Origin of the sequence: Flavobacterium sp. LC2016-13 (genome assembly GCF_009707955.1) — a bacterium.
Taxonomy (GTDB): domain Bacteria; phylum Bacteroidota; class Bacteroidia; order Flavobacteriales; family Flavobacteriaceae; genus Flavobacterium.
Window position 1 is genome coordinate 1 of sequence record NZ_WMDQ01000003.1, and the last position, 57,671, is coordinate 57,671.

A 57,671-nucleotide genomic window follows, 5' to 3' on the forward strand; every position below is an offset into this window, starting at 1 on the left:
CCTGCTGCCCTCCATAGGATTTCTCCCAAAGGATATCCTGGCAATAACTAAAAAATGGCAGTAAAATAAAAAGTAATGTGTAAAGTTTTTTCATTAGCCTATTGGAAATTTACTATTTTGATGGATTTTTAGATTTGCTCGCAAATCTATGCTTCTAATATGTTAAAACTTTACGGCTTTCCTCATTTTGCTTTAAAACTTTTAAAACCTATCATTATTACATAAGGAAATCAAATAAATACCTCCAAAAAAAGATGTCTTTGGAGGTATACTTTCTCTATAATAAAAAATGTTTAAAATCATTTATCCTGCTTCATTCATTTTTTTAGATCTACAAAAAATGGTTCGAATATTATCCCGTTAGGCTACCAGAAACAAAATAACATGCTAAAAATGTTTTAAAAATTAGCATACAGATTTTTGTGACAACATCGTAGCACATAGTGTTTTTAGAAACTGGAAATTCAGTAAAAATAAAGTCTTATAAACATTAGGCTGTAAATTACTGTATCAGAAAATAGCAGAACAAAACATCCATAAAAAAACGAGTTAAAGCATTTTTATTAATGCTTTAACTCGTTTCTCATTTATTCTTTTTTAGAATAAATATTATGTTTCCTGACTTAAATCCCTGCAGTTTTATTAATAAACTTCTGCTTTTTAAACTGATAAATCGAACCGGCAATAAAGAGAAGTAATAAAAAAATAAGCGTATTACCAATCACCGGATCTTTTATATCTTTTGCCAGCGGATGTCCTAATGGAATTCTTGTAAAAGTTTCATTAACAGTTGGAACAAGAGATAAAAAGAAACTAAAAGACAACCAGAAGTTTTCAAAATAACGTGCCCTTCCGCTATCCTTTCTTTTCGAATTCAGAAAATAGGCTGCTAATACAAGAAAGATTATAAAAATAGAAAATACATGTCCCGGATTAAAACCGCCATGTTTTGAGATACCTAATGAGGTTAAAGAGGTAACTATTGTTCCGTAAAAATATATTTTGCCGGACAATTTGTTTAAATTGATTTTACCGTATTTGATAAAATCTGTTAATGCGGCTACAATTGCGGCAACACCTATAATGGTGTGAAAAATTCCTAAACTTGATAATCCCATATTTTATGATTTAAATTTGTTTGAAAAATACATCACAAACTTCGGATAGATCAAGGGGAATAATTTTGTTAATTAGTTCAATTATTTGGCAATTTAGTCCACAAAAAAACATCCTTCGGATAAATACTAAGGATGCTTAAAAACTTCGAAAAGCTTTATTAAAAATGACCTTTATAATTACTGAATCTTATTCCCTTTTTGTCGATAATTTGTTGGACTGACACTGTATTTTCCGGTAAAACTTTTGGTAAAATTCGCGAGATCATTAAAGCCACAATCAAACGCTATTTCACTAATACGCTGATCAGAAACCTGCAGCAACTCTGCCGCTTTCTCAAGTTTTTTAGCTTTAATATAATTGGCAGGTGTATCGTGGTATATTTTTGCAAATTCACGTTTGAATGATGACACGCTTAAATTGTTTTGCTGTGCCAACTCATCAATGGTAAGCTGCGAAAACAAATTCGCTTCTATTATTTGTTTGAAAGTGTAAGTCGTAGGAGAAAAAAGCTGTGATAATATCAGCTGTATCGATTCTGAATTTTGTGTTTGAGACAATAAAAGTATAATTTCCTTTACTTTGAGTACCAAAATATCTTCGTTGATAAGCGATGGATTTTCAAAATAAAACAATAACCCTTCTATGTATTTCTGAATTAGAAAATCATTGTTTATTTTTTCGCTTGATTTATTTGATACTACATTTTTGGGTGCCTGAAATAATAATGGAAGTTCTCTGTCGTATATTTTTTTTAATATTTCCGGATAGAATGTAACGATCACAATTTCGCAATTACTGTTTGACTTTGAATTGTATATTTGTTTTCCGGAATTTATACAATTCAATAATAACGAATAATTGGCGGCAACATTTATCTGTTCATCATCAATTAGATATTCAACGTCTCCTCCTTTCACATATAAAAAACAAGCCTGTTCTGTAACAGGAAAATCAAATTTAAACGGCGGTGTTAATTCAATTTTTTGAATCAGTGTTTTGCCATATAGATCGTGTTTTTTATAGTCGTTTATCATAAAATTCTTTTTATTATGCGTAGATTAATTTTTCTAATTCTTCGCGATGTTCTTCACCCCATCGAGCTGTATATTCAATTGCCGGTATGAGCGATTTTCCTAAAGAAGTCAATTCATATTCAACTTTTAATGGACGTTCATCATAAGTGATTTTGGTTAGAATACCATGATTAACCAATTCGCTTAACTGAGTATCAAGAAGTCTTCTGGATGCTTTTGGTATTTTTCGCTGCAGTTCACCAGGACGCTTTATACCTGAATAAATACACCAGATCAGACTAATTTTCCATTTGCCCTGAATTACCTCCATAAATAAATGCAGTCCGCAATCTAAATTTACAGGAATCTTCTTTTTGTACATAACGATTTGAATTGATATCAAAGGTAAAATATAAAAATGATAAATCTTATACGGCTGAATTTAGCCGTACTTGACTGATTTAAAAGCGATCTGTAATTTTACAAAAAATTAAAAGCACTATGAAATACAAATTATTCGGAACTGGAACTGGCTTATATTCGAGCGAAATTATATTGGGTGCGGCGAGTTTTGGAACTCGTAAAGGACACGGAACAAGTCCTGAAGAAGTTCATAAAATATTAACGGCTTATGCAGATGCGGGCGGGAATTTTATTGATACTTCTGACCGATATCAACTTGGGGAATCGGAAGAATTGATTGGTAAATTTATTGAACACCAACGCAGTAATTTCATCATCTGCACAAAATATACACAAAGCAACGAAGCTACGCCTAAAATCAGCAATTTTGGAAATCACCGTAAAGCAATGAGACAAGCTGTAGAATCAAGCCTGAAACGCTTAAAAACAGATTATATTGATCTTTATATGCCGCATTTTGATGATGGAGTTACACCTCTTGATGAAATTATAAGAGGTTTAGAAGATCTGGTTAAGAGTGGAAAGGTTCTTTATACCGGATTAACTAATTTTCCGGCATGGAAGGCTGCTGCTGTCGCCGCTTCGACCAAATTGACTGCCGTGCAAATCGAATATAATTTATTACAACGTACTGCAGAACGTGAATTTGTTCCAATGGCAGAACAGTTTGGCTTAGGAACCATGATGTATTCGCCTTTGGCTGGTGGCGCATTAACTGGAAAATATAGAAAAGGAGAAACGGGACGAATATCTCTTGGTGGTTCTGATTATCAAGAAGATGAAAAATCAAAAGCAATTCTGGATCAGCTTTTTTTCATTGCAGAAGAAGTTGAAGCAACACCCGGACAAGTGGCTTTTGCCTGGGTAAAATCTAAAGGCGCTTTTCCAATATTAGGAGCGCGTACAATTGATCATTTTAATGACGGAATAAAAGCTTCTTCAATTGAGTTACCAACTGAACATATTGAGCAATTAGATAAATTGAGTGCTATTACTTTGGGATATCCGCATGATCTGTTGGCAAGCGTAAGAGGTTAATAACAGATTCATAAAAAGAAAATCTCGTAGGTCACAATGTGTTTTTAGAAAAATCACAAAAGGCTGATTAATTTAAAAAATGCGGTGACTAAATTGTTTTCTCAACGCATTTTTTTATTTTAAGATCGTGGTTTAGGCAGGTTTCTGTCGTACATGATAATAGTTCCTGCCACAGCTACATTTAAACTTTTTTCTGATTTAAATTTTACTAAATGATGGCATTTATCCATTACTTTTTTGGATAAGCCATGATCTTCTGCTCCTAATAAATAGACACAACGTCTTGGATGTTCAAAGGTTTCTAAATCAGACGCTTTTTCATCTAACTCAACACCAACCAATCGTGCTCCTTTTGGTAAGTTTTCAAAGAAAGCTTCAAAAGTATCATAATGAAAATAAGGAATTGCTTTTACTGCATCATGAGTATCACTGGCTTGTTTAGCATATCGATTGCCTATGGTAAATATAAAAGTAGCGCCTAAATTTTGAGCAGATCGCCACAAAACACCCAAATTTTCAGGTGTTTTTCCGTTTTGTATTCCTATCCCGAAATATTCATTAATAAAATTATCATTCATAAGGCAAAAGTACAAACTGCAAGTACATAAATCAATTTTTTATTGAGATGAATGAAGACCCGATATTCGTAAACTTCTAATATTGCATCTAAAAATAATTAAAATATTAATTTTAGCCTTTTCCTATTTCAACAGTACACCTTTATATTTATCAATATTTTTTAAAACAATACCAGTACCTCTAACAACAGCTCTTAAAGGATCTTCTGCAATATAGACCGGAAGTTCTGTCTTCTGGGAAATTCTTTTATCAAGACCGCGAAGCATTGCACCTCCTCCAGCGAGATATAATCCTGTATTATAAATATCTGCGGCAAGCTCAGGAGGCGTGATTGAAAGCGTTACCATAATAGCGTCTTCAATTCTCAATACAGATTTATCTATAGCTCTTGCTATTTCTCTCGATGTAATCCTGACTTCTTTGGGTTTACCGGTAAGCAAATCCCTTCCGCGTACCATCATGTCATCAGGAGCATGCTCAAGTTCTTCAATTGCAGCACCTACCTCAATTTTTATTTGTTCTGCTGTTGCCTCGCCAATATAAAGGTTATGATGTGTTCTCATATAATAAAGTATATCTCCGGTAAAGACATCTCCTGCTATTTTTATTGATTTGTCACAAATGATTCCTCCCAGCGCAATTACAGCAATTTCTGTAGTTCCTCCACCAATATCAACGATGATATTTCCTTTGGGTTGCATTACATCTAAATCCATTCCTATAGCAGCAGCCATTGGTTCGTGAATTAGAAAAACTTCTTTTCCGTTCACTCTTTCGCAGGATTCCCTTACGGCTCTCATTTCAACTTCGGTAATACCGCTTGGAATACAAACCACCATTCGTAACGCCGGAGTGAAAAAGTTTTTCTTTATTTCAGGGATATTTTTTATAAATGAGTTAATCATTTTCTCTGAAGCATCAAAATCTGCAATCACACCGTCTTTAAGCGGACGTATTGTTTTAATGTTCTCGTGTGTCTTTCCCTGCATTAAACTGGCTTCTTTACCAACGGCAATAATTTTACCGCTTCTGATATCTTTTGCCACAATTGAAGGGCTGTCTACTACAATTTTTCCATTATATATTATCAAAGTGTTGGCTGTTCCCAAATCCATAGCGATTTCCACTATCATAAAATCAAATAATCCCATAATATCGTTTTTAAAAAAAACGGCATTGTTAGTGTTTTATTCTCTCTAAAAAATTAAAATTAGGTTAAAAAGCAAAAAAACACGTAGCATTCTCCTTTATAGTTTTGGGTTTCTATTAATTATTCCATGTATGTTTGTATCTGTAAAAGTCTAAATTTCATAAAAAAATCTCCTGCCAGAACAACAGGAGATTTAATACTCTAATACAAAATAACTAATCAATCAATAACAGTGTTTTTCTTTATTTAGAAAACTCAACCGTTTTTAGTTTTTGCCAGCCTCCGCGAGTAAAATCAGGGATTTCAACAGGTGAAGAATTATTATCCAAAGAAATTTCTGTTAACGGACTTAGGCATGACCATTCAGCCAAATCGTAAACATCCATATCTAACGGAAGTCCGTTTTGAATACAATAAAACATACGGTAATCCATGATAAAATCCATACCACCGTGACCGCCTACTTTTTTGGCTTTTTCTTCAATATCTTTTACGATTGGATTTTTATATTTCTCCATTAATAACTTTTTAACATCTTCAGATACAAATTCTTCTGCATTCAGGTTTTGATAATCTTTAGAGATTTCTGTTCCTACTTCTTTAGCATCAATAGCATAACCTTCAATTGGATATTTATTTGCAAATCCTTTTGTTCCAGTTAACTGATACATTCTGCTATAAGGTCTGGGACTTGTAACGTCATGCTGAATCTGAATTGTTTTTCCCTTTTCAGTACGAATCATGGTCATCGTGTGATCTCCATTTCTGAAATCTGTTACTACTTCGCCTGTTTTTTCTTTAATAAAAGCAGGATTTCCAACCGCTTTAGTATCCATAGAAACTAAGAAATTCATTTTATCTCCTCTGTGAATATTTAGAGCCAAACATGCAGGTCCCATTCCGTGTGTAGGATAAATATCGCCTCTGTGTTTGCGGTTATAATCCATACGCCAGTTGTTCCAGTAATTTCCCCAATATGGCTGAAGTCCGTGAATGTATGAACCTTCAGCATGAAGAATTTCTCCAAAAACACCTTGCTGCGCCATGTTTAAAGTTGTCAGTTCGAAGAAATCGTAAACGCAATTTTCAAGCATCATACAATGTTTACGGGTCTTTTCTGATGTATTAATAATATCCCATATTTCGTCCATAGTTAGAGCGCCAGGAACTTCAACAGCAACGTGTTTTCCGTCTTTCATTGCTTGTACAGCAATACTCGCATGATGTTTCCAATCCGTCACAATATAAACAAGATCGACATTTTTAAGTGATGTTACTTTTTTCCATGAATCTTCTCCAAAAAATGTTTCTGCTTTTGGCATTCCGTGCTTTACTAAAGTATCATTCGCTGCTTTTGTTCTGTCTTCTAACATATCGCAAAGTGCCACAATTTCTACTCCCGGAATGTGTGTAATACGCTCAACTGCACCTGTACCGCGCATTCCTAAACCAATAATGGCTACATGAACGACCGGAATTGCAGGCGTCGCTAAACGCAAAACATCGGTTTGACCTTTATCTCTTTTGGGTGTTTTTGTTTTTATGATTTGAGCAGATGCATCGCAAATTCTTAATAGCAAAAAAGCTATCAGCAGAAATTTTAAACTTGAACTTTTCATTTTTTTTAATTTAAATATAATTTATTGAGGTGAGTTACTTGTAATGTTTTGTTTGCTTATACTTTTATATAAGTCTTATTTTTGTGCATGTACCAAAGTAGGAAATAAAGGATTCCGAAACCTGCTAAATCGCAAAACGCATCATAATATGCTCCGGTAAATTGTTCGAAACCATAGAAAACCTGTTTGGCTATCAGAGAAAAATTTAAAACATGCGAACCAACGTAAGCCGCAATGGCATTTAGGCCGATAATTCGAAACGGATATGCCCATTTTGTATATCCTTTTACATCGACAAGCCAATAAAATAAAGCCAGTAAAACAAAACTAATTCCTGATGAGAATATCACAAATGAGCTCGTCCATATTTTTTTAATAATTGGGTGCCATAAACCTATAATTAATGAAATAACTATTCCGGTTATTCCAATTAAAAATAAATAGTTCGCAATTTTTTGTCTTGATAATGAAGACAGTAACAATTCACCAGCAAATAATCCGGACATTGTTGTGGCTGTAAATCCTAATCCGGTTAAGAGCCATGAATATTGTGTTTGATCGTAAAAACGTCCAAAAACCTGTTGATCAATATAAATGGGAAGATTTTTATTGGGTAATAATTCGAAACTATGTCCGAAGAAACTCGGAATTGATACTAATACGGCATATAAAATAAGGCATCCTGCAAAAAATATATATCTTCCTTTTTTAGATAAATTGATGTAAGCTATTGATGAAAATAAATAGCCTACTGCAATGGCCTGAAGTGTATTACTGAATATTTGAAACTTTGAAATATCCAAAAACAATAAATTTCCCTGAACAATCCATCCCAAAATAAACAGAATTACAAATCGTCTTAAAATGTGTGAATACAATTTAAAATCTGATCCTGTTTCTGTGCTTCTTTTTCCTAATGAAAACGGAATTACAACTCCTACAACAAACAAAAACAAAGGCATTATTACATCATATAAATGAAAACCAATCCACTCCGGATGTTCAAACTGATCTGCCAAAGTTTTTGTAAAACTGGTTTTGGCTGCTGTATTTAAGTTGTAGAAAAAACGATCTGCCACGATGATCATTAATAAATCAAATCCTCGCAGCACATCTACAGACATCAGGCGATTATGTGTTATGACTTTATTCATTTGATTTATGTTCTTTTTTGATTGAAATTTTGATGAAATAATTCCGGGATTTTAATTAAATCGCCGGAATTATTTTTAAAAATATATTAACTCGATAGCTCATGCCATTAGATTTAAAAATGACCTCGCTTCAAAAAACTTCCTATCTAATGGCATATTTTGACAGGCTATCGATGACAAACTACAATTTTAAGGTTGAAAACTTAGACGCTTCAGGAAAGTTTGCAACGGCAGACCATCCAGCAGTCATTTCTGTAATTGCAATACCAATCGAACCTCTTAATGTTCCTAATTGTGACTTCGGAATACTAAATTCCATTGCATTAGCAGTATCTGAAATACTTATAAGTCCTGATGCATTTAAATTTACTCCAGAACCGGCAATAGCAGCCCAGCCCCAGCCTCCGTTAGGATCTGTATGATTGTAAAATGCTCCCCAGCCATTGGTTACCATAGGGCCTTCGAATAAAAATTCTGCTCCGGAACCGCCTGGCCAACTGCTGTGTAAAAATCCGGTTTGTGTATTACCGTCTGTATTAATAAACATGTCTACCAATTCCATCTGCATTTTTTTATTTCCTTCTAAATACACACTCACATTTGCACCTTTAGCCCAAATTTTAATTAATTGGATAGATCCATTTCCGGATGTATTTTGATCTGTAATGTCAACATCTGCCCACTCTGCAAAATCACCGTCGATTTTAACGTCTATAATTTTTATAGGAGGCGCTGATATTACTTTTGTGATAAAGGCTTCTTCTCCGGCGTCGTTTGTAACAGTTAAAGAAACTCTGATTTCGCCTCCAATTTGATAGGTATAAACTGGATTTTTTTCGCTTGACGTAAAATATAAATCTCCAAAATCCCATCTGTATTTTGTTCCGTTTGTAGAAAGATTGGTAAACGTAAAAGTGCTTCCGTCACTTGTAAATGAAAAATCTGCTGTAGGTTTAGTTGCTGAATCCGAAGCTGCATTGTCGCTCGAACAACCTATTAGCAATAACAACGCTACCAGCATTGTTATATATTGGGTTAATTTTATTTTTTTCATGGTTTTTTGTTTTAAATGTTTTTAGAACTATTTAATGATAACCGTTTGTGATAATTTATTGAATCCCGTTGTAGATTCCCATAATCCTGTATTGGCAAGACGAATAGAATAATCAGGACGTTCGCTCAGTTTTGATGAGCTGTCTTCTATCTTTAAAAGCAATTCATAAGTTCCCGCAGGAAATTCTGTTAAACTCACCGTTTCTTTTAAATCGAAAGTTACTCTTGGAATAACTTTTCTAACATCAAAGCTTAATTTTTTCTTGTACACTGTTCCGTTGGTCGCTCTTAAAATTAAATAAGCATTTTTTGGATTGTAAACGGGAGCAAAACCTGAATTATTAAGTACTGCATTCAATTGTAAAGAACCATTCAATGCAACTTCTTTTGTAATGCTTGAAGATACCAATGCAAGCCTGTAACCTAACTTTCTTTCAAAATCTGTAAAGCAATTATTATTTCTCCATTCTTGTAAGACCGGACCATAATAATCAAGATTCAGGTATGTCCATTTTAGTGCTGTCATTTCCTTTTCGGCAATGCTGCAACTTGCAACCGGAACATCGGTTGGCGGACATGTTTCTCCTCCTGTTGGGACAAAAAGGGCTTCATTGCTTATATATGTTTTATCGGCAGTTACATTGATATAAGTCCCGTAATCATCAACACTGGCCATAAAACAATCATTATGAAATCCTAAACGAGCTGTATTTGTGGTTCCGTAACCTACAGTGGCGTCCATAGCGGTTGTAGTGGCTACGAAATCTTGTTTGATTTTTGGCGTTCTTACCTGAATTTTAATTTCTTTTGGAAAAGTTTCTAAAAGTTTGTCCAATATCAATTTTTTATTCGCCGGTGTAGTAAGTTGGTTTGTGGTATAATACCACTCTCCCCAAGCTCCAACAAAACCTGCCTGAACAAAAGCAATAACATCTTTATTTTCTTCAAGAATTGGTTTCAACTGATCTAAATGTCCTGAAATAACCGCAACAGAAGCATCAGTACCATCCTGGGCATCGGTATAAGCAAAACGCAAAACACATTTTAATCCTGCTTCTCGTAAACGTGTAAAATCAGTTTTAATAAGATCTAATTGCGTTTGGCTTAAAGCTGTAGTTTTGAATTTTTCTAAGTAATACAAACGCAAAATAAGGCTCACATTTTCTTTCTTTAAATTTGCTAAAGATGCCGCTGTTATTGCTGCGCCTTCTGAATTTACCTGCCAAGAATGCATAAAACCACGTTCCGGATTTGTAAAAACTTCGTTAGAAGCCGTATAAGTAACTTTTCCCTGTCCGTCTACTTCTTCGTCAGCGTTACTTCCGCTATCGCTTTGACAACTGGATGCAAGATTTAGAAAAAGGAAAATTAATATTAGTAAATGCTTCATATTTTTTTTAATTAAATTATTCTGATTAGTCATTATCTTCACAAAAAGTGATAGTCTTCTTAAAAATTAATTATATCCCGGATTTTGAAGGAATTTACCTTTTCCTTCACTTATTCTATCTAAAGAAAAAGGGAATAAAGCTTTATACGGCGCACTTTGACTCGCTGCACCATTTAAAGAAAGTGCATGTTCTGTATATTTTCCGTGTCTGATTAAATCTGAACGATATTGCCCGTTTTCACACCAGTATTCGTGTGATCTTTCTAAAAGAATCATATCATTAAAACTTGCCAAAGTATTATAATCAGCTAATTCTATTTCGCTAATTTTAGCTCTTCTTCTTACGATATTTACTAAATCAATTGCTTCCTGAGTTGGCGTTCCGGTTTTGTTTACCAATGCTTCAGCTTTTGATAATAATACATCAGCATAACGATATACAATAATATCAACTGTAGTTAAAGCCGATTTTCTTGCTGCATCGGGATTGATTTTTAAAGGAATTGGTCCCAATTGCATATAATTTGCAGGATTTGCTCTGTTATACGTTACGCCATCTGTTCCTGTATATTCTGCAACAAGTGCAGTTTTACGAATGTCAGTTGCTTCAAAAGAATCATAAAATTTCCATGAACTTTGTATGGTTCCATAACCTGTTGTTCCTGGAAAATTAGCCGGTAAAGCCATCATCTGCCATTGGTTTTCGCTTGTTCCTGCATAATCTGCCGGAACAGCCCAAATTACCTCTTTGCTTTTTAATGGTGCTGTTAATCCCCATAATCCAACATAATCAGCTTCAAGAGCATAATAATTCATAGCCATAATTGCATTGGCTTGCTCCTCTACTTCTGCCCATCTTTTTTCATGAAGGTATAATCTTATTAGAATCATTCTTGCTATACCTTGGCTAAATCTACCATAAGTAGCTTTGTCCGGCGCAGGTAAATCTACTGCGGCAGCTTTCAGGTCATTTTCGATAAAACTCACCATATCAGCATTAGAAAGTCGTGCTAAAGGTTCTTCTATTAATGGTTTTTGCAATACTTCAAGTGGTGCAACTACAATTGGACCGTACAAGTCAAAAAGTTCATAAGCTAATAATCCTCTTGCGCATTTAATTTCGGCAATTGCTTGCTTTTTAACCAGTTCATTAACGTTTGATTTTTCAATTCTGTCGATGCTCAAAGTCATCCCGCTTATTTTGTTATAAAAAACATCATAAAAACGGGTAAAATTTGTTGACGTAGGTTTATAACTATGATAAGATGCTTCTTGCTGAACTCCGTAAGGTCCCTGAAGAATTTCGGTTGTAGCATCTAAAATAAACATCAGACCATTTTCTGAAGTTGAGTGAATTCCGTTAGCATAAGCACCTCTTAAAGGATAATAGACCGAAACTACAATAGCTTGAATGTCTGCTTCCGAAGTTGGAAATATAGCAGGATTAATCTCATCATAATTTATAGATTCTAAATCTTGGCTACATCCTGAAAAGATCAGCATTAATAATACTATTGTATAATTTTTTAAATTTTTCATATCTTTTTTATTAAAACTTAAGATCAATTCCTACTGTATATGTTTTTACATTTGGATACGCTGCTGCATAACCATCTGTTTCAGGATCGACACCATTATATTTTGTTATGGTAAAAAGGTTTTGTCCATCTAATCTGATGGCTGCACCTTGCATATATAATCCAAACCATTTTTTTGGAAAATTATAAGTCAACGATACACTTTGTAAACGTACAAATGAAGCATTCTGCATAAAGAAATCACCAGAGGTGTAATTTGAGTATCCAAAATTGGAACTTGGTCGAGAATTTGTTGGATTATCCGGTGTCCATCTGTTATAAATAGCAGTTGTCGCATTTCTTCCATATTGCGCTACCCCGTCTGCAGATACGCCGTAAGCAAAATCCGTCTGGTCAACAATTTTTCTTCCGAACATTCCATTAAACTGAAAATTCAATTGAAAATTTTTATATGTTATCGTATTGCTTAAACCCGCTACAAAATCAGGATCTGCAGAACCTAGTAAAACGTAGTCAGCTTCATCAATTTTACCATCGGCTGCACCGGTTCTTAAAAATTTTCCGTTTTCATCTGTTACAGGATTTCCAAGACCATCTCTTACAAAGCCGTTAACATCTTTAATTTTTATTTGCCCCGGTAATAAATCAGGTTGTGCCGGAACTACTTCTCCAATTTGCATAACACCATCAGCTATTTGGCTATATTGTGCACGAACAGGATCATCATAATTCATATAAACAGATGGTTTCCAGTCAGGAGCTCTTTCTTTCCATTTTGTTTTAAATTTCGAATAAGTAAAAGTACTTCTCCATTTAAAATCAGGGCGATCAATGTTTACGGTACTTACAGTAAGTTCTATACCTTTACTTTGTGTTTTACCAATATTTGCCCAAACCTGGTTTACTTCATGATAACTATTAATAGGTTTTAAATTCAATAAATCTGAAACTACTCTATCATAAATCTCAAATGAACCCGAAACTCTTCTATTAAGGATTTCAAAATCAACACCAAAGTTTTTCTCTGTAGTTGTTTCCCATTTTAAATCAGGATTTTCAAGTCTTGAAGGCAATACACCAATCAAAATAGATTCATCAGGATTTAAATAAGCCGGCTGTGCATAAAAGGCACCAAAAGCACTTCCTGCAATTTCTGTGGTTGTAATATCCGCATTACCAGTTTGTCCGTATCCAAATCTAAATTTAAATTGCGATACATAATCATCTGCAAACTTCATAAATGATTCCTGAGAAACATCCCAACCAACAGCAACCGATGGAAATAAACCGTATTTATTATTTTTGGCAAATATGCTCGCACCATCACGTCTAATAGTAGAGGTTAAAATATATTTGTCTTTGTATGAATAATTAAATCTTGAGAAATAAGAGATGAAATTATTTTCGTGTTTTGAAGAGGCAACTATTTTTGTACCCGCTCCCGCATTCATATTATTCCACAAAAACGAGTCTGTAATAAAATTGTTATTTCCTAAAGAAGAAGTTTCTATGCGGTATTTTTGTTGAGAATATCCCACCAGTAAACTAAAGTTATTATCTGATCCCAGTTTTTTGGTATAGTTTAATGTAAAGTCGAATAAATCATCATTCTTTCTCGCTGTATTAATAGAAGCTCTTCCATTTTCTTTCTCTCCATATAAGGTCGTTCTTGGCAAATATGTATTTCTGCTTGAATTTCCGTTATCAAAACCTCCCTGAAATCTCGCTGTTAATCCTGGTATCGGTTTTACTTCTGCATAGAAATTAGTTAGCGTTCTGTCTACAACACCTTCATCTGAAATGGTCAGCAATGAATACGGATTTGGTTCTTGTGAACTATCCGGATTAATTGGATATTTTCCAAATTCATCCATCGCCAAAATTTGAGGTCCCTGTTGAATTGCTGCTCTAATAATTCCTGAGTTTTCAAATTGAGATACTTCCTGTCCGGTTGTAGGATCAAACTTTCCTCCTAATTGTGAGTTCTGATTATTGATTCTGCTTTTAGTCAGATTCATTCCTAAACTTATATAATTATTGATCTTTTGATCTAAGCTAAAATGTAATGAAGTTCTTTTTAAACCCGAATTTTTGATTACACCTTCCTGGTTAAATAAATTTCCGGATAAAAAATATTTTGTAGACTGAGTTCCTCCTCTTAATGATAAATTGTTTTGTTGCACCATTCCGTCTCTGGTTACCAGTGACAACCAATCAGTTCCTTTACCTGCATTCCTGATTTGCTCATCAGAATAATATCTTTTGTACGGAATTCCATTAACCGGATCAGCATTGGCTTCGTCCAGCGTTCTTGAAGAATATGGATATACTCTATTTGTAAATTCCCATTTTTCTCTTCCTGCATCATTTCGTAATTGCATCCATTCTTTCAAATCCAAAACATCATAACTGTCATTGTATTTTTGATAGGAATAAGAACCTGAATAATCTACTCTTACTTCTCCTTCTTTTCCTTTTTTGGTTGTAATTAAAATTACTCCATTTGCAGCTCTGGCTCCATATATTGCTGTAGAACTTGCATCTTTTAAAACCTCAATAGATTCTATATCATTTGGGTTGAATGAATTTAAAATTCCCTGAGTTCCACCATCGTATCGATTTCCAGTATTCGGTTGTCCAAAATCTGTAATAGGAAAACCATCCACAACTACTAAAGGCTGATTACTAGCGTTAATAGAACCCGCTCCACGAATCTGAATATTAAATCCTCCGCCTGGCTGTGCACTATTTTGAGTAATTTGTAAACCTGCAACTTTTCCCTGAAGGCCAGTTAAAACTGATGGTGCAGAAGATAAAGTCATTGATTCTCCTTTTACAGAAGAAATAGCACCCAGTAAATTCTTCTTTTTCTGAGTTCCGTAACCTACAATAACTACTTCATTTAAGGTTTTTGATACCGGCACCATAGAAACCTTAAGATTGGTTTGGTTGGCTATCAAAACTTCTTTATTGTCGTATCCTACATAAGAAAACACCAAAGCTTCTGTGTTAGAAGGAACTACAATAGTAAACGTTCCGTCAAAATCAGTTGTTGTGCCTCTTGATGATCCTTTTGGAACAATCGTTACACCAATCATAGGTTGTCCTAACTCATCTAAAACAACACCTTTGATGATTATGTCCGCATCTGATTTTTTATTTGTAATCTCTGATTTTTTGCTGCTATCCGAAGATGTTACAGCATTTACTTTTACAACAGTGACAATCAGGACTAAAACTGTAATTATTGTTTTTAAATTAAATTTTAATTCCTGATAGCTACCATTTAGTAACTTATTACTTTTTTTCATATTATTCTGGTTAGTTTATTGGTTAATGTGAAAAGCATACTTTGTGTGAGTAAAAAATGGTTAGCGATTTTAGCAAACACAAAGCGAAAGAGTTCAGGTTATGTTTTTTTTGGTTTCATAATTTTTTCGGGTTTTTGTTTTTTGTTTTGTTTTCGTTTGGTTATTTATTTTTTAACTGATATTCTTTATTTTGGGTTTATGTCTCGCCTAATTATCAATTATTTAATTACGTTTCAGATTCCGTAATTTCAAATTTTCATTTCCTTTCTTCCGAAGATTGAAACTCATTTTCAACTTCAAAATGGACCTTAAAAAAAGCTCTTTTTTAACTTCTTATTGGCTAAACTAAATAATATTTTTTAATAAACAATGGTAAAATCAAAAAAATGTGTTCGTGCACATAAAAAAAGTGTTTTCGAACACATTTTTTAGAAAAAGTATTATTAAATTCTTACTTATTTTGATTTTTCATCTCATAAGAATTTAATTTTTTATTATAAAAATTTTGCATAATTCTAAAAAGAAGCGCTTTTGATTAAAAATTCGTTTAATTAAAAAACGCAATAAAAATTCTTTTTTCTATATCTAAATCAAGGTCTTAATCTTATTTTGAAATAATATTCTCAATTCTAAATTTAGATTTTAGTGTCAAACTTGTCAGATCAAAGCACTGATTTCATTTATGAATTTTTCGGCCAATTGATCTGCTTTTTCCTGAGAACTACTCTCTGTATAAATCCGAATAATAGGTTCTGTATTTGATTTTCTTAAATGAACCCATTCAGCCTCAAAATCGATTTTCACACCATCGATACAATTCGGTTTTTCGCTATTGAATTTTTGAACTATTTTTTCTAAAATTCTATCGACATCAATTTGCGGAGTAAGTTCAATTTTGCTTTTGCTCATGTAGTAATCAGGAAAACTTTTTCGGAGTGTTTTGCACGAAATTTTGGCATTTGCGAGATGCGATAAAAACAAAGCAACGCCTACTAATGAATCTCTGCCATAATGTGATTCCGGATAAATAATTCCTCCGTTTCCTTCTCCTCCAATAATGGCATTTGTTGTTTTCATCAATTCAACAACATTAACTTCTCCAACGGCACTCGCATCGTAAGTTCCTCCATGCTTTAAAGTAATATCCCGCAAAGCTCTTGAAGATGATAAATTAGAAACCGTATTTCCTTTTGTTTTTCCTAAAACATAATCAGCGCAAGCGACCAAAGTATATTCTTCGCCAAACATCGAGCCGTCTTCGCAAATAATAGCCAAACGGTCAACATCTGGATCTACAACAATTCCAAAATCAGCTTTTTCATTTACTACTAATTCTGAAATATCAGTCAAATGTTCTTTTAAAGGCTCCGGATTATGCGGAAAATGGCCATTTGGCTCGCAATACAATTTGATACATCCCACGCCCAGTTTTTCTAACAAAGCCGGAATCGCAATTCCGCCAGTAGAATTTACTGCATCGACAACTACTTTGAAATTGGCGTTTTTAATAGCTTCTACATCAACTAAAGCTAATTTTAAAACTTCTTCAATGTGTTTTTCGATATACCCTTCTTTCTTTTCATATCTTCCTAAATCATCTACTTCTGCAAAAAGAAAATTCTCATCTTCTGCTATTTTTAGAATTTTTTTACCTGCTTCCGCATTTAAAAATTCCCCTTTATGATTTAGTAATTTTAAAGCGTTCCATTGTTTCGGATTATGACTTGCTGTTATTATGATTCCGCCGTCTACTTTATCTAATGTTACCGCAACTTCAACAGTAGGAGTTGTTGATAAGCCAATATCAACAACATTAATTCCTAAACCTGTAAGGGTATTTGAAACCAGATTACTGATCATTTCTCCCGAAATTCGGGCATCTCTTCCAATAATTACGGTTAATGATTGATTTGTGTTTTCACTTTTAAGCCACATTCCGTAAGCTGCAGCAAATTTTACCGCATTTACCGGAGTTAAATTTTCATTTACAACTCCCCCAATTGTGCCTCGTATTCCTGAAATTGATTTTATTAATGTCATGTTTTACTTGTTGTTGTTTTTGTTTTTTGCCACAGATTAAAAGGATTGAAATGATTTTTTCGCCACGAATTGCACGAATTATCGCGAATTTAATTTGTGGAAATTTGTGTAATTCGTGGCAAACTATAAACACTTTTTTATTAAACTTAGAACCTTAGCATCTTAGCAACTTAGAATCTTAGTAATGCCATCTCACAAAAGCCTCCATTGCAGCATAACTTGCGAGTCCCATTTGTTGGTAAACTTGAGCTGTTTCATGGTTTCTGTCTTCGGCTCTTTGCCAGAATTCCCTGGCATCAGTTCCCTGAAAAACAACACCGTCTTTTTGGGATTGGTGTTTGAAGATTCCGTGACGTTTTGCCAAAACCTGATCCGGACTCATCGGAACAGCCATTTCAACTTCATCAATTCCCCATTCCTGCCATGCGCCTCGGTACAACCATAACCAGCAATCGTTCATGAATTCTTTTGGTTTTAATACTTTTACAGCTTCAAAAATGGCATCCAGACAAACTTTATGGGTTCCGTGTGGATCTGCAAGATCTCCTGCTGCGTAGATTTGATGCGGTTTTATTTTTTCAATCAAATGCACCGTCAACTGAATGTCTTCCGGTCCGATTGGTTTCTTTTCAATAGTTCCGGTTTCATAAAAAGGTAATTCCATAAAATGAATCTGGTCATCGTTCAGCCCCACAAAATGACTTGTTGCTCTCGCCTCGCCTTTTCTGATCAACCCTTTAATATATCTTACTTCAGGAATATCAATTTCGCTGTTCTTTTTATTCTCTAAAAACGTTTGTGCTTTTTTGTAGATATTATCTGCTTCCGCGCTTTTGATGTTGAATTTTTCGTTGTAATCAATTACGAATCTTGCAAATCTTAAAGCTTCGTCATCCGCAACCGCGATGTTTCCCGAGGTTTGGTACGCCACATGCACTTCGTGTCCCTGTTCCTGCAAACGCATAAAAGTTCCTCCCATACTAATGATATCATCATCAGGATGCGGACTGAAAATCAACACGCGCTTTCTGGTTGGTTCTGCCCTTTCCGGACGGTTGGAATCGTCTGCATTTGGTTTTCCTCCCGGCCAGCCCGTAATGGTATTTTGCAGTTTATTGAATATTTTGATATTGATGTCGTACGCCGGACCTGAATCTGCCAGTAAATCGCTCATTCCGTTTTCGATATAATCGGCATCGGTAAGCATTAAAATTGGTTTTTTAAGATCCAGTGCCAGTCCCAAAACCGCTTTTCTGATTAATTTATCAGTCCAAATTACTTTTTCAACCAGCCACGGCCTGTTGATTCTTGTCAGTTTTGAGGAAGCCTCTTTATCCAAAACAAAAACCGCGTTATTATGTTCCTGTAAAAACGAAGCCGGAATCTGGTTGGTTACTTCATCTTCAACTGATTTTTTAATAATGCTCGCTTTTCCTTCTCCCCAGGCCATCAGGATAACGTGTTTGGCTTCCATGATTTTTTTAACCCCAAGGGTAATAGCGGTTCTTGGCGTATTGCTCAATCCCGAAAAATCCTTGCTTGCCGCAACCCTTGTAATATGGTCCAGCGCTACTAAACGCGTTTTTGAGTTTTGAAGTGAACCGGATTCATTAAAACCGATATGTCCGTTTCCTCCAATGCCAAGAATCTGCAGATCGATTCCGCCCAAAGCTTCGATTTTGGCTTCGTACTCATGACAGTAATCCGCGATTTGTTCTTTGGTTAAAAGTCCGTCGGGAACATGCGCGTTTTCAGGCAAAATATCAACATGGTCAAACAAAAGTTCTTTCATGAAACGAACGTAACTGTTGATCGAATTTGGCTGCATCGGATAATATTCATCCAAATTGAAACTGATTACGTTTTTAAAACTCAAACCTTCTTCTTTATGAAGTCGCACCAGTTCAGCATACAATCCTTTTGGGGAAGATCCTGTGGCCAATCCCAAAATACAAGGCTGGTTTTCTTTTTGTTTTGATTGAATTAAAGCTGCAATTTCTTTGGCAACCGCTTTTGAGGCATCGGATGAATTGTCAAAAACAACCGTATTGATGTTCTCGAAACGCTTCTCGAATCCTGTTGCTTTGTCTATATTACTTTTTATCATTTTGAAATATATTTTATTATGTTTTTTTATTTTGAATACTTGCCTTTGCGATAAAAAAAGGCATAAGTTGAACCAGAACACGTTCAAATATGGTTATTTGAGTGCTTATTTGTGTTGAATAAAATGTTTGTGTTTGTCTTCGTAATCTTGTCATCCTGACGAAGAAAGGATCACACTAGAAACTCCGCAAACTAAATCGCCAATCTTTGTCGATTTACTAGTGTGATTTCTCTCCCGAAGCCTCGGGATCGAAATGACACACTTTTGCGTTAAATACTTCGCATTTTATTTACCATTTCCTGTATTTATGTCCTTTAAAAGCAAAAAGCACAATCATTAAATAGGCCGGTAATAATATTAAGTATGCCAATTGATTGCCACTTTTTGCTGCTTCGACAATTCCGGATGCATGATTTGAAGTATTGATTGTATCCGCAAGCAGGCCGTAAAATAACGGAAATACTGCTCCGCCAATAATTCCCATAATCAGGATTGCACCGCCTATTTTTGTATAACCGCCCAAATCCTGAAGTGCCATTGGCCAAATTGCCGGCCAGCATAATGCATTTGCCAATCCTAAAAGCGCAACCAAAATAATGATTAAAGGCAATTGTGGAATTCCTGGCAATTGAATCATGATTTTAGGAGAAAGTATTACGATTAAAGAAACTAAAATAAGACCTAAAAATCCTGATACTTTTAAGGCAAAAACCTGCGAAACATATTTAGGAATAAGTGTGATTCCTAAAATATATCCAATAACCATTGCAGTCATTGTAAATGAAGTCAGTTTGAGATAAAACGAACCATTTTCTCCATAAACCCCTAATTGTTTTCCGAAACCTCCAATAGAATCTCCAGCTAAAACTTCGGCAGCGATGTAAACCATCAAAGTAATAACTCCAAAAACCAATTGCGGATGTTTGAACGCTTCTTTTATTTGTTTAAAAATGCTTAAATGTGCTACTTGTCCTTCATCATCTAAATTGATTTCAGGAAGTGGAGAAAATTTCACCAAAACGGCCAAAACTAACATAATTCCTGCCATATACATATAAGGCGTTTGCAATTGCAAGGCTAATAAATCTAAAGCACTTTCTTTTTGTACGGATGTCATTACGGCAATTTTATCTGCAGAATAATCGCCAATATTGGATAACACCAAAGAGGTTAATAATAATGGTGCAAGAAATCCTGCCAGTTTATTTGCAATTCCTAAAACGCTGATTCTGGCTGCGGCACTTTCCCGCGGTCCAATTACAACCACATACGGATTTGCAGCGGTTTGTAAAACTGCTAAACCGGTTCCCATTACAAATAAAGCAATCAAGAAAAGACCAAAAGTTCGGGCTTCGGCGGCGGGATAAAATAGTAATGCACCAACGGCAATGACTAGTAATCCTAACGAAATTCCGTTTTTGTAACCTACTTTTTCAATTAAAAATGAGGACGGAATTGCCATAACAAAATAGGCGATGTAAAAAGCAAATGTCACAAAATAAGATTGTGATTCCGTTAATTCACAAGCTAGTTTAAAAAACGGAATCAGCGGTCCGTTCAGCCAGGTTACGAATCCAAAAATAAAAAATAATGAAGTTAAAATAACCATTGGAATCAAAGTACTGCTTTGTTCTTTTTTTAAGGTAAGATCGATTTGTGACATATTTTTGGTTTTTGTTTGGTTTGTCTTTTGTTGGTTATTATTTCAACACATAGGAACATAGTTTTTGAAACTGCATAAAAGGCGTTTCACTTGCATTAACAAACATAGCTATGTGTGGAAACTTGTTTCTTTGGTATTCTTTTTTACACATTTAAACCTATGTTTCTATGTGTTTAAATATTCTCATGCATTGTTTTTTTGTCTAAAAATTATTTGCTGACCAATTTCTGATCGTAAAAAAGAATGGTTTCTTCTAATGCCTGATCTATCGTATATTCCGGTTTAAATCCTAATTGATTGAATTTAGAAGGATTAGCTTTAGAATGTTTGATATCGCCCGGTCTTTCATCCAGAAATTTTATCTGTGATTTTGAATTGGTAATTTTTATAATTTTTTCAGCTAATTCTAAAACTGATGTACTGTGACCAAGCGCCACATTATAGGTCTCATTTCCTGTTTGCGAAGCCAGAATATTTGCTTTTACCACATCTTTTACATAAATAAAATCTCTGGTTTGCAAGCCGTCTCCGTAAATGGTAATTGGTTCGTTTTGAAGTGCTTTATTAATAAAAATTGGCACTGCCGCCGCATAAGCTGATTCAGGATTTTGGCGCGGACCGAACACATTAAAATAACGCAAAGAAGCTGTTGGAACCTGATATTGATCGAGATACATTTTTAGATAATATTCTCCGTCCAGTTTTGTAATGGCGTAAGGCGTCATTGGTTCAGGAAACATGGTTTCTACTTTTGGTAAAACTGGATTGTTGCCATAATTTGCTGCCGATGTTGAAAGTACTACTTTACAATTTTCATTATTTTTTGCCGCTTCTAAAATATTTATAGTTCCTATTGTATTGATTTCTATACATTCTCTAATTTTCAATAACGATTCCGGAACACTTACCAAAGCTGCCAAATGAAAAACACCTGATGCTCCACTCACTACTTCGTTTACTAAATTTTCGTCACGAATATCTCCTTTTACAAAATCAACATTTAATCCGTTTAAGTTATGTTCGAATCCCGTTCTAAGGCTATCAAGTATTGTAACCTGATGTCCTTTATTTGATAAATATTCGGCAATGTGGCTTCCTATAAAACCGGCACCTCCAGTAATTACATATTTTTTCATTTTTTTTATTTTAATGATCCTATAAAATTCAAATTATAGTCTTCCATTTCTTTAAATTGTTCTGTAAGGCTTTCAATTAGTTTAAATTGATTTTTTGAACGATCAAGATTATGTTCCGGATATTCTGTTTTGTAATAGACATCATCATTTAAAAAATCAGTCAAAAAACGCAATGCCATAATAAAAACCATAGTTTTAGCGCCAAGCGGCAGGTATTTTATTTCTAATAATGAAAGAGATGAATTCGTTTTTTCAAGAAAACCTTTTACGTAGGCTTTATAATACTGCAAATTGAAATTGACAAGTTCCAGATTTTTTTCATCTTCGGCGGCCGTATTACAAATGGTTCTTATGGCATCACCAAAATCATAATGAATAATTCCGGGCATAACCGTGTCTGTATCAATTACACAAAGACCTTTTTTATTGGTATCGAAAAGTGCGTTTGAAATTTTGGTGTCGTTATGGGTAACTCGCAGTTTTATTTTTCCGGTATCTTTTAGTTTTTGCAAAATGTGCATTTCTTCTTTTAGTTCGTGAACGAGATTTATGCAACTTTTGGCTTGCTCAATTCGTTGTCCCGAAGCTTCTTTTAAAGCCGTATCAAACTGAGAATAACGAAACGCCATATTATGAAAATTCGGAATTACTTCTATTAATTTTCTGGCATCAAAATCACTGGTGAGGTTTAAAAATTCACCAAACAATTTTCCGCCTTCATAAGCAATTTCCTCATTATTAACGGTTTCAAAAGTCAAACTTCCTTCAATATAAACCATCATATTCCAGAAATTTCCGTCTTGATCATGATAATAGAAAATTCCTTTTTTGGTTCCGATAAAAGTAAGTACGCGACGTTTTAATTCGTCTTGAGACAAATGTTTTAGTTTTCGCAGCAAATGTTTGCTCACGCTGACCTTATTGGCAATAAGGCCCGGAACATCTTTAAAAACGCCATTATTAATTCGCTGCAAAATAAACTGTTTACGACTATCAGTTGTAACCAAATAGGTATCATTGATGTGGCCGGAAGCCAATTCTCCAAAATTTTTGAAAACCTCTACATGGTCGAACTGGTCGAATATAAATTTTAAATTTTCTGCTACCATATTACCAGAGATTAGTTGGATAAACTTTTTGGGCTCTTAATTTTTCGATTTCTTTTTTTACAATTTCCTTATCTTCTTTATAGGTAACTCCAAACCATTTTGCATTCGACTGAAGAACTTCGAGCGATGCATTATCTGATTTCAATATTTCATTTACAACGGATGTAATAAAGAATTCTGCTTTTAAATCATGTTCGTTTTCTTTCAGGAATTCCTCAAAAAGAGCACCTCCAAATTCAAAACATTTTGGCGTAAAACCCCAGAAATTCATTGATACAATTGTATTTTCATCAATCGGAATAAACTTTCCGTTATCATCTTTACGCATCAGTTTACCATCTATTTTTTCGATGTGAGTGCGTTCTGTAACATCGGTTAGATAATTATTTTCATCAACCTGACATTCTCCTCTTGAAACAAAACCATGATCAGAAACGGTGTTTTTAAGCAAATACGCCATCATATTAAAATGGTATGATTCTTTATCCATTTCTGTCAATGCTTTTGCCATGATTTCAAAAGCTTCTTTTCCGTAAAAATCATCGGCATTTATAATGGCAAAATTTTCTGTTACTTCATCTTTTGCCATTAATAGTGCGTGTCCGGTTCCCCAAGGTTTTTTTCTTTCGGGATTTTGGTATTTTGCCGGAACATTATCTATTTCCTGAAACACATATCCTACTTCAGCTTTTCCTTCTAACTTTTTATTAAAAATCTCTTTGCACTCTTCTTCAATATTTTTGCTTATAATAAATACAAATTTTCCAAAGCCAGCCTGTAATGCATCATATATCGAAAAATCCATAATAGTATCTCCTTCTGGAGTAAATGTATCTAACTGTTTTAATCCTCCATATCGACTTCCAATACCTGCCGCCAAAATCACGAGAGTAGGTTTACTTTTGCTCATTTAAATAGTATATTAATTGGTTTATTATTTTTAATTGTTTTTGGTCAGTTTTTTTATTCTCCGGTGATTTTAAAAAGAAGCAAAATAACAAGCGATCTTATTTTGAAAACTTCTCTTAGAAAGTGAAAAATAAATATTAATCTGACAGTTTTTAAGTTAATATCCTAAACTATATGATTAATATTCGGCTAAAATATATATTAATATTCTATAAAAAAAGAAAATTGTGTTAAAATGTGCTCGAACACAATTAAAATGTTTTCGAACACATAAAATAAAATATTTTCTGATATTTGATTTTTATATATATTTGTTTCTATATGGAAAAAATTTACACAATTAAGGATATTGCAGAACTTGCAGGTGTTTCTAAAGGCACTGTAGATCGTGTTTTGCATAAAAGAGGAAAAGTCTCTCAGGATGCTCTTGACAGGGTTAATGAAGTTTTGGATAAAATTGATTATCAGCCTAATTTAATGGCGAGAAGTTTAAAGAAGACACAAATCTATTCTATCTGTGTTCTGATTCCTGATTCTAAAAATGATCCGTATTGGCAACCTTGTATTGATGGTATCAATGAAGCTAAAAAAGAGTTTAAATCTTTTAATGTTAAGGTTGAAATTTTCTTGTTTGATGCCACAAGTACGGCATCTTTTGTAGAAACAAATAAAGCGGTTTTAAACGCGTCGCCAGATGCTGTTTTATTGGTTCCTTTATTTCATAAAGAAGCTATTGACGCTATTGAAACGTATAATTCCAAAGGCATTATCGCAAGCATTTTTAATAATCAGCTTAAATCGAGTTCGATAAAAAGTTTTGTTGGTCAGGATTTATTTCAAAGTGGACGAATTGCTGCAAGATTATTAGAATTATTGATTCAAAAAGGTACAATCGCCATCATTCATATTGATGAAGATTATGAGAATGCTATTCACATGCAGGAAAAAGAAAAGGGTTTCAGGGATTATTTCGATAATCTCGAAAAAGGAAAATTTGAAATCAAGACTTTTAAGGTAAAACATCCACAGTTTAAAACGACGCTTAAAGAATATTTAGAAGAAAACCCTAATATTAGCGGGCTTTTTGTAACAACTTCAAAAGCATATCAGGTTGCAAAAATTATTGCTAAAAATCCTGAAAAGAAGATTGCTCTTGTAGGCTATGATTTGCTTGAAAACAATCTGGAATATTTAAATAATAAAACAATTGATTTTTTGATTCACCAAAATCCGAAAAGACAGGCGTATTTAGGAACAACAAGTTTAATCGAACACTTTATTTTTGAAAAAGAAATTAGTGCCGAAAAGCTTTTGCCAATTGATATCATTAATACCGAAAACGCGAAGGATTATTTTTTATAAGCTTTGTGTTTATTTTTCTCGCAGATTTGGCAGATTGAGCAGATTTTACTTTTTCTCTGTTGCTTATTTTCAATACCTGGAATATAGATTTTTATATACCAAAAAGAGAGGCAAAACATGTGTGTTTTGCACAACGCATTAAAAGATTTGCTGCATATTAAACTCTTAAGATTAAAAATAAAATCTGCTCAATCTGCCAAATCTGCGTGAAAAAAAATTAAACACATAGAAACATAGAATTTTATGTGTATAAAAAAGAATATAAAAAAAACCAGTTTTCACACATAGCTATGTTTATTGATGCAAGTGAAACGCCTTTCTAAACTCATACTAAATCTATGTTTCTATGTGTTTAAATAGATTTTTTCATTACTCTAAAGTCAAAGTACCAAAAGAGCTGGCAATATGAAAATTAGGTGTTTCGGTATTCGGATTTATCCATGTAATCCAGGTTGGCTCAAATAAATTATTTTCCTGTTTTTTGTATTTTGCCCTGTAAAATCCGGTTTCTATAATGTTGTCTTTAATTAAGTGGAAGTTTTTTAAAGACTGAATACTGATTGCTATTTCGACAACAAAATAATCTTCTTTGATATTTGATTTTACACTAATATCATTTTCAGGCCAATTCCAGTCATAATCGAATTTTTTGTTGGGATATGCAATGAAATCCATTATTCTTGGTGTTGGATCAATTTCTAAACAATAATACGGATTTAAAGCTTCGTCTGTCCTGAAAAAAATCTCTACTCTGTCAGACTCTGCAATGCTATCAACAGAATCATCTTTTCTGTCAATATGAATATTGGTATCATAAACTTTATACGAAAAATAGATGTATTCAGTATCCCATAAAGCCCTTAATTCAATTTTTTCGGGTTCTAAATCATCCCAAGGAGAAATAAAATCGGTTAATGTTTCGGCATTATTCCAAAGAGAATTATTCCCTAAACCATTTATTTGTAATGCGTTTTTTTCTATACGGTTTACATTGTAATTTTTCATTCTAAAAAGGTACGTAATTTTAAAAAACAAAAAAAGGGAGCAAAAGATAAAATCTCTTTTGTTCCCTAAAAATTAATATTATTTCAGGTATATTTTATTGTTACTGATTTCGTTATCAGCATTAATTTGAATAATAACCATTTGTGATTTTTTTAAGGCAGAAACATTAATTGTCGCTGAATTAGCTGTATTATAAACTCCTTTTAAAAGTACACGGCCATTTAAATCTAAAACTGAAATGGTAGCGGACTGAATTTCTTTTCCAAAATTAATATTGATTTCATCTGAAGCAGGATTAGGAAAAACAGCAAAGTTTGGGGCAATTTCTTCGGCTACTTCTACTGTAGCAACCTTTTTAGCTGTAGATCCTGTTTGCAGTTCAGAATTTCCAATATCAATTCGGCCGTTTCTTTTACGGTTATCTCCATCAAAATCAATCGTGCCAGAATAAGTTGCGTTATACGTTGGATCTCCTTTGTCTGCTGCAAAAGCTCCGGTTGATAATGTAAAATCAAAAATCGAAGCGTTTATAAATCCTGGTAAACCAACAACTGAATTAACATCTTGTCCGGTTGCCGCTGCAAATGTTGCCTGATTATAAGATCCTGTTGTTGAACTTCCGTTGAAACTTACTCCGGTTAAATCAATAATAAAATCTGTATTTCCTTCTCTGTAAAACAAATTATAATTAGATACAAAACTCGAAACGGTATAACCATAAGAAGCTAAAAGTGCTTTTTTACCCGTTGTAGCATACAAAATATTATTTTTGAAGGTAATTCCCGAACTGTTTTGCAAATGTACTTCACCTCCGTAAATATCTGCAACCGTTCCTACTGCAACACCGCCAATAGTAGTAACGCCATTGATAACGGCTCCGGTTCTGTTTTTATAAAAAGTATTATTATAGATTTTTGTGTTGCCAACACTTGTTGTATAACCGCTTCCTATAACGCCACCAAAAATAGCTCCGGTTACTACATTACTATAAACAGAATTATTGCTGATAATATGTCCCGTTGCAACACCTCCGTTTCCGGTAGCGGTATTTTGCTCTGAACCTACAGCAAGTCCTACTCCACAGTTATAAACTTCATTTCTGTCTACTGTACAATTTAGTGCACCATCCAGATAAATACCGGCACTATTGGCAACAGCGCTCATACAATCATAAACTTCGTTTGCAGAGATGATTCCGTTTCTTGCCTGGTTATTGCTCGTAGCTCCGGTTGAAGTATAATTTCCGGCTGCCACAATTCCGATGTTAGCGATATCAAATACTGTGTTTCTTGAAACCGAAAAACCATTTACGTTTCCGGTAATCGTTACGGCTTCTCCCCAACCTGTGGCGCAATTGTTTACGATATTGTCTTCAATTTTAACATTTGTAATTGCGTAAGTACCATTACCTGCATCCACTTTTATAGCGTTGGCTACAATTCCACTGTTGGCAGGAATAGAAGCAAGATCATTACTAATCCATCCAATGTTTTTAACAACAGAATTTTTGATGGTAATGTTGTTTAAATTAGCTGTTGCTCCGGAATTAGCCAGAATCCAGATTCCTTTACTTCCGTTTCCAATTTTGTTAGCAATAGTCAATCCATCAATAGTTACATTGCTGGTGTTTACAATTCCTAAAACATAAGTATCTGTGCTTGTCCAGCCAGAAGCGTTGATAACTACCGCAGCTGAACCACTTTTTTGAATGGTTAAAGGTTTACCAACAAAAATAGGACCTGTAACCGGGTAAGTTCCTGATAAAACCAATACTGTTCCGCCTGACGGAGCTACCTGAACTCCTTTTGTAATGGTTTTAAATGGTAAGGCAGCTGTACCGGTTCCTGTAGTATCATTTCCGGTTGTCGAGACATAAGTCTGCGCAAAACCCTGCACAAAACACAATAGAGTAATAAATGTAATTTTCTTGATTTTCATAATTTGATATTTTGGGATTAACAATTAAAAAAAACTATAATTAAATATTGCAATATTTCTACAGTAAAAAACAAGCTTAATCCTTTTTTTAGCTTAAAAATCAAATAATTACATTTAATATTAAAAGTGAATTATTGATTTATAAAAACTTTTTCAGAACAAATAATAAGGAAATAAAGTAGCTTATTTCAGACGAATGTAAAAAATGTAATTTAATTAACAAGGTGAAAATCAAAAAAAATGTGTTCGAACACAAAAATATGCGAAAAACAGATAAAAAGTAATATTTTACTTATGATAAATTTGCTGTATTTTTCAAAACATGTAATGTGCTAGAACACATTTAAGAAAAAAGCTATAAATATAAAATTGCTGTAATTTTTCAAAACTAAAAAAATACTACAGTAGTAAAGAAAATTGAATATTATTATTTTGTATAAAAAATAGCTCCCTGATTAAAAAAAATCAGGGAGCTATTTGTGTTTGTTTTGAAAAAATTTAACGCCAACCCAATTCTGGAGCAATATATTTTAATATAGCCGACAGTATATGTACGTTGTAGTCAACGCCCAATGTGTTGGGTATTGTTAACAGTAATGTATCTGCTTCCTGAATAGCTTCATCCTGGGCTAACTCTGCGATGAGTTTTTCCGGTTCAGCAGCATAACTTTTTCCAAAGATTGCCCGTTTATCACTTTCTATATTACCAAAGCTATCAGAACCTTTACCCTGATCTCCAAAATAATATCTGTCCTGATCATTGACCAGTGCAAAAATTGAACGACTTACTGAAACTCGTGGCTCGTGCTTATGTCCTGCTTTTTTCCAGGCCTCTTTATACAACCTGATTTGTTCTGCTTGTTGAATATGGAAAGGTTTTCCATTCTCATCATATTTTAGCGTAGAACTTTGCAGGTGCATCCCGTTTTCGGCCGCCCAAATAGCAGTAGCGTTAGATGCAGCTCCCCACCAAATCCTGTCTCGTAATCCTTCAGAATGTGGCTCCAGGCGCAATAAACCCGGTGGATTTGGAAACATTGGATATGGATTTGGCTCTGCAAATCCCACACCGCTAAGTTTGTCCAAAAATTCCAAAGCTTTTTTGCGTCCCATATCGGCATCAGTTTCTCCTTCTTCAGGTTCATATCCAAAAGAGCGCCAACCGTCAATCACTTGTTCAGGCGATCCTCTGCTGATTCCCAATTGCAAACGTCCTTCTGAAATTATATCAGCTGCACCGGCATCTTCAACCATATAGAGTGGGTTTTCATACCGCATATCTATAACTCCGGTCCCAATTTCTATTTTGCTTGTTTTTGCACCAATAGCAGAAAGTAAAGGAAAAGGCGATGCCAACTGTCGTGCAAAATGATGTACTCGAAAATAAGCGCCATCTAAACCGATTTCTTCTGCAGCTACGGCCAAATCTATAGACTGAAGCAATGTATCGCTTGCCGTACGAGCTTTATAGGAAGGATGATCGGCCCAGTGCCCAAACGATAAAAACCCTATTTTCTTCATAGATAGCATTATTATTATTTACAATTTCAAATATACGCATCATTATCGAGTGCGTCTACACCCTTTTGTAGAAAGTGTTTCTTATCAAAAGTGATAATTCAATAATAATTAAGAAAAATTGTATAAAATTTCCTGATGCAAAAATTATAAATTTAATATTCATTAACCAAAACCAACTTATATGACATTTCAAGACTACTTTTATACCAACGGAGAATCTACAACTACTTCAACATCTTACGAAGAGCAACTGCTTTTAAATTATGAAGATTATCTTGATGGTAATTTTAAAACTCCATTAACAGCTAATAATCATTATATGTTAGAACTTCGAGATGAATATCCTGAAGCATAATCAGATTAAGGAGGAAAATGAAATTTTAGTATTGAAACGTTTATTCGATTTACATCTCTAGATTTTTATTTTCCTCTGCTATCCAGTTATAAATTTCTGTTTGAGAACGTCTTGATGCATCATTACCAATTGCATACAATTCATTTAATCCTTCAGAATTAATAACTCTTCTTTTTGTATTATCGTCTAACTGGAGTTCTATAATTTTATTTATTTCTGCAATAAGTTTTTCATCTGATATTGGAAAAGCAACTTCTACTCTTCTATTTAAGTTTCTATTCAGCATATCTGCAGAGGACAGATATATTTTTTGATCGCCATTGTTAGCAAATTTGTATATCCTTGAATGTTCTAAAAACATATCTACAATACGGTAGATTTCGATATTTTCTGATACATTTTTAATTCCCGGCAATAAAGTACAAATTCCACGTACGATCATTATCACATCAACACCGGCTTTGCTTGCTTCAATAAGCTTATCAATAATATCCTTTTCGTCAACTCCATTTACTTTTAAAAAGATATAAGCTTGCTTGCCCTCTTTTTTATTTTCTATTTCGTTATCTATTAATGCTATTAACTTCTCTTTCATATTGAAGCCTGCTGCCAAAATATGTTTTGGTTCTGCTGTTTTTTTCTTGGTTTTTAAAAATGAAAAAACTGTTTTTAAATCATCTGCGTATTTTTTTTCTGCAGTAAAGAATCCAAAATCAGAATAAATATTTGCCGTACTTTCATTAAAATTTCCCGTTGATAAATAACTATAGTTCTTCTTATTTCCGTATTTGTCTTTCATGGTTACCATCGCCACTTTAGCATGAACTTTTAAATTTGGCATACTTTGAATAATCTTTATACCGGCATTTTTCATTTCACGGGACCAGAATAAATTATTGTATTCATCAAAGCGTGCTTTAACCTCTACAAAAACAGTTACTTTTTTACCATTTTTTGCCGCACTTATCAATGCATTTGCAATTAACGATTGCGATGAAATACGGTATAAAGTAATTTTTATCTCAAGAACATTTCTGTTAATTGCCGCCTGATTAAAAAATTGCAATACATAATAATACGATTGATACGGAAAGTGCAGCAATTGATTTTGCTTGTCAATAATTTCAAAAATTGATTTACTGCTTTCAAAAGGTAAATGTTTGAGACCAGTATAATTTTCTCCCTGAAGATTTGGTTTTACAGGATTTGGAAAGTTGAATAAATCATAAAAATTATGATGGCTTCCTCCTTTTATCATTTCATCTTTTTTAAGTCTAAAAGCTTTTTTACATACCAAAATTGTTTCAGCATCCATATTAGAATCATAAAGGAATCTTGTCGATGATCCGCGTTTGCGTTCTTCTATTTTTGCTTCAATTTTCGCTATCAAATCTCCTGAGTTTTCATCTTCTATCAGATAATTTTCATCCCGATTTAATTTTATAGCATTACAGGAAACCACTTTTCCGGTTGGAAATATCAAAGGCAAACAATTCTTTATTATGGTATCAATCGAAATAATATAATGCGTATCTCCCAGACTTTGCAATTGTTTATAGCGATCCAGTTTATCCGAAGGAATATTAAGATAAGCGTAACTAAAGTTACCTGCACTATCTTTTAACTTTACCAAAAAGTATAAACTGCGATTGTTTAAGAAATACGTTTTAGGTTGATTTACTGAAATGTGTATTACCTGAATATAAGACAAAATGATGCTTTTAAAATAATATTCAATTTCATGTAAATGTTCTTCTATAAGCTCTTGATTTTCATAATAGACAATATTATTAGCTGCTAATTCTGGCAGTATTGAATTCTTCCAAATTGCTCCGAATCTATTTTGCTGAAGATTTACTTCTGCTAGGATTTTATCCAGTAAGTCTTGATTTTTTTTTGAATTTTTGATCAGCAGTTTTCTGATTTTAACCCTGAAAAATTCGTCCAGATTTGACGAATGAATGGCTAAAAATTTAATTCTTTCGTATAATGAATTGTTTGAGTCATCAGCTTCATCCAAAATACAATTATTGAAGGAAAGCCAGGATATTTCTGAAGGTATGAGATAGTTTTGCACGTTTAATAAGCTTCTGTTACAGGAAAATAAATTGGTTTATACTTTTATTGATCGACTTGTAAATTTGAGAATTAATTATCTTAAAATATAAACATACATAGCCAGTTAACCATAATTTAATTTATTGGTAACATATCTTAATCTACATAATATCATTGTTATAACTTATAAATGTATGCTATTATAACTGCAATGTATGCCTTGTATGCATCACTTTTTTATTGACTCCACAAACAATAAACACTATTAATCCTGTTAACTTTTTGTTAACGGTATTATAATACCGTCAAGATAGTACGATTTCTCTTTTAACGTACTTACAAGTAGTAAGAATTATAATTCAAAAATAATACATGATCGACAATTTTTTCAGGAAATAAAGTTTCTGCTGCTGATTATTTTTTCATCTAATAATTTATCAAAATCATTGAATTTAAATATGTTATAAACCATTAAAACTAGAATTATGAAAAAACAGAATCGAAAAAAGGTGTTAAGTAAAGTCTTAATTATTGTGTTATCTGCAATTACATTCTCATGTGAGGAGGCGACATCAGATCAAACAGAAACTACCGCTGTGGCAAAAGAACAACAAAGTTTCAAAAAAATGAGTGTTGCCGTAAGTTCTAATTTGGCCAGAAGATGGGCTCCTATTCATTATAAAGATGTTGATGCGACAGGAACTTATGCCGAAGGAGGAAAATCTGATTACCTTACCGCTATTAATTATGATAATGACTGGAATGGAGAAAACAACTGGAATAATCTTCCGGCTTATGCCAATTCATTAGCGGCACATTGTTACTATTCGGTAGTAGAATCGAATACACATTGGTTTATTACTTATGCTTTTTTCTCTCCTCGCGATTGGACAGATAATCCGCTTTTGTATTCATTAGATCAGCACGAAAATGATTTAGAAGGTGTATTAATGATTGTAGAAAAAGATGGTTCTACTTATGGTTCGTTAAAAGGAGCTGTTACAGTAAGTCATTCAGATTTCTTTTCGTACGTACCAACTGGAAGTTCTTTTGTAAGTGGCTTAGAAAGTGTTGACGGAACATTACAAATGAGAGATTATAACGGAGAAATGCATCCTATTACTGCACAAGACACTAAAGGTCATAGTCTTAAAGCGTGGCCGCAGCACGATATAGATGGAGATGGAATTATCTACTATCCTTCTGCAAGCGGTGTGGCACAAATACCAGCTGATAATTATGACACTTATGTGGAGTATAAACTTGTTGATATTTTTGAAAGCGGAGGATTATGGGATCAACGTTTTAACACTCAATTGTTTTCTAGTCCAGCTGGAGGTTTTACAGGAAATGATTTTAAAACTGGGGGTGCAAACGCTCCGTGGGCATGGAATGATGGAAATGATGCTATTGTGCAAGGTGGAGAATTTGCAACTGATCCTGCCAAATTAGCTGATAATTATTTTGATGGCGTTGGCAATCTTTCTCGTACGTATACTGATAATAAATATAATGCTGCTGCGGGAGGTATTGTAACTCTTTACCAAAATTGCAACTATACGGGTTATGCAATTGCTTTGCCTGCCGGCGATTATACATTGGCTCAGCTAAAATCGTATGGTATCGTAAATGATGATTTGTCTTCTGTTCGTTTAGAAAACGGATACAAAATTACGATGTATCAGAATGATAATTTTGGTGGTGAATCTGTCGTAATAACAGGAAATAATAGCTGTCTTGGAGGTTTTAATGATAAAGCAAGTTCTGTGAAGATTACTGCTCTATAAATTTCCTTGTTTGCATATTCAGTTAAAATAAAAACCTCCAAAATAAAAGATTTTGGAGGTTTTAAATCATACTAACTATTTTAAATATGCATTTTTTTTGCAGCTCCGAAATTAATTTTCGATTGCTTCTGTTGATAGTACTGCGTACTGTTTTTTTCTTGCCTTCGTATTCTTTAATACATTTTTCAAGTTCATTATATAATAACTGAAATCTCTCATACAATCTGTCAAGTTCTGCCATACCCTTTCGGGTTTGTAAATCTTCAGATTCCTCCAATACATCCTGGGCAATCAATGACATATTTTCAAATTTTTCAAAAGCTGCCGCCAGAATCCGATGTTCTCTGGAATTTATTCCCTGCATAATAAGGTATTCGGTAATTAAATTTTAAAAATGATTTTACAAGAAAGTTCTGCTGTACTATCGAACTATTTTTTTCAATACTTTTTCCGGATAATCGGTGATAATGCCATCAACATTCAAATTCAGCATTTTGTCTATATCTTTATCCTCATTCACAGTCCAGGGTATAATTCTAATTTTTAGAGATCGTAGAGAATCTATCTCTGTTTTGTTTAGTAATTTAAAATGTGGACTATAAATTTCAGGTATAAAATCAAGCATCGCCAAATTTTTCACTACAGTGCCTTCTCCAACCAAAAAAGCAATTCTGGTTTTAGGATACATCTTATGTAACACATTTAAAACAAAGGGATCAAAAGACTGAATATTTATTTTTTGTTCCATATTTTTATCTTTAATCACCTTCATAACCATCGCAGAAAATATTTCAGGTTGTGGCTGTCTTTTACCATAATCTGCTTTTTCAGATTTGATTTCAATATTGTATTTGACAGGTTTGAGCTTATTGGTTGAAATATAATTTTCGACACTGTCTATCATTTTAGATAATAAAGGTTTATAGGTTTTCATTTTTTGCTGTGCCGGAAAACCTGCATTTCCTCTTGAACCGCTGTCATATCTTCTAATGCTGTCATAAGTCATTTCGTAAAGATTATAGCTCTTTTCATTTTCCTTTGTAATCGGCTTTCCATCCAAATCTGACATATATTGTGAAGACATAAAAGTCTCGTGAGAAACTACTACTTTTTGGTCTTTAGAAATCACTACATCAAGTTCTATAACATCTGCACCTTTTTTTACAGCGCTTATAAAAGCCTGAATCGTGTTTTCAGGAAAATTGCCACGGTCACCGCGATGTCCTTGTACTTCAATCACATGTTTTTGTGCTGTTTTTGCTGTACTTCCACAATTAAATGCTGTTAAGAGCACTATTAAAACACCTATAAACTTTATTGTCCTGATCATTTTATCTTTGAATTATTTTACTTTATCTATTCTGTAACTGCTATTTGCAGTATGAACTTTACCAAACATATCTGTAGCTTTAATTTCGATAGTATGATTTCCGATTGCTAAATCTGATCGAATATCTCCTCTCCAAACATGGGTACTTTTTTCAGGATCTGAAGAACGTCTTCCCGGCATAAGTACTTCTGAAAGTTCCCATTCGTAAACAAGTTCTACATAAGAAGGATCTTGTACTTCTGCATAATCCATTTCTTTCCATTCTCCTTCATCAATTCGGTACACTACTTTATCTTTTTTGCTTCCCATAAAGAAATTGACAAACACGCCAGATTTGGTACGTTTTCCTTTTGCAACCACTTTTGGGGCAAAAACTTTCATTTGATAATTCTCCGGTTTTCCTGCTGTTTTATAATCTACCGTATATTGGTTTCCGGCAAAATGAATGAATGCATATCCTTTTGGTGTTCCGTCTCTCATAACGGAAATTGGAATTCCTTTTTCATCCAGTTTTCCTGAATACCAATCGCCAGAAGTTGTTCCGATATTATAATGATGATGTGGTTTTTCCTGTAACCATCCATCTTTTTTATCAAAAAAATCCTGACGCTGCATGTGCGTATGTGCCGAAAGCGAAAGTGTATTTGGAAAATCTTTTAGCAGTTCAAACAACTTTTGACGGTCTTCATCTCTAAAGGAATCGTCTTTGCTGTCCGGTTCACTCAATGGAATATGAAAAGCCATTACAATCAAATTGTCTTTTGGCACTACTTTAAGGTCATTTTCTATAAACTTCATTTGCTCTTCTGTAAAACCTCCCCAATATCCTTCATTGTCTCTTGGATCTGGATACAAAACATCATCAAGGATAATAAAGTGTACTTTGCCATAATTAAAAGCATAATTAGCAGGACCAAAATGAGCTTCGTAAGTTTCATCAGCCAGATTATCTGCTTTAGCATCAAAATTAAGATCATGATTTCCTAAAAGATTGTACCACGGAATCCCTATTTTTTTGACTGCCTGAATATACGGATTAAATAAACTCAAATCATTACCAACCAAATCTCCCATGCTTAAACCAAAAGGAACATCTTTGATACCTTGTACTTCTGCAACAATTCCTCTTGTAAAATAATCAACTTCTTCAAGATTATAAGGCTGAGGATCTCCAAAAACAAGTGCTGTGAAATCAGTTGTTTCTTTTTGCGGAACCAATGCAAAATCAACTGATTCCGGAAGTTTTCCTGTTGGTGCAACTCCTTCAAACTTTGATTTTGGCGAACCCGCAGGTTTGTAATTATAGAAAAACTGTGGCACATTATCCGCATTCGCCTGAATTTTATAACCTGAAGGTTTGATTACGGCAATAATAGCATCATTTTGTAACGGAAGCTCATAGTTTCCTTTCTTATCCGTTAAAACTACTTCACGTCCATTGGTAATGGCAATATTTGAAATGCCTTTTTCTTTTTTGTCTTTTTTTCCGTTTTGATTCAAATCTTCAAATACGTTTCCTTTTACGGCTGTTTGTGCTGTTAAAATACTGCAAAACAACAATGTGCTGTATATAAATATCTTTTTCATTTTAAATTTTATTTGTCCCACCAGACTTTAGAATTAATATTATCTCCTCCAATCATTTGAATCGCTTCCTCATAATTCTCAGTATTTTTAATCTGCTGATTATCCGGATATGTAAATCTCGAAGGCATAATTCCTCCGTTAAGCATGGCCGTTGTTGTTGGTAATACAGGTAATCCTGTTCTTCTGTATTCAAACCACTGTTGATAATCGGTAAAATAAAGTGCATAATATTTCTGAAGCATTATTCTTTCTAATGTACCATCATATTGTGCCTGCACGTTGTCAAAATAGGTTGCCGGAGTTGTGGCTTTTACCTGTTCGATAGCTGCTTTTACACCTTTTACATAATGACCGGCAGCATCAGCGATAAGACCTCTTTGAGCCAATTCTGCTTTGATAAATTCTACCTCGGCATAAGTCAAAATATAGATTTGCATTGGGTTTGTTGCCTGCACATTCAATAGTGTAGAGGCATTGTATTTAAACTGCGAATCTGCTCCTGCATAACCGCTCGTAATTCCTTTAAAACCAATTGGCGCATTTGTTACCAAAGCTGTAGCTCCTGTTGCAATTATTGCTCTTCTTGGATCTTCGAGCGTATTTAGGTTATCGATAAAAAACGAAGCCATTTTTATGTTTAGGTTAAAATCCTGAGGTCTTCCCCACGGCGAAACGTTTGGAGAAATTCCGGTCACTTTCAATATGGCACATTCAGCCGTAGTTGTAAAAACCGGATAAATTTCAGGATGATCACTCATATTAGCAAGCTTTTCAAAAGCATGAATTTCTGTGCGGTTTGAAACTCTTAACAGCAATCTCATTTTTAATGAATTGGTAAATTTCTTCCATTTAGAAACGTTATTCTGAAATAAAATATCTTCTGCATATATCATCGGTTTACTAACATCATAAAGCGTATTGGCTCTTTCTAAATCTGCCAGAATCGTTTCGTAAATAAACTCTTGTGTATCATACTTTGGATATAAAATACCATCTTCACCACGAACGGCCTCGGTCATAGGAACAGGCCCGAACAGATCCGTAAGATTAGCATAGACCAACGCGTTAAGCGTTAATGCAATAGCTTCATAATTAACGTCTCCGGCTTTAACTGAAGCCATACGCATTTCTCTGATATTAGACAGCCATTTATAATAGTTGTTCCATGCCGAGTTACCAATATTGTTACTCACATCATAACGGTGTAATCCTCCTGTTATACTTGGAAACGGAAGTGAAACCTGCATTAGATTGAAGGTCACATCAACACTTTGAAGTGCATTTTGAGAAGCAACCCCGTAAATAATTGGGTTAAGTAATGTACCCGGACTTATTTCTGAAATAAGATTTGGGTTATCGTTAAGTTCTTCAAAGCCAGCCGAACATGAAATACTCATTCCTGAAAGCAGAAGAATTATTGCTGTAATTTTTATTTTTTTCATTGTTTTATTATAAAGTCAAACTTAAATTAAAACCATAAGTAGCCGGAGACGGCATTTGTCCTGTCTCTACACCTGGCAAAATAGTATCACCGTTTAAAGCTGCGGTTTCCGGATCATAAATAGGGAAATCTGAAATAACAGCCAGATCCCTACCAAAAATTGAAAACTGAACAGACTGAAGTCCTGTATCTTTTAGCCATCTTTTTGGCATATTGTACTGAAGGCTTACTTCTCGCAATTTGGCATAAGTAGCATCAAATGAATTTGATTCGATATTGGCTCTGCGATAATAACGCACATAATAATCGGCTGTGGCTACCTTTTTTGTGTTTGGAGAATAAGATCCGTCAGCATTCTGAATTACACCATCGCCTATAATATAACCGTCTGCCCTACCCATTTCATTTGAATTTAATTTACCCTGTTCAGCAAGTTTGTGGTGTGTCATAGAATAAATCATACCGCCGTACTGTCCATCAATTGTCACATTCATAGTGAAATTTCCAACAGAAAAACTGTTCGTCAGACCCGCTTTCCAGTCCGGACTTGCATCGCCTATATATTGTATTTGTTCCGGGTAAGCAGGTAATCCTGCGCTGTCATAAACAATTTTACCTTCTGGCGATCTTACAAAACCGAATCCATAAATGGCACTTGTAGTTCCGCCCACTTTCGCAATAATAGAAGCCGTTCCACCAGTTCCGATAATCTGCTGACCATCGATTCCTTCCGGAAGTTCCATAACTTTATTCCAATTGCGCGACCAGTTTACATTCGTACTCCATTTAAAATTTGCATTGTCAATAAATTTTCCGCCAAGCGATAATTCAACACCACGATTTTTTACTTTTCCACCGTTTAATACAGCTCCGCTATATCCAGTTGAAAAATCCATTGGTATATCAATAATCTGATTTTTGGTTACACTTTCATAAAATGTAGCATCTGCCGTAAGTCTGTTGTGCAGCATTCTCATTTCAAAACCAGTTTCAAAACTTGTTGTGATTTCCGGTTTAAAATGATCATTATACAAAACCGTTAACGTTTGTGCCGAACTAGGAAAAGCACTTTGTCCGTAATATTTTTGAGTTTTATAAGGTTCTGTATCATTTCCAACCTGAGCAAAAGAAAGCCTGTATTTTAGGTAATCTATTGTTTTAGGTAAATTAACCATTTCTGAAACGATTAAACTTGTATTAACCGACGGATAAAAGAATGAATTATTTGCCACAGGAAGTGTACTCGTCCAGTCATTTCTTCCTGTAATATCAACAAAAAGCGTTTCACCAACAGACATGGAAACTACTCCATATAAACTGTTCATTTTTTTATAGGCATCTCCTAAAGTTAAAATCGGAGCGCTTGAACCGTTTGAAAGTTTATAAACTCCAGGCACAACAAGACCTGTTACTTCTGCCTCTGTTCTTCTGTATTTATAACTCATAGAATTTCCTCCGGCCGAAGCTGCAAGAGAGAACTTTCCGCTAAAATCTTTTTTATAAGAAAGTAAAAAATCTGAATTGATTTCCTGTTTGAATACATCTTGTCTTTCATAAAATCCTTTTGCATATCGGTTGATACTGTAAGGTCTTTTTTGTTCTCTGGTCTGATTGTAGGTATTCATAGAAGAGCGCAGCATTAAATCCAGATTTGGCGAAAGCGTAATATTGGCAGAAAGATTCCCAACAATCTGATCGCTGTCTAATGTATTAGTCGCCTCATAAGCAATCAAATATGGATTATCTATAAAAGAACTGAAAGGATGTAATTGCTGAATTTGTTCTTTTCCTTTTTCCCAAATCGGACGATACCAGTCAAGATCAATATTAGGTTGCTGGAAAATCATAAAATAAGCAATAGATCCATTATTGTATCCTGTAGAAGGCAAATTTTCGCTGTTTCTGGTATTGTAATTTACAGAAGTAGCCAGTTTAATTTTATCCGATACCTGATAATTGGCATTTACTGCTGCTGTAACTCTGTCATAACCAGTGTTAGGCATAATCCATTCGTTTTTTTGATTTCCCAAAGACAAGCGCATAGATCCTTTGTTATCGCCTCCCTGAATCGAAAGATTGTTATTTAATGTCATTCCTGTTCTCCAGAAATCCTTACGGTTGTCTCCGTAAGATTGCCACGGCACTCTTTGAGGAGATTGCCCTTGCAGCGCTGGATCATATTGGTAAAAATTCTGTCCTGTGAAAGCTGGTCCCCACGCACTGCTGGTTCCACTTGTAGAAGTTCCGTCTGCAGAATTTCCATACGAATAATACTGATTACCTTGTGCGTCAGGAGAATTTCCTGTTCCTTGTCCGTATTTATATTGATAATCCGGCCATCTTTGTATTTTATCAAAAGCAGCGCCCGTGCTATAAGAAATACCAAGTCCTTTATTTTTCTTTCCTGATTTTGTAGTAATGATAAGTGCTCCGTTTGCCGCACGACTACCATAAAGTGCCGTTGCTCCTGCACCTTTCAATACTGTTACACTATCAATATCATCAAGATTTAGATCAGAAATTCCGTTACCGTAATCAATAGGAGAATCTTCTCCCATATAAGCGCTTGTAGAACCAGAAGTTGTCATCTCTGCATTTACCGGTACGCCGTCTACAACAATAAGCGCATAATTTCCTTTTGGACTTAGCGATCTGTTTCCTCGAAGGGTAATTTGTTGTGAATTTAATGGGCCTGAACCTGTAGAAATAATACTAAGTCCTGCCACTTTTCCCTTAAGTCCTGATGACCAGTTATTGGATCTGGCTTGCGATAAGCTTTCAGATTTTATGGTTTGTTGCGAGAAACCAAGTTTTTTCTCTTCTCTTTTAATTCCTAAAGCCGTTACAACAACTTCATTAAGCTCGCTTGTGCTTAATTTCATCGTAATTGTGATTGCTGAAGTACTTGTTGCAACTTCCTGAGAAACATAACCCAAATAAGAAACAACAAGAACGGCTGAAGAACCGGATACAGCAAAACTGAAATTTCCTTCCATATCAGTCATAGTACTCGTTTTTGTTCCTTTTTCCAGTATGGTAACGCCCGGCATAGGCATTCCGCTTTCATCCAGTACTTTTCCTCGTACTGACATTTGTACACGCAGATTTTTAGTAACAGTAATCGTGTTGTTGATTTTTCTGAAAGATAATCCTGTTTTGTCTGCTATTTTTGAGAGTACGGCTTCAAGGCTTTCTTTTTCAGCATAAATAGAAATTCGCTGTGAAGTCCCCGATATTTTTTCATCAAAGACAAATGTAAATGTTGTTTTTTGTTCAACTGCCTTAAAAAAATCGGTGATGGTAACATCTCTAAGATTAAGGCTGATTTGTGTATCCTTTATCGACTGCTCTTTGGCAAATCCCAAACAGGACATTAATAATATCATCATTAAGTAAAGATTTTTCATCTTGATATACTTATTGAAAAAAAATTGTAGTTTCGTATTCATTACTATTGGGCTGTGAATTTAATTTATAGTCTGTTTTATAATGCCCGTTTCCGTTGCACCGGAAGCGGGTTTCTATATTATTGGCTTTTGGTCTTTCTTCTTATAACAATATGGTTTTGGGTTATATAATCTATTTTTAGCTGTTTCAAAAAGGCAATACTTTCCAGTACATTTTCAAGTTTTTCTTCTTTAAATTTTCCTGAAATGGTTAGTTTTTGAAGTGCCTGATCTTCAAATGTGATATCGACATTGTACCAATTTTCGATGATTTTTGCCGTTTCGCCCAGAGTTGTATTTTTAAGAATGATGATATTGCTTGTCCATGCAATTCTTTCCATACTGTCTTCTTCAGAAATTTGGAAATCAGAATTTGTTATCAGATCAGCTTCCTGGTTTTTGGTGATTTGTACTTTTTTTCCTGTTGGAGCAGTAACTTCAACCTTTCCGGTAAGAACACTTACTTTGGTTTGTCTGTGATTATAAGAATTGATATCAAATGAAGTTCCAAGTACTTTGACTTTTACGTCATGGGTTTGTACAACAAAAGGTCTGTTTTTATCGTGAAATACTTTAAAATAAGCTTCGCCGCTAAGGCTAATATTTCGGGCTGTTTCAAAATCTTCAGAATAGGTAATACTACTATTGGAGTTTAGTATAACCACACTGCCATCTTCAAGAAAGACTTCTTTTTTTTCTCCTTTGGATGCTATTTGAGTTATTTCTTTTGGTGTAAGTGCAAATTTTGCTACCGAAAAAGAAATTGCAAGTGCCAGAATTAAAATCGCTGCAATTCTTAAGGCTTTTTGGAATCTGAATTTTCCTGATTGCTTGGTTCGCAATTCCTGGAATATCTTACCTAAAATAACTTCGCCTTTTGCATCAGAAATTTGATCTACATGATCTGTTGCATTATTTTGCATCTTATCAAAAAAGGCTTCAACTGCCATTTTTTCTTCAGGTGTGCAAGTACCTTCTGTGTATTTTTTTGCCAGTAGCAAAAGGGTTTCTTTTTTCAAAATGAGTGCTTTTATAGATAAGTCACCAATTTTGTTTTAAACAAGTAGTCGAAATAGCAGGCTTAACGTTTTCTTAAAACAGCGTTATTTTAGTTAACATAAAAGAAAGCGGCCCACCAAAAAAGAAGATAATTATGATGCTCATTTAAACGAAGTTGCTTTAAAGCATTGCTGATATGTTTTTCTATAGTATGAATTGAAAGACTTAGTTTTTCTGCAATTTCTGCATTGGTAAAATGATCCACACGGCTTAACAAAAAAACTTCCCTGCACTTTGGTGTCAATTGATTGATTTGGTCCATTATACCTTTTTCAAACTCAATATATTCAATGTCGTTTATAGTAAAATGTGGTGCAGGAATACTTTCAAGAACATCAAGCTGTTCTTTGTCGAATTTTAAGTTCCTGATTTGATTGGCAATTTTATATTTTACGGCTCTTAAAAGATAAGCTTCCAGATTAAGAATGACTGTATTACCTGAATTTTTCCAAAGACTAATGAAGATCTCCTGAACAATATCTTCACAAACTGCTTCATCTTTATAAATCTTAAAAGCATAAGTGTAAAGTCTTTTCCAGTATCGATTAAAAATAATGGCAAACGCTTCTTGATTTTCCTGAGAAATCAATTTCTGGAGTTCATCATCAGACATTTTCAAAAGATAGTTTTCCATGGATAGATTATAACCACAAATGAAAACTAACAGATAAAAAATACCTAAAAAGTTAATTTAACTTTATGTTAAGTTAATTTTATTTCAAAAGAAATTTCAGTCCTGTATCCCATAATAAACATTCACTATACAGCTATGTTTTATGCAATCTATTATAAAGTACAATTAAACCTCTTTACAACAAAGAAATTCATAATTTATCTGCATATATAAAAATTCTTTCATAAAATTCTTGTCTACCTTGAAATCTTATAATGAAAAACAACTGAAAGCACAATAAACAACTAATAATTAAATAGTTACAAAATCTTTAAAGTAAAAACACGTATTATTACCTGATGCAATCTCATTTGTATTTTTTAATTTCACATTGGAATCTCATTCTGTGTATTTTAATTTGAAACTCAGCAATCTAAAAAAAAATATGCAAGTTTCAATAATAAATTAAATATGTTCTACTATGTAAATAGTAATTTATTAAATATAATATTTTAAAAATTCTCATTAAACTTAAAAGAGAATGAGCAAGAAACATAAAAGAATAAAAAAAATGATTTATCAAGCATACAATTTGATTAATTAAATAAGAAAAAGTAGTATTCTCAATTAAATTTTCTAATAATATATAAATAAGCCAGAACTGCAAATCTTTAACTATAAGTATTTATTAATATAAGATAAAATTAAAATAGCATAACAATTTATTTTGATGAAAACAGATAAATATAAATTAATAGAACTAGCTAAAAATCATCTAAGAGGAGAAAACACAAGTAGTAAAATAACTTTTGATGATTTATATAAGGGTTTAGTACAATATGACCAATTTGGTTATGCTGCAGAAATTTTATTGGCAAAAATTGATGAAAATGAAAAAAAAGGAGAACCAGTATCAATAGATATGTATCATAAGCTGGCAAAGAATATTTATAAAGACACTACATTATCTGGCTATTTTAAATTTGATAAAGCTTTAAATATTTTAAAAACATATTGTAGTTTAGACGATACTGATGATTGCGAAACTCTAGGAATTGCCGGCGCTATCTATAAAAACAAATGGAAATTTAACCATCAGTTTAAAAATTTATTACAGTCCAGAGCATATTATAAAAAGGGATATGAGTTATGGAAAAATAATTATTTGCATCTGTATTCTGAATATACAGCAATAAATTATGCCTATATAAACGAATTAGTTGCTTGTAAAAATTTGGAACAGCTTAAGCTGAAAGAAGAAATAACTGATGAAATAATAAAAAGATTTACTACTTCACAAAATGTGCGGAAAGATATTATAAATAGATATGTTAACGAAAATACTGTATCTCTAAAAAATACTGTTCCTGATAAATGGTTTTATGCCACATTAGCCGAAGCTTATTTTGGAACGAGACAATACGATAATGCCATACATTTTATCAAATTATATATTTCTGAAAATCATGAGAATTGGGAAGTAAAAACATTTGTTCAACAACTTTATCATATTGCAGCATTTCAGGAAACAGAAAAAAAATTTAAGGATCTGCCAGAAGACCATCCGTTTGAAATACAAAAAATAGATACCAAAAAACAGAAAGAGTGTTTTTTGGCATTAGAGAATAATGAAGAGGACAATTTAACAACCTCTGAATTTGAATCTAAAAAAGAAGGCAAAGTCGGAATTGGACTATCGGGAGGAGGATTTAGAGCGGCATTATTTCATATAGGCGTTTTGGCTGGTCTGGCTGAAAAAGACATGCTAAAAGACATCGAAGTAATGTCTTGCGTGTCTGGTGGTTCTATTATTGGTGTATATTATTATTTAAAATTAAAAAATTTACTGGAAACCAAAGATGACGAGCAAATAACCAAATGCGATTATGTAACTATTATTAAAGAAATAGAAATTGAATTTCAGGCTGCTGTTGAAAAAAACCTAAGAGTTCAGGTTTTCTCAAATCTCTTTAAAAATATAAAAATGTACAATGAAAAGAAATATTCCCGTAGTTATCGATTAGGAGAGTTGTATGAAAAATATTTTTATTTGCCATTATTTAATAAGTACCTTGAAAAAAAAGTAACCGCCATTTATATGGGTGATTTATTTATCAATCCGAAAAATGTCATAGGTTTTAATATCTATAATGACAATTGGAAAAGAAAAAACAAAGTTCCTCAATTAATCCTAAATGCTACATCTGCAAATACTGGACATAATTGGCAATTTACAGCATCCTGGATGGGTGAACCACCAACATATATTTCTGATGTTCTTGATGTAAAACCGAGATTACGCAGGATGTATTATCAAAATGCACCCGAAGAATATAAAAAATTTCGATTAGGATATGCTGTTGCAGCTTCTTCTTGTGTTCCGGTTCTTTTTGAGCCTTTATTATTAAGCGGATTATACAAGGATATTGATTTAGAATTAATAGATGGTGGTGTTCATGACAATCAGGGGATTGCTTCTATATTAGAACAAGAGTGCACCTCTATTATTATAAGCGATGGTAGCGCTCAGATGGCCAATAGTTACAAAAGTGTTTCTAATGAGTTATCTCTTTTCTTAAGGGTGGACAGTATCCTCCAAGAACGTGTAAGAGAAATACAATTACTTGATTTAAAATCCCGAAAATATACCGATAGTATCAACCAACTTTATATTGTACACCTAAAAAAAGGATTAGGGCAGCTTCCTGTAAGTTGGATCAATTGTACTGACGTAAATAGAAGAATTCTTCATGATGCTGAAATTGAAGATATCAATGAGTTATTAGATTACGGTTTGATGAAGAAAATTCAGCAACAGCTTTCAGAAATTAGAACAGACTTAGATTCATTTAATGAATTAGAATCTTATGCGTTGATGTTTAGCGGATATCAGCAAACTATTAATGAAGTGGATTATAAATCTGATCATACCCAAGCACAATGGAAGTTTAAAAATATTGAAGCGAGCTGTACACTTCCTGCAAAAGAATCTAGATTAATCAATCAACTTACAGTAAGTAGTTATGTGCCTTTTAAAATTTTGCGCCTGTCTAAACCATTACGTTATATTACTATTTTACTAGGTATTGCCATATCATTATTTTTAGTAATATACTTTTATAACAATTGGGGAAACACAACCCCGGTATTTAGTTTTGGATTTACTTATCGTGAAATAGCCTCGATCGTTCTTTTATTTGTCGTAGCCCTGAACCATAAGTTTGCTAAATACATAAATGTAAAAAGTAGAGTAAAGAAAAATATCTTTTTTATTGCAATCATTTTTACGGGCTTTATATTATCTAATCTTTACTTATTGATATGCAATAATTTATATAATAAACTAGGAAAAATAAAATAAGTTAATTATTAATTTAATTGAGAAATTATTATGAAAATAAATTACACCTCTGTTTAATTTTTAATGCTCAGGCAAATCAAATTAGCGAATTATTTGTAAAACAATTAAATCATACAAAAATGGCCGTAGAAATAGAAAATGCATATAAAACAATCGCCAGACATATTACTTCACCAAGAGGGCAATGTGTTTTGATTTTAGGCCCTGAATTAGCTATTAATAAAGATGGTATTGGTTATAAAACTTATTTTAGAGATATTATGCCAAATAATAGCAAATATTTTGATTTGGAGAATCTTTTTTATTTTAACAATAGTACTGACAGATATTCGATTGTAAATAAAGTACTCGAGTATTATGAAAGTGTTGGAGATCCGGTGCTAATAGAGATGATTTCCAGAATTCCGTTTCCCTTAATTATCAATGTAAATCCAGACAAAGCAATCAACAGAACATACAATTGTAAAGGTATTAATTTTTCAGGTGGTTATTTCACAAAAGACTCTAAGACAATATTTAATTCTATTCCATTACCATCAAAAGAAACACCTGTAATTTACAATATTTTTGGTTCTATAGAAGCAGATCAGTCACTTATACTTAACCATAAAAAACTTTACGAAACAATTCAATATTTATTGCCTAAAAAATCATTGCCCGATAACATAGAATTATTTTTAAATGAAACTGCTAGTAGTTTTATTTTTTTAGGATTTAAATTCGATTCGTGGCAATACCAACTCCTTTGTCATAAACTTATTGTGAATTCCTCTAATAATGATTTGAAAACAAACATCAGTTCTACTAATATTATCGAAAATGAGAATGTTTCAATTATTATGAATGATTCATTCGCTATGAAATTTACGGCAGAAAACCCAATACAATGCATTCATAATATTATTAAATGTTGTGAGCAAATAGATTTGGAAAGTTTACGAACTAGAAATGAAAATAGTGCATACAGCACTTTTATATCCTACGCACGAAAAGACGATAGTAATTTAGAAAGAGAAAACATTGTAAATCTTATTGAAGATAAATTCAAGAACAATGTATGCAACCAAAATAACTTGTTTCAGCTCTTTAGAGATCGAAATGATTTAAAATATGGCGACAGCATCGATTCTTTTATGACTCATATTGGTATCGGAAAATCTGTTATTAGAGTCATTAGTCATAAATACCTCACTTCTATTTATTGTATGATCGAAGCTTATCGCATACACAATTATTCTGATGAAGACAAAAGAATCTTTACAATTATAATGAGCGATGCTGATATCCATTCAACAGATAGTATTTCAAAATATAAAAAATATTGGTTTGATAAATGCCAAATCATTTTAAAAGATCAAACCAAATTATCGAATGGAAATTATGACGATTATGTTAGCATTTATAGATTTATTGACACATTCCTAGCTGAACTTGCCGATCAGATTTATCTTGATTTAGACTATAGCGATATCTATATAAAAGACACAACAATATTGCCACAAGAGTTTATCATAAAAGATTCTAAAAAGCAAAAATTTGAAGAATTTATCCAAGAAGTATGCACTACAATGAAAAAGCAATAATCATGAAAAAAACGTATCGCTATCCGGGTGTAAATTATTTTACCACAAAAGACAGTGCCATTTTTTGTGGAAGAGAAGATGAAATTGATGCTTTTTATACACAAGTAATGTTAAATCGAACTCTTGTTTTACATGCCGATTCTGGAATTGGGAAAAGTTCTCTCATTCAGGCAGGTTTTTTACCTTTTTTAGATGAAAAACAAAATGAATCTGTATTACAAGATCCTAATTTCTCAAAATATTTACCAATTACAATCCGTTTTGATTCTTTAAAAAAAACTGCAAAAAATGAAGACAGACAAATCTCAATTAGTAAAGAAGATTTAATAGAGGATACATTAACAAAAATTAAAAGTGAATTTCCACGATTAAATAAGATTCAACTTCCTTTAAAAAAATACAATCCGGATTCTTTATGGTGGATTGCAAAAAAAATGGCCTCCGAAAAATTAAAATTATTATTAATATTTGATCAATTTGAAGAGATACAAGGTTATCCTCTTGAAACCATAAAATATTTTAAAGAAGAATTAGCAGAACTACTTAATACTGAAATGCCAAAACTAATCTATGAAAATATAAAAGAAGCAGCGTCAGAGATGAGTAGTAATGAAAATGCAAATGAGCAGGAAAAAAATGAGTTAAATAACATTATAAGTTTTTTTGAAAAACCGTTGGATGCCAAAGCCATTTTTATTGTTAGAGAAGATCGGTTAGGTACAATGACTTTACTGGCTGATTATTTTCCAAATATACTTAAAAATGACTTTATATTAAATCCATTATCTTTTCAAAATGCACTCATTGCATTAACCAAACCTGCATTAGTCGCTGGTGACTTCTATTCACCAAAATTTAAGTTTGAATCCGATGAATTAGTCACACACTTAATAAATGAGATTGCAGACAGTCAAACAGGTTTAATTGATCCGATACAAATTCAGATAGTGGCCACCAACATAGAAAAAAATTGCATTGAAAAAACAAAATTGCAACCTAATATTAATGAACCATATATAGTAACCGAAGAAGATATTCCAAATCTGGGAGATATTATAAACGAATTTTACAACAATTGTTGGGATATATTAAAATCAAAACTCGATCTCACTGAAGATCAGTTCGAGAGTAAAAAAAACAAAATTACTGATCTTTTGGTTGTAAATAATCGTAGAGACCTTGTTAATTCTGGGTGGATTATTGAAGCTCAAACTCAGGAAATCGACCAAAAAATAGTAGATGAATTACTCATGACCGGTTTATTACGAGTCGTTCTTTATGGAAGAGAAAAATATTATCAACTATGTCATGACCGGTTTATAAAACCAGTTTCAGAAGACCAGCAAAAACACGAGTTAATCCTAAAAGAAAAAGAAACAGAAAAACTCAAAAGGGATTTAGAAATAGAAAAGAAAGGAGCCTCAGACATAAAAGAACTTTATAGAAAAATTAAAATTAAGAATAAAATTAGCATTGGTATTGCCACTATATGTCTTTTATTATTTGGGCTTGTATTCATATCATATTATAACGTCGAGAAAATGAAAACTAAAAATATAGATTTGTCAAAAATATATGTTAAAAAAAATATAAATAGCGCAGATATTTTAATTGAAGATAAAGATTTTGATGCTGCAAAAGTGTATCTTGAAGAGGCTAAAATATTTTTAAAAAACTCCTTAATAGACTACAAAACAGACACTTTATATTTAGAAATTGAGAAAAAGATAAAAGATATTGATGAAAAATCTAAAAAAAACAAATAGATCATGAAAAATTTACTACGCATAATTTTACTATTTAATCTTACCGCTTATTCTCAAAATATCTCAGATAAAACTAGAGTATTTAAGAGCTACATCTCAGAAGGAGATAGATATATACCAAACAAAATAGATGAAGCAATCAAATCTTATAAGAAGGCAAGAAACTGGGCAATTCAATGGGATATGGCAAATACTTACGTAGATTTAGCAAGAAATAAAATAAATAACGCTGAAAATGATTTAAATAGTTTAAATGAAAGAATTGCATTGGGCGAAATAAAATCTAATGATATGATATTCCCTCGTAAAAAACCGACGATTCCTAAAACGAAAGTGCTATCAAAAATAGAAAAAAAATACAACTCCCTTTTAGAAGAAGCCAAAACGATTTATTCTGATTATGCAAAACTATTATTAGAAAACAACAAATTCACTGAAGCTGAAAAACTATATTCAAAAATTCTAAAATTTGAACCAGATAATACCGATGCAAAGTATAGTCTTTTTAGATTAGAATATAAAGAAGAGCTTGCAAAAACTGAAAAATTAGTAACAACAGAAAATAGTATTTATCAATTATTGCTTTATTTAAATTTTAGTCTGGAAAAAAAAGAGCCTGAATTAGCTAAGAGAATTACTCAAAAGATCTTAAGTGTCGAAGACAATCCTATTACAAGAGATGCTATTTCTAATAGTTACTATAAAAATACAGGTGATAGTCATTTCAAAGAATTGTTTTTATCTGATAATTCTAAAATAGCTGAATACAGAGATTACTATATTTATATAAAAGCTATACCTGGGAACAAGAATATTGATTTTTTAGAATATTATACAAATTTAGTTTCTCTCGATTTAGGATATTTAAAAACAAATCCCGTAGATATATATTTAGCGAAAGAACAAACATCAGAACATTACAATAATTTTGGTTGGTTTAGTTTATTGTGTCAAAAATATGATAATACATTAGAATATTTTAATAAAAGTATTGAGTACAGAAATGATAATAAAACTGCCGAGGGAAACATACCTCACGCATATTTGTTTACAAATCAATTTGAAAAAGCCAAAGAGCTCTATCTAAAACTTAAAGATCTTCAGTTTGATTCTTTTAGTGAATATAAAACTTTTAAAGAAGCTTTTTTAGGTGATTTTAAAGATTTTAGAAAAGCTGGTATTATCAATAATGATATGGATAAAATCCAAGCTTTATTGGAAGAATAAAAGCTAAAACTCTGAAGAGATTTAATTAAAAAATGATTTTAAAATTAACTCACTTTTAGAACGAGCAAAGATTTGTTAAATTAAATTTTAAACTTTATTTTTTTCTAGATTTCATTGATATTAACGATATCTATTCTCGCTCCTTTATTTTTTGCTATATCGATCATATGTGCTGTGCCTCCATTGCCATCTCCTTTTTTCATATCCCATAAAGCAATGAGTGTAATTTTTTTTTCTTTTGTTTGAAAGGCACAATCAAGCATCCATAAATTTACGGCAACCCATGCATCATTTTCAGTGATTTTGCTTCTTTCTAATGGTAGTATATGAACAGGCAATTTATTAATTAATCGATCAAAACGCATCTCCCATGTTTTTCCTGCAAATGAAACTGATTGTTTTTTAAATTCTTCAACAGGGTAAGCAAGATAAATTTCAGATTTTATACCTATTTCTTTACACAATTCATGAAATAATATATCTCCGCCACATGCTCCTCCTGCTATACCAATCAACACTTCGGTTTCTCTCTCTTTTTCTTTTATTAATTGCTTCAAAATCTCAGTTCTTACTAACATTTCTTTACTAGCAGAAAAACGTGGTTCTTTTCTGTCCTCTTTATCAATCATATGTCCTGCAAATAAAATTGTATGTTTCATATGTTGAAGTTCTTATTAAATATGTTATATGAAATTTCTAAAATGATCTTTATTCTTAACCTTATTTTTGTCAAGATGTCTTTCAGAGCTTCAATGCTTAAGTCAGCGCTATGCTTAAAATCAAAACACATAAAATCAATCTAACGATCCAACATTTCCTGTTCTGGTTAATACTCCCCAACTCTGGCTTTCTCCTTTAATCGCTCTTTTTATTGCCCTGAATAAAATGACATACATTAATTGACGGTATACAAATCGTTGCGGAATAAGCCAGATTAGTTTACTTAATTTTTCTTTTTCGAAAATAAAAGCAATCACACTCACCAACATATCAACAAACATAAATACTAGATAATAAATAGCTATTTTATGAAGACTGTCTGTGTCATTATGATTCCAGATTAAGCTTACGATCAGAATTAAATCTGCAAGAGGCGCAAAAATTGGAAGCAGGATTTGAAAAATCAAAACATTCGGCAGCGAAACCATCCCCAAACCTTTATATCTTGGATTAAAACAAGCATCACGATTTTTCCAGAAAGCCTGCATGATACCATAACTCCAACGAAAACGCTGTTTCATAAATTCATTCAAAGTCTCCGGAGCTTCGGTTACCGCTACAGCTTCGACACAATTTACAATTCGGTAATTATTGCGTAAAATCCTGATAGTCAAATCACAATCTTCGGCAAGTGTATCGGTTGTAAAACCTCCCGCAATTTCGATCGCTTCTTTTCTAAAAGCGCCAATAGCTCCAGGTACAACCGTAATTCCGTTAATTAAATCAAAAGCCCTTCTGTCAAAATTTTGTGCCGTAGTATATTCAATACTTTGCCATTTGGCCAGCATCGTATTCTCGTTTCCTACTTTTACATTTCCTGCAACGGCACCCACTTGTTCATTGTTTTTAAACTGCAAAGTAAAACACTTCATTAATTGCGAAAGAGCATCAGTTTTAAGTTGTGTATCAGCATCAATACAAATTACAAAATCACTTTGGGTTATTGCAATTCCGTGATTAAGCGCAGAGGCTTTACCTCCATTTACTTTTGTGTGCACTTTTATAATATCGTGGTTTTTAAATGCTGCATCAACTTTATTATAGGTGCTGTCTTTTGAACCGTCATCTACAAAAATAATATCAAAATTAGGATAATCTTGTCGGAGCAAATTATGAAGCGTTTTTACAGCATTTACTTCTTCATTATAAGCAGGCACAATAATGCTGACTTTTGGGTGAATATTTCCCGTTGTATTATAATGTAGTGGATGTTTATAGTCTTTCCATTTTTTCAGAAAAGCCATAATTGCCATCAGTAAAATACGGAAGAATCCTAACAGAATTGCGATCCAGAAAACTGCAGTTATAAAATGACCAAACCAATATCCTAAGTTAAAAATTATATTGTCAATCGTCATCAAACTGCCTTTAGCTTCAGGCATGATATCGTTTTTACTTTTTCCTAATAACTTAGAAACTGTTGTAAACTGAACTCCCTTGTCTTTAAAATATTTTATAATTCTTGGCAAAGCTTCTACGGTTGCTTCTCTGTTTCCGCCGGCATCATGAAGCAGGATAATTCCTTTGCTTGGGTCAGCTTCATATTCTCTTACAACTCTCGCGTAAACACTATCTGCAATAACACCTTTTTCCCAATCATTAGGATCAATGCTTTCTCCAACGGTATAATAATTTTGGGCTTTGCTCAGCGCAACAGGTCTTAGCTCAGCTTCTGTTGTTGGTTCGGCATCAGCGTTGTACGGAGCTCTAAAAAGCACTGTACTTCTTCCTGTAACAGCTTCTATTAATAACCGTGTAGTTTCCATTTCGGCAGAAGCCCGTTCTTTACTTACGATTGCAATATTAGGATGCGTAAAAGTATGGTTTCCTATTTCATGTCCTTCACTATAAATTCGCTGCAAAAGCGGAATATTATTTTCTCCCTGAAGTCCCACAACAAAAAAAGCGGCATGAATTTTTTCACGTTTTAAAATATCCAAAATTTGTGGCGTGTACGTTGGATCCGGACCGTCATCAAAAGTTAACAGAACTTCATTATGTACATTTCCAAACTTACTTATCACATATTTTGTTGGCAACTCTACATATTTTTCTTCTGTAATTATAGATTCGTTAGCATCTGTTTGAAGGTTGATTTTTCCCGGTTGAGGATCTGTCAATACATTCAGAATTTCTCCTTCACCAATATAATCCGGTGTTGAAAAACTCATGTGTACTTTTTCTAATGTTTTAAAATCAAATGCTGTTTTGTCAATGCTTTCGTTCGTTAAACTTCTATTATAAAAATGCCATAATCTGCCATCTTCGCTGCCTAATCTCCATAAAGCAGTTCCGGCCGTTCCATATTCATCTGCAAACCGAATGGTATTAAAATTAGTCGCCGCATCCGTAAAATAAACCTGATGCTTCTTCCCTCTTCCATCCGTATAATTAAAGGAATTATTATAACTGTTGTTGTTAAAAATTATATTTGCCCCGTATTGTTTTGCCAGTGATAATGCTTCATCATACGTTACGGTTACGGCTTCTTTGCCTACTTCCCAATCGTAACCATAACCGGCAAAACAAAGAATAATTTTGTTCGACGGAATTTCTTTTGCAATCTGATCCAAAATTCTTTCTATCCATTTCTGACTGCTTATTGCGCCGGGAACACTACCGCTATAATGTTCATCATAGGCCATAAGAAACATATAATCATTATATTTTGACAATGCTTTTATATTAAAATCTTCGTCATTTGCCATAATATCCTGCGTAACGATAAATCCCATGGCATGCAATTTATCGTAAAGTTCCTTCTGAAAAGCAATTATGGGTTCGTCACTGCTTTCTTTAAATTCTTCAAAATCAATATTAATTCCCTGAAGATTGTATTTTTTAAGGTTTTTGACAATATCATTAATCAGTCTTTCTCTTTTTGCTTCGTCGTGCAATATGCGATGAATCAAATCACCATCAAACTCCCCTTCTCCCTTAGAATCGTTGATATTATTGATAAGAGGAACAATTTTTATACCCGATTTTTTCATGATTTTTAATGCTGCAGTATCTATTTCTGTACGCAGCAAATCTGTTTTTGGGTCTATAAAAAACCATTCGGGAATAACCATATTGAGCTTGTCAACATTTTTTTGAAGTGAGAACAAACTTTGCGGATCCCAATCGACATAAAAAGCCGCACGAACTTGAGGAAAATCAATTGCCTGATTTTGTTTTTTTAGCTTTTCTATCTTTGCCTTAGATCTCAAAAAACTATCGAAACCTTTATATTTTCTAAGTTCCTTAGGCGTAAGTTCTGCCGGATTGATTGGGTTTACTAAATTTTGTGCCGAAGTATCATTCCCTAATATTGGCAAAGAAGGTTTTAGACCTCTGTGAAGTGTAATAATAAAAACAGGAATCAGCATAAGGATGAGAAAAATGATCAATCTGGTTGACCATTGAAAAGTTCTCCAGCGTAATTTTGTTTCAGTCTGAAATACTTGCTTTTTGTGATCCATAGTTTTTCATTTGATGCATAAATATACGTTATTTTTTGATTCTGTTGATTCTCAAAAAATATAACACATACGAAAATTCAGGTTAAAAATTTTATTCAAATTTAAAAGTTTAAAATGATTTAAAAAATCTGTGCGAATCATTTTAAACTGTAGCAAAAAAACATTTATTTCTGAGGAAGCAAATCATCTAAATCAGATAATCTGTAGAATTTAAGATCATTAAGTTTCATGTATTTACATATAAACTCCAGTGTTTCTATTTTTGTCTGATAATTTTCGGTTACGTTTTTGACTGGTTTATGTCCGCACAAAAGCAAAATCCTATTGTGTTTTTTAGCATAATCCAATAATTCTAAAACGTACGGAATACTAAAATGAACATGACTATTATCGATATCAAAAGCAAATACAATTTTCGAATTATTAAAATAACTGTCTTGCTTTTCCGGAAGTTCGCCTCCAAAAGCTCTTCCTCTAATAATCCTATATTTTGTAGACAAAGCTTTATCAAGTTCGTCTGATCTTTCTCCGTAAGGATATGCAAATGAAGTCGCTTTAAAAGAAAGCTTTTTCATAGAGGTAATCATTGGGTCTATTTCCTGATTCATATAAGCATGAATGCCATTTTGCTGAACAAATTTTACAGCATTATAATGATGATAGCCATGACCGGCAATTTCATGTCCTTCTTTTTGCATTTCAAGAAGTTTTTTTATTTGGGGAGCTCCAATAGAATCAATTCTGCAAACATTAAAAGTCGCTTTCCATCCGTATTTTTTCAAAGCCTGATCTGCTTCAAACCATTCATCAACATACGCATCATCAAAAGATAAAATTACGCCTGCCTTATAAGTTTTTGGCTCTGGTTTTTGTTTTTTGGTGTCGCAGGAAAAAGAAGTAACCAATATTAAAAATAGCATTGTTTTAGTAAAGAATAGCTTCATAAATGTAAATTTCGATTAAGATAAACGACCATATAAAATTCAAAATGAAAAATACATCATTTTTTAATTTTAAAGATACATATTTCATTAATTAAAATTCATTTTCATTCTTATTTATAACAAACAGTTGCTTATTTAATATAAGATTTTATTAAGCTTTATCAAAAAATAACTTAACTTGTAAAAGTTTCAATTTTACAAATAAAATGTTTTTATGTCAGGATCTACAGAATCCCTTGAGGAATTTTACAAGCAAAAATTTAAGGATCTATCAGAGAATTTTAAAAAAGATATCGGACAGTTTAATGTGTTTCGTATTGAAGACAGAATCGCTGAAGGTGTGACGTCTCCATCTTATATTAGAAGAGATTTCTATAAAATTATGCTGTTTCAGGGTAAAAATGTCTTTCATTATGCCGATAAAAGTATTGAGGTAAGCAATAATACTTTGCTGTTTTTTAATCCTCGTGTTCCTTATACTTATGATGTCCTTGACCCTGATACAAAAGGTTATTTTTGTGTTTTTAAAGAGGAGTTCTTTCATGAAAGTTTCCGAATTAACCTTAATGAATTGCCTTTATTCAGTACCGGTACTGTACCTGTTTTTAAACTAGATCCGGCACTCAATTCTGAAGTTGAAAGCATTTTCAAAAAGATTTTTAATACTTTAAACACAGACTATATTTATAAATATGAATTAATTAAAAGCTACGTTAGTGAATTAATTTATCTTTCGATTCAACTTAAACCTAT

At 33.1% G+C, this 57,671-nt stretch carries 40 protein-coding genes (1 of these 40 running past the window's edge); 9 read left to right on the top strand and 31 right to left on the bottom strand.

Annotation, left to right across the window (positions count from 1 at the left end; translation table 11 throughout):
• Window positions 1–623: 623 nt before the first annotated feature.
• The 3 genes from GKZ86_RS07275 to GKZ86_RS07285 form a co-directional block, all read right to left on the bottom strand.
• Complete coding sequence (locus GKZ86_RS07275) at window positions 624–1,118, bottom strand: hypothetical protein (RefSeq protein ID WP_154782451.1); 495 nt, start codon at window positions 1,116–1,118, stop codon at window positions 624–626.
• Window positions 1,119–1,295: 177 nt separating this feature from the next.
• Window positions 1,296–2,153: an AraC family transcriptional regulator gene (locus tag GKZ86_RS07280; RefSeq protein ID WP_154782452.1), complete on the bottom strand. Its 858-nt coding sequence runs from the start codon at window positions 2,151–2,153 to the stop codon at window positions 1,296–1,298.
• 13 nt (window positions 2,154–2,166) lie between these two features.
• Window positions 2,167–2,514, bottom strand: a complete 348-nt coding sequence (locus GKZ86_RS07285) for a helix-turn-helix domain-containing protein (RefSeq protein ID WP_154782453.1) — start codon at window positions 2,512–2,514, stop codon at window positions 2,167–2,169.
• A gap of 119 nt (window positions 2,515–2,633) precedes the next feature.
• On the opposite strand from GKZ86_RS07285, the gene GKZ86_RS07290 reads away from it, so the two are divergent.
• On the top strand, window positions 2,634–3,593 hold the full coding sequence (locus GKZ86_RS07290) for an aldo/keto reductase (protein WP_154782454.1): 960 nt from the start codon (window positions 2,634–2,636) through the stop codon (window positions 3,591–3,593).
• A gap of 119 nt (window positions 3,594–3,712) precedes the next feature.
• Here the strand turns inward: GKZ86_RS07290 and GKZ86_RS07295 are convergent, their stop codons facing one another.
• The 14 genes from GKZ86_RS07295 to GKZ86_RS07360 form a co-directional block, all read right to left on the bottom strand.
• A complete protein-coding gene (locus GKZ86_RS07295) occupies window positions 3,713–4,171 on the bottom strand; it encodes an RNA methyltransferase (protein ID WP_059116813.1) in 459 nt (152 codons plus the stop codon).
• A gap of 123 nt (window positions 4,172–4,294) precedes the next feature.
• Window positions 4,295–5,323, bottom strand: coding sequence for a rod shape-determining protein (locus GKZ86_RS07300; RefSeq protein ID WP_154782455.1), 1,029 nt, complete (start codon window positions 5,321–5,323; stop codon window positions 4,295–4,297).
• Between the two features lie 241 nt (window positions 5,324–5,564).
• Complete coding sequence (locus GKZ86_RS07305; RefSeq protein ID WP_154782456.1) at window positions 5,565–6,941, bottom strand: Gfo/Idh/MocA family protein; 1,377 nt, start codon at window positions 6,939–6,941, stop codon at window positions 5,565–5,567.
• A 56-nt stretch (window positions 6,942–6,997) separates the two neighbouring features.
• Entirely contained in the window at window positions 6,998–8,095 is a 1,098-nt protein-coding gene (locus tag GKZ86_RS07310; RefSeq protein ID WP_154782457.1) for an acyltransferase family protein, read from the bottom strand.
• Window positions 8,096–8,276: 181 nt separating this feature from the next.
• Window positions 8,277–9,149 (bottom strand): PKD domain-containing protein, encoded by an 873-nt coding sequence (locus GKZ86_RS07315; protein WP_154782458.1) that lies wholly within the window; start codon window positions 9,147–9,149, stop codon window positions 8,277–8,279.
• Between the two features lie 27 nt (window positions 9,150–9,176).
• Complete coding sequence (locus tag GKZ86_RS07320) at window positions 9,177–10,538, bottom strand: DUF4832 domain-containing protein (protein ID WP_194632501.1); 1,362 nt, start codon at window positions 10,536–10,538, stop codon at window positions 9,177–9,179.
• A 66-nt stretch (window positions 10,539–10,604) separates the two neighbouring features.
• Entirely contained in the window at window positions 10,605–12,077 is a 1,473-nt protein-coding gene (locus GKZ86_RS07325; protein WP_154782460.1) for a RagB/SusD family nutrient uptake outer membrane protein, read from the bottom strand.
• Window positions 12,078–12,087: 10 nt separating this feature from the next.
• The gene (locus GKZ86_RS07330; RefSeq protein ID WP_154782461.1) at window positions 12,088–15,387 is read right to left on the bottom strand and encodes a TonB-dependent receptor; all 3,300 of its coding nucleotides are present in this window, start codon (window positions 15,385–15,387) and stop codon (window positions 12,088–12,090) included.
• Window positions 15,388–16,044: 657 nt separating this feature from the next.
• A complete protein-coding gene (gene glmM, locus GKZ86_RS07335; RefSeq protein WP_154782462.1) occupies window positions 16,045–17,427 on the bottom strand; it encodes a phosphoglucosamine mutase in 1,383 nt (460 codons plus the stop codon).
• Window positions 17,428–17,605: 178 nt separating this feature from the next.
• Window positions 17,606–19,534, bottom strand: coding sequence for a glucosamine-6-phosphate deaminase (gene nagB, locus GKZ86_RS07340; protein WP_154782463.1), 1,929 nt, complete (start codon window positions 19,532–19,534; stop codon window positions 17,606–17,608).
• A gap of 289 nt (window positions 19,535–19,823) precedes the next feature.
• A complete protein-coding gene (locus tag GKZ86_RS07345) occupies window positions 19,824–21,197 on the bottom strand; it encodes a sugar MFS transporter (protein WP_228526576.1) in 1,374 nt (457 codons plus the stop codon).
• Window positions 21,198–21,406: 209 nt separating this feature from the next.
• Entirely contained in the window at window positions 21,407–22,333 is a 927-nt protein-coding gene (locus GKZ86_RS07350) for an NAD-dependent epimerase/dehydratase family protein (RefSeq protein WP_154782464.1), read from the bottom strand.
• Window positions 22,334–22,338: 5 nt separating this feature from the next.
• Window positions 22,339–23,442 (bottom strand): phosphotransferase enzyme family protein, encoded by a 1,104-nt coding sequence (locus tag GKZ86_RS07355; protein ID WP_154782465.1) that lies wholly within the window; start codon window positions 23,440–23,442, stop codon window positions 22,339–22,341.
• 1 nt (window position 23,443) lies between these two features.
• Entirely contained in the window at window positions 23,444–24,352 is a 909-nt protein-coding gene (locus GKZ86_RS07360; RefSeq protein ID WP_154782466.1) for a sugar phosphate nucleotidyltransferase, read from the bottom strand.
• Between the two features lie 320 nt (window positions 24,353–24,672).
• Here GKZ86_RS07360 and GKZ86_RS07365 point away from each other — a divergent pair, with 320 nt between their 5' ends.
• Complete coding sequence (locus GKZ86_RS07365; RefSeq protein ID WP_154782467.1) at window positions 24,673–25,713, top strand: substrate-binding domain-containing protein; 1,041 nt, start codon at window positions 24,673–24,675, stop codon at window positions 25,711–25,713.
• Between the two features lie 369 nt (window positions 25,714–26,082).
• On the opposite strand, the gene GKZ86_RS07370 is transcribed toward GKZ86_RS07365, so the two are convergent.
• The 3 genes from GKZ86_RS07370 to GKZ86_RS07380 form a co-directional block, all read right to left on the bottom strand.
• The gene (locus GKZ86_RS07370) at window positions 26,083–26,718 is read right to left on the bottom strand and encodes a carbohydrate-binding family 9-like protein (RefSeq protein WP_154782468.1); all 636 of its coding nucleotides are present in this window, start codon (window positions 26,716–26,718) and stop codon (window positions 26,083–26,085) included.
• 78 nt (window positions 26,719–26,796) lie between these two features.
• Window positions 26,797–28,656, bottom strand: a complete 1,860-nt coding sequence (locus tag GKZ86_RS07375; protein ID WP_154782469.1) for a T9SS type A sorting domain-containing protein — start codon at window positions 28,654–28,656, stop codon at window positions 26,797–26,799.
• Between the two features lie 498 nt (window positions 28,657–29,154).
• Entirely contained in the window at window positions 29,155–30,177 is a 1,023-nt protein-coding gene (locus GKZ86_RS07380) for an LLM class flavin-dependent oxidoreductase (protein WP_154782470.1), read from the bottom strand.
• A 181-nt stretch (window positions 30,178–30,358) separates the two neighbouring features.
• On the opposite strand from GKZ86_RS07380, the gene GKZ86_RS07385 reads away from it, so the two are divergent.
• Window positions 30,359–30,532, top strand: a complete 174-nt coding sequence (locus GKZ86_RS07385; RefSeq protein ID WP_154782471.1) for a hypothetical protein — start codon at window positions 30,359–30,361, stop codon at window positions 30,530–30,532.
• Between the two features lie 49 nt (window positions 30,533–30,581).
• Here GKZ86_RS07385 and ppk1 read toward each other — a convergent pair whose 3' ends face one another.
• Window positions 30,582–32,609 carry a polyphosphate kinase 1 gene (gene ppk1, locus GKZ86_RS07390; protein ID WP_154782472.1) on the bottom strand — a complete coding sequence of 676 codons (2,028 nt, stop codon included), beginning with the start codon at window positions 32,607–32,609 and terminating at the stop codon, window positions 30,582–30,584.
• A 466-nt stretch (window positions 32,610–33,075) separates the two neighbouring features.
• On the opposite strand from ppk1, the gene GKZ86_RS07395 reads away from it, so the two are divergent.
• Window positions 33,076–34,377: a hypothetical protein gene (locus GKZ86_RS07395; protein ID WP_154782473.1), complete on the top strand. Its 1,302-nt coding sequence runs from the start codon at window positions 33,076–33,078 to the stop codon at window positions 34,375–34,377.
• Between the two features lie 61 nt (window positions 34,378–34,438).
• Here GKZ86_RS07395 and GKZ86_RS07400 read toward each other — a convergent pair whose 3' ends face one another.
• From GKZ86_RS07400 to GKZ86_RS07430, 7 genes are all read right to left on the bottom strand, one after another.
• The gene (locus GKZ86_RS07400; RefSeq protein ID WP_154782474.1) at window positions 34,439–34,741 is read right to left on the bottom strand and encodes a hypothetical protein; all 303 of its coding nucleotides are present in this window, start codon (window positions 34,739–34,741) and stop codon (window positions 34,439–34,441) included.
• Between the two features lie 57 nt (window positions 34,742–34,798).
• Window positions 34,799–35,707 (bottom strand): glycerophosphodiester phosphodiesterase family protein, encoded by a 909-nt coding sequence (locus tag GKZ86_RS07405; RefSeq protein WP_154782475.1) that lies wholly within the window; start codon window positions 35,705–35,707, stop codon window positions 34,799–34,801.
• A gap of 12 nt (window positions 35,708–35,719) precedes the next feature.
• Window positions 35,720–37,294, bottom strand: a complete 1,575-nt coding sequence (locus GKZ86_RS07410; RefSeq protein ID WP_154782476.1) for a calcineurin-like phosphoesterase family protein — start codon at window positions 37,292–37,294, stop codon at window positions 35,720–35,722.
• An 8-nt stretch (window positions 37,295–37,302) separates the two neighbouring features.
• Window positions 37,303–38,736 (bottom strand): SusD/RagB family nutrient-binding outer membrane lipoprotein, encoded by a 1,434-nt coding sequence (locus GKZ86_RS07415; RefSeq protein ID WP_154782477.1) that lies wholly within the window; start codon window positions 38,734–38,736, stop codon window positions 37,303–37,305.
• A 7-nt stretch (window positions 38,737–38,743) separates the two neighbouring features.
• Window positions 38,744–42,124: a SusC/RagA family TonB-linked outer membrane protein gene (locus GKZ86_RS07420; RefSeq protein ID WP_230328242.1), complete on the bottom strand. Its 3,381-nt coding sequence runs from the start codon at window positions 42,122–42,124 to the stop codon at window positions 38,744–38,746.
• 137 nt (window positions 42,125–42,261) lie between these two features.
• Window positions 42,262–43,200: a FecR family protein gene (locus tag GKZ86_RS07425; RefSeq protein WP_154782479.1), complete on the bottom strand. Its 939-nt coding sequence runs from the start codon at window positions 43,198–43,200 to the stop codon at window positions 42,262–42,264.
• Between the two features lie 89 nt (window positions 43,201–43,289).
• Window positions 43,290–43,874: an RNA polymerase sigma factor gene (locus GKZ86_RS07430; RefSeq protein WP_154782480.1), complete on the bottom strand. Its 585-nt coding sequence runs from the start codon at window positions 43,872–43,874 to the stop codon at window positions 43,290–43,292.
• 709 nt (window positions 43,875–44,583) lie between these two features.
• Between GKZ86_RS07430 and GKZ86_RS07435 the strand changes: the two genes are divergently transcribed.
• From GKZ86_RS07435 to GKZ86_RS07450, 4 genes are all read left to right on the top strand, one after another.
• Window positions 44,584–47,214, top strand: a complete 2,631-nt coding sequence (locus tag GKZ86_RS07435; RefSeq protein WP_154782481.1) for a patatin-like phospholipase family protein — start codon at window positions 44,584–44,586, stop codon at window positions 47,212–47,214.
• A gap of 119 nt (window positions 47,215–47,333) precedes the next feature.
• Window positions 47,334–48,797 carry a toll/interleukin-1 receptor domain-containing protein gene (locus GKZ86_RS07440; protein WP_154782482.1) on the top strand — a complete coding sequence of 488 codons (1,464 nt, stop codon included), beginning with the start codon at window positions 47,334–47,336 and terminating at the stop codon, window positions 48,795–48,797.
• Between the two features lie 2 nt (window positions 48,798–48,799).
• Window positions 48,800–50,563, top strand: a complete 1,764-nt coding sequence (locus tag GKZ86_RS07445; protein WP_154782483.1) for a hypothetical protein — start codon at window positions 48,800–48,802, stop codon at window positions 50,561–50,563.
• A 3-nt stretch (window positions 50,564–50,566) separates the two neighbouring features.
• Window positions 50,567–51,790, top strand: coding sequence for a hypothetical protein (locus GKZ86_RS07450; RefSeq protein WP_154782484.1), 1,224 nt, complete (start codon window positions 50,567–50,569; stop codon window positions 51,788–51,790).
• A 104-nt stretch (window positions 51,791–51,894) separates the two neighbouring features.
• Here the strand turns inward: GKZ86_RS07450 and GKZ86_RS07455 are convergent, their stop codons facing one another.
• The 3 genes from GKZ86_RS07455 to GKZ86_RS07465 form a co-directional block, all read right to left on the bottom strand.
• Window positions 51,895–52,449, bottom strand: a complete 555-nt coding sequence (locus GKZ86_RS07455; protein WP_154782485.1) for a hypothetical protein — start codon at window positions 52,447–52,449, stop codon at window positions 51,895–51,897.
• Window positions 52,450–52,584: 135 nt separating this feature from the next.
• The gene (locus tag GKZ86_RS07460) at window positions 52,585–55,974 is read right to left on the bottom strand and encodes a glycosyltransferase (RefSeq protein ID WP_154782486.1); all 3,390 of its coding nucleotides are present in this window, start codon (window positions 55,972–55,974) and stop codon (window positions 52,585–52,587) included.
• Between the two features lie 164 nt (window positions 55,975–56,138).
• Window positions 56,139–56,894, bottom strand: coding sequence for a polysaccharide deacetylase family protein (locus GKZ86_RS07465; RefSeq protein ID WP_228526574.1), 756 nt, complete (start codon window positions 56,892–56,894; stop codon window positions 56,139–56,141).
• 238 nt (window positions 56,895–57,132) lie between these two features.
• Here GKZ86_RS07465 and GKZ86_RS07470 point away from each other — a divergent pair, with 238 nt between their 5' ends.
• Window positions 57,133–57,671: the 5' portion of an AraC family transcriptional regulator gene (locus GKZ86_RS07470; protein ID WP_154782488.1), read on the top strand. It continues 367 nt past the right edge of the window; 539 of the gene's 906 nt are visible here — the first part of the coding sequence; it begins with the start codon at window positions 57,133–57,135; its stop codon lies beyond the right edge, outside the window.

Bases quoted from the DNA above. Each gene is read 5' to 3' on its own strand.
- GKZ86_RS07405 (WP_154782475.1), bottom strand. From the start codon at position 35,707: ATGATCAGGACAATAAAGTTTATAGGTGTTTTAATAGTGCTCTTAACA.
- GKZ86_RS07285 (WP_154782453.1), bottom strand. From the start codon at position 2,514: ATGTACAAAAAGAAGATTCCTGTAAATTTAGATTGCGGACTGCATTTA.
- GKZ86_RS07460 (WP_154782486.1), bottom strand. From the start codon at position 55,974: ATGGATCACAAAAAGCAAGTATTTCAGACTGAAACAAAATTACGCTGG.
- GKZ86_RS07395 (WP_154782473.1), top strand. From the start codon at position 33,076: ATGAAAAAACAGAATCGAAAAAAGGTGTTAAGTAAAGTCTTAATTATT.
- glmM (WP_154782462.1), bottom strand. From the start codon at position 17,427: ATGACATTAATAAAATCAATTTCAGGAATACGAGGCACAATTGGGGGA.
- GKZ86_RS07465 (WP_228526574.1), bottom strand. From the start codon at position 56,894: ATGCTATTTTTAATATTGGTTACTTCTTTTTCCTGCGACACCAAAAAA.
- GKZ86_RS07275 (WP_154782451.1), bottom strand. From the start codon at position 1,118: ATGGGATTATCAAGTTTAGGAATTTTTCACACCATTATAGGTGTTGCC.
- GKZ86_RS07310 (WP_154782457.1), bottom strand. From the start codon at position 8,095: ATGAATAAAGTCATAACACATAATCGCCTGATGTCTGTAGATGTGCTG.
- GKZ86_RS07440 (WP_154782482.1), top strand. From the start codon at position 47,334: ATGGCCGTAGAAATAGAAAATGCATATAAAACAATCGCCAGACATATT.
- nagB (WP_154782463.1), bottom strand. From the start codon at position 19,534: ATGATAAAAAGTAATATAGACAAAGCAACAGGATTCGAGAAGCGTTTC.
- GKZ86_RS07375 (WP_154782469.1), bottom strand. From the start codon at position 28,656: ATGAAAATCAAGAAAATTACATTTATTACTCTATTGTGTTTTGTGCAG.
- GKZ86_RS07355 (WP_154782465.1), bottom strand. From the start codon at position 23,442: ATGGTAGCAGAAAATTTAAAATTTATATTCGACCAGTTCGACCATGTA.
- GKZ86_RS07370 (WP_154782468.1), bottom strand. From the start codon at position 26,718: ATGAAAAATTACAATGTAAACCGTATAGAAAAAAACGCATTACAAATA.
- GKZ86_RS07435 (WP_154782481.1), top strand. From the start codon at position 44,584: ATGAAAACAGATAAATATAAATTAATAGAACTAGCTAAAAATCATCTA.
- GKZ86_RS07420 (WP_230328242.1), bottom strand. From the start codon at position 42,124: ATGATGATATTATTAATGTCCTGTTTGGGATTTGCCAAAGAGCAGTCG.
- GKZ86_RS07415 (WP_154782477.1), bottom strand. From the start codon at position 38,736: ATGAAAAAAATAAAAATTACAGCAATAATTCTTCTGCTTTCAGGAATG.
- GKZ86_RS07295 (WP_059116813.1), bottom strand. From the start codon at position 4,171: ATGAATGATAATTTTATTAATGAATATTTCGGGATAGGAATACAAAAC.
- GKZ86_RS07345 (WP_228526576.1), bottom strand. From the start codon at position 21,197: ATGTCACAAATCGATCTTACCTTAAAAAAAGAACAAAGCAGTACTTTG.
- GKZ86_RS07450 (WP_154782484.1), top strand. From the start codon at position 50,567: ATGAAAAATTTACTACGCATAATTTTACTATTTAATCTTACCGCTTAT.
- GKZ86_RS07280 (WP_154782452.1), bottom strand. From the start codon at position 2,153: ATGATAAACGACTATAAAAAACACGATCTATATGGCAAAACACTGATT.
- GKZ86_RS07365 (WP_154782467.1), top strand. From the start codon at position 24,673: ATGGAAAAAATTTACACAATTAAGGATATTGCAGAACTTGCAGGTGTT.
- GKZ86_RS07300 (WP_154782455.1), bottom strand. From the start codon at position 5,323: ATGGGATTATTTGATTTTATGATAGTGGAAATCGCTATGGATTTGGGA.
- GKZ86_RS07320 (WP_194632501.1), bottom strand. From the start codon at position 10,538: ATGAAGCATTTACTAATATTAATTTTCCTTTTTCTAAATCTTGCATCC.
- GKZ86_RS07315 (WP_154782458.1), bottom strand. From the start codon at position 9,149: ATGAAAAAAATAAAATTAACCCAATATATAACAATGCTGGTAGCGTTG.
- GKZ86_RS07430 (WP_154782480.1), bottom strand. From the start codon at position 43,874: ATGGAAAACTATCTTTTGAAAATGTCTGATGATGAACTCCAGAAATTG.
- GKZ86_RS07410 (WP_154782476.1), bottom strand. From the start codon at position 37,294: ATGAAAAAGATATTTATATACAGCACATTGTTGTTTTGCAGTATTTTA.
- GKZ86_RS07360 (WP_154782466.1), bottom strand. From the start codon at position 24,352: ATGAGCAAAAGTAAACCTACTCTCGTGATTTTGGCGGCAGGTATTGGA.
- GKZ86_RS07380 (WP_154782470.1), bottom strand. From the start codon at position 30,177: ATGAAGAAAATAGGGTTTTTATCGTTTGGGCACTGGGCCGATCATCCT.
- GKZ86_RS07290 (WP_154782454.1), top strand. From the start codon at position 2,634: ATGAAATACAAATTATTCGGAACTGGAACTGGCTTATATTCGAGCGAA.
- GKZ86_RS07445 (WP_154782483.1), top strand. From the start codon at position 48,800: ATGAAAAAAACGTATCGCTATCCGGGTGTAAATTATTTTACCACAAAA.
- GKZ86_RS07385 (WP_154782471.1), top strand. From the start codon at position 30,359: ATGACATTTCAAGACTACTTTTATACCAACGGAGAATCTACAACTACT.
- GKZ86_RS07330 (WP_154782461.1), bottom strand. From the start codon at position 15,387: ATGAAAAAAAGTAATAAGTTACTAAATGGTAGCTATCAGGAATTAAAA.
- GKZ86_RS07305 (WP_154782456.1), bottom strand. From the start codon at position 6,941: ATGAAAAGTTCAAGTTTAAAATTTCTGCTGATAGCTTTTTTGCTATTA.
- GKZ86_RS07350 (WP_154782464.1), bottom strand. From the start codon at position 22,333: ATGAAAAAATATGTAATTACTGGAGGTGCCGGTTTTATAGGAAGCCAC.
- GKZ86_RS07455 (WP_154782485.1), bottom strand. From the start codon at position 52,449: ATGAAACATACAATTTTATTTGCAGGACATATGATTGATAAAGAGGAC.
- GKZ86_RS07325 (WP_154782460.1), bottom strand. From the start codon at position 12,077: ATGAAAAATTTAAAAAATTATACAATAGTATTATTAATGCTGATCTTT.
- GKZ86_RS07400 (WP_154782474.1), bottom strand. From the start codon at position 34,741: ATGCAGGGAATAAATTCCAGAGAACATCGGATTCTGGCGGCAGCTTTT.